The 47,964-nt window shown below is 64.1% G+C and carries 49 protein-coding genes and 1 riboswitch (1 of these 50 running past the window's edge); of the genes, 37 read left to right on the forward strand and 12 right to left on the reverse strand.

Annotated elements, in window-relative coordinates:
- The 4 genes in view from murA to AB4074_RS01600 are tightly spaced (at most 17 nt apart) and all read left to right on the forward strand, a layout consistent with a single transcriptional unit that may run on beyond the window.
- On the forward strand, positions 1-287 hold the 3' end of the coding sequence (murA, locus tag AB4074_RS01585) for a UDP-N-acetylglucosamine 1-carboxyvinyltransferase (protein ID WP_059387657.1). 1,039 nt of this gene lie to the left of the window's left edge; the window shows 287 of its 1,326 coding nt (coding positions 1,040-1,326); the start codon falls outside the window, past its left edge; the stop codon is at positions 285-287.
- A gap of 11 nt (positions 288-298) precedes the next feature.
- Positions 299-1,075: a lysophospholipid acyltransferase family protein gene (locus tag AB4074_RS01590; RefSeq protein WP_441411797.1), complete on the forward strand. Its 777-nt coding sequence runs from the start codon at positions 299-301 to the stop codon at positions 1,073-1,075.
- Positions 1,072-2,124: an NAD(P)H-dependent glycerol-3-phosphate dehydrogenase gene (locus AB4074_RS01595; RefSeq protein WP_441411798.1), complete on the forward strand. Its 1,053-nt coding sequence runs from the start codon at positions 1,072-1,074 to the stop codon at positions 2,122-2,124. The genes AB4074_RS01590 and AB4074_RS01595 overlap by 4 nt, the downstream gene beginning before the upstream one ends.
- Before the next feature lie 17 nt (positions 2,125-2,141).
- The gene (locus tag AB4074_RS01600) at positions 2,142-3,308 is read left to right on the forward strand and encodes a D-alanine--D-alanine ligase family protein (protein ID WP_441411846.1); all 1,167 of its coding nucleotides are present in this window, start codon (positions 2,142-2,144) and stop codon (positions 3,306-3,308) included.
- A 54-nt stretch (positions 3,309-3,362) separates the two neighbouring features.
- Here AB4074_RS01600 and AB4074_RS01605 read toward each other — a convergent pair whose 3' ends face one another.
- Complete coding sequence (locus AB4074_RS01605; protein ID WP_441411799.1) at positions 3,363-3,878, reverse strand: DUF3515 family protein; 516 nt, start codon at positions 3,876-3,878, stop codon at positions 3,363-3,365.
- A gap of 97 nt (positions 3,879-3,975) precedes the next feature.
- On the opposite strand from AB4074_RS01605, the gene thiL reads away from it, so the two are divergent.
- The 4 genes from thiL to rsmD are packed head-to-tail and all read left to right on the forward strand — an operon-like array spanning position 3,976 to position 8,945.
- Positions 3,976-4,989 (forward strand): thiamine-phosphate kinase, encoded by a 1,014-nt coding sequence (gene thiL, locus AB4074_RS01610; RefSeq protein WP_441411800.1) that lies wholly within the window; start codon positions 3,976-3,978, stop codon positions 4,987-4,989.
- Between the two features lie 22 nt (positions 4,990-5,011).
- On the forward strand, positions 5,012-6,058 hold the full coding sequence (locus tag AB4074_RS01615; protein ID WP_441411847.1) for a DAK2 domain-containing protein: 1,047 nt from the start codon (positions 5,012-5,014) through the stop codon (positions 6,056-6,058).
- The gene (locus AB4074_RS01620; RefSeq protein ID WP_441411801.1) at positions 6,048-8,327 is read left to right on the forward strand and encodes an ATP-dependent DNA helicase RecG; all 2,280 of its coding nucleotides are present in this window, start codon (positions 6,048-6,050) and stop codon (positions 8,325-8,327) included. The genes AB4074_RS01615 and AB4074_RS01620 overlap by 11 nt, the downstream gene beginning before the upstream one ends.
- 51 nt (positions 8,328-8,378) lie before the next feature.
- Complete coding sequence (rsmD, locus tag AB4074_RS01625; RefSeq protein ID WP_441411802.1) at positions 8,379-8,945, forward strand: 16S rRNA (guanine(966)-N(2))-methyltransferase RsmD; 567 nt, start codon at positions 8,379-8,381, stop codon at positions 8,943-8,945.
- 20 nt (positions 8,946-8,965) lie between these two features.
- On the opposite strand, the gene AB4074_RS01630 is transcribed toward rsmD, so the two are convergent.
- Both AB4074_RS01630 and AB4074_RS01635 read right to left on the reverse strand, forming a co-directional pair.
- Positions 8,966-9,754, reverse strand: coding sequence for a spermidine synthase (locus tag AB4074_RS01630; RefSeq protein ID WP_441411803.1), 789 nt, complete (start codon positions 9,752-9,754; stop codon positions 8,966-8,968).
- Positions 9,755-9,756: 2 nt separating this feature from the next.
- Entirely contained in the window at positions 9,757-10,986 is a 1,230-nt protein-coding gene (locus AB4074_RS01635) for an aminotransferase class I/II-fold pyridoxal phosphate-dependent enzyme (RefSeq protein ID WP_441411804.1), read from the reverse strand.
- Between the two features lie 105 nt (positions 10,987-11,091).
- Here AB4074_RS01635 and coaD point away from each other — a divergent pair, with 105 nt between their 5' ends.
- From coaD to ftsY, 7 genes are all read left to right on the forward strand, one after another.
- Complete coding sequence (coaD, locus tag AB4074_RS01640; protein WP_441411805.1) at positions 11,092-11,577, forward strand: pantetheine-phosphate adenylyltransferase; 486 nt, start codon at positions 11,092-11,094, stop codon at positions 11,575-11,577.
- Between the two features lie 146 nt (positions 11,578-11,723).
- Positions 11,724-12,251, forward strand: a complete 528-nt coding sequence (locus tag AB4074_RS01645; protein WP_441411806.1) for a YceD family protein — start codon at positions 11,724-11,726, stop codon at positions 12,249-12,251.
- 32 nt (positions 12,252-12,283) lie between these two features.
- Positions 12,284-12,487 carry a 50S ribosomal protein L32 gene (gene rpmF, locus AB4074_RS01650; protein WP_028264646.1) on the forward strand — a complete coding sequence of 68 codons (204 nt, stop codon included), beginning with the start codon at positions 12,284-12,286 and terminating at the stop codon, positions 12,485-12,487.
- 23 nt (positions 12,488-12,510) lie between these two features.
- Entirely contained in the window at positions 12,511-13,242 is a 732-nt protein-coding gene (gene rnc / locus AB4074_RS01655) for a ribonuclease III (RefSeq protein ID WP_441411807.1), read from the forward strand.
- A gap of 6 nt (positions 13,243-13,248) precedes the next feature.
- Entirely contained in the window at positions 13,249-14,241 is a 993-nt protein-coding gene (gene mutM / locus AB4074_RS01660; RefSeq protein ID WP_441411808.1) for a bifunctional DNA-formamidopyrimidine glycosylase/DNA-(apurinic or apyrimidinic site) lyase, read from the forward strand.
- Between the two features lie 97 nt (positions 14,242-14,338).
- The gene (gene smc / locus AB4074_RS01665) at positions 14,339-17,932 is read left to right on the forward strand and encodes a chromosome segregation protein SMC (RefSeq protein ID WP_441411809.1); all 3,594 of its coding nucleotides are present in this window, start codon (positions 14,339-14,341) and stop codon (positions 17,930-17,932) included.
- Between the two features lie 20 nt (positions 17,933-17,952).
- On the forward strand, positions 17,953-19,176 hold the full coding sequence (gene ftsY, locus AB4074_RS01670) for a signal recognition particle-docking protein FtsY (RefSeq protein WP_441411810.1): 1,224 nt from the start codon (positions 17,953-17,955) through the stop codon (positions 19,174-19,176).
- A gap of 88 nt (positions 19,177-19,264) precedes the next feature.
- Here ftsY and AB4074_RS01675 read toward each other — a convergent pair whose 3' ends face one another.
- The gene (locus AB4074_RS01675) at positions 19,265-20,488 is read right to left on the reverse strand and encodes an MFS transporter (RefSeq protein WP_441411811.1); all 1,224 of its coding nucleotides are present in this window, start codon (positions 20,486-20,488) and stop codon (positions 19,265-19,267) included.
- A gap of 227 nt (positions 20,489-20,715) precedes the next feature.
- Between AB4074_RS01675 and AB4074_RS01680 the strand changes: the two genes are divergently transcribed.
- A complete protein-coding gene (locus tag AB4074_RS01680) occupies positions 20,716-22,050 on the forward strand; it encodes an ammonium transporter (RefSeq protein WP_441411812.1) in 1,335 nt (444 codons plus the stop codon).
- The gene (locus tag AB4074_RS01685) at positions 22,047-22,385 is read left to right on the forward strand and encodes a P-II family nitrogen regulator (protein WP_028264639.1); all 339 of its coding nucleotides are present in this window, start codon (positions 22,047-22,049) and stop codon (positions 22,383-22,385) included. Before AB4074_RS01680 ends, AB4074_RS01685 begins: the two co-directional genes overlap by 4 nt.
- A gap of 87 nt (positions 22,386-22,472) precedes the next feature.
- On the opposite strand, the gene AB4074_RS01690 is transcribed toward AB4074_RS01685, so the two are convergent.
- Entirely contained in the window at positions 22,473-23,873 is a 1,401-nt protein-coding gene (locus tag AB4074_RS01690; protein WP_441411813.1) for a glucose-6-phosphate dehydrogenase, read from the reverse strand.
- A gap of 151 nt (positions 23,874-24,024) precedes the next feature.
- Here AB4074_RS01690 and ffh point away from each other — a divergent pair, with 151 nt between their 5' ends.
- Together ffh and AB4074_RS01700 are read left to right on the forward strand one after the other, a co-directional pair.
- Positions 24,025-25,593, forward strand: coding sequence for a signal recognition particle protein (gene ffh, locus AB4074_RS01695; RefSeq protein WP_345449955.1), 1,569 nt, complete (start codon positions 24,025-24,027; stop codon positions 25,591-25,593).
- A 44-nt stretch (positions 25,594-25,637) separates the two neighbouring features.
- On the forward strand, positions 25,638-26,387 hold the full coding sequence (locus AB4074_RS01700; RefSeq protein ID WP_441411814.1) for an alpha/beta hydrolase: 750 nt from the start codon (positions 25,638-25,640) through the stop codon (positions 26,385-26,387).
- A 24-nt stretch (positions 26,388-26,411) separates the two neighbouring features.
- Here the strand turns inward: AB4074_RS01700 and thiC are convergent, their stop codons facing one another.
- Positions 26,412-28,217, reverse strand: a complete 1,806-nt coding sequence (thiC, locus tag AB4074_RS01705; RefSeq protein WP_441411815.1) for a phosphomethylpyrimidine synthase ThiC — start codon at positions 28,215-28,217, stop codon at positions 26,412-26,414.
- Positions 28,213-28,320, reverse strand: a riboswitch (TPP riboswitch). Its footprint overlaps the gene before it by 5 nt.
- 77 nt (positions 28,321-28,397) lie before the next feature.
- Here thiC and AB4074_RS01710 point away from each other — a divergent pair.
- The 18 genes from AB4074_RS01710 (at position 28,398) to AB4074_RS01795 (ending at position 42,218) form a co-directional block, all read left to right on the forward strand.
- A complete protein-coding gene (locus tag AB4074_RS01710) occupies positions 28,398-29,492 on the forward strand; it encodes an amidohydrolase family protein (RefSeq protein WP_441411816.1) in 1,095 nt (364 codons plus the stop codon).
- 78 nt (positions 29,493-29,570) lie between these two features.
- Positions 29,571-30,449 (forward strand): VOC family protein, encoded by an 879-nt coding sequence (locus tag AB4074_RS01715; protein ID WP_441411817.1) that lies wholly within the window; start codon positions 29,571-29,573, stop codon positions 30,447-30,449.
- Positions 30,450-30,519: 70 nt separating this feature from the next.
- On the forward strand, positions 30,520-30,963 hold the full coding sequence (locus tag AB4074_RS01720) for a hypothetical protein (RefSeq protein WP_441411818.1): 444 nt from the start codon (positions 30,520-30,522) through the stop codon (positions 30,961-30,963).
- A 195-nt stretch (positions 30,964-31,158) separates the two neighbouring features.
- Positions 31,159-31,581 (forward strand): 30S ribosomal protein S16, encoded by a 423-nt coding sequence (rpsP, locus tag AB4074_RS01725; RefSeq protein WP_441411848.1) that lies wholly within the window; start codon positions 31,159-31,161, stop codon positions 31,579-31,581.
- A gap of 1 nt (position 31,582) precedes the next feature.
- Positions 31,583-31,825 (forward strand): RNA-binding protein, encoded by a 243-nt coding sequence (locus AB4074_RS01730; RefSeq protein ID WP_028267532.1) that lies wholly within the window; start codon positions 31,583-31,585, stop codon positions 31,823-31,825.
- A gap of 129 nt (positions 31,826-31,954) precedes the next feature.
- Complete coding sequence (rimM, locus tag AB4074_RS01735; protein WP_441411819.1) at positions 31,955-32,518, forward strand: ribosome maturation factor RimM; 564 nt, start codon at positions 31,955-31,957, stop codon at positions 32,516-32,518.
- Between the two features lies 1 nt (position 32,519).
- Positions 32,520-33,365, forward strand: a complete 846-nt coding sequence (trmD, locus tag AB4074_RS01740) for a tRNA (guanosine(37)-N1)-methyltransferase TrmD (protein WP_441411820.1) — start codon at positions 32,520-32,522, stop codon at positions 33,363-33,365.
- A 287-nt stretch (positions 33,366-33,652) separates the two neighbouring features.
- Entirely contained in the window at positions 33,653-34,012 is a 360-nt protein-coding gene (gene rplS, locus AB4074_RS01745; protein ID WP_234752061.1) for a 50S ribosomal protein L19, read from the forward strand.
- 78 nt (positions 34,013-34,090) lie between these two features.
- On the forward strand, positions 34,091-34,768 hold the full coding sequence (gene lepB, locus AB4074_RS01750; RefSeq protein ID WP_441411821.1) for a signal peptidase I: 678 nt from the start codon (positions 34,091-34,093) through the stop codon (positions 34,766-34,768).
- The gene (gene lepB, locus AB4074_RS01755; RefSeq protein ID WP_441411822.1) at positions 34,769-35,716 is read left to right on the forward strand and encodes a signal peptidase I; all 948 of its coding nucleotides are present in this window, start codon (positions 34,769-34,771) and stop codon (positions 35,714-35,716) included.
- Positions 35,716-36,453: a ribonuclease HII gene (locus AB4074_RS01760; RefSeq protein WP_441411849.1), complete on the forward strand. Its 738-nt coding sequence runs from the start codon at positions 35,716-35,718 to the stop codon at positions 36,451-36,453. Before lepB (AB4074_RS01755) ends, AB4074_RS01760 begins: the two co-directional genes overlap by 1 nt.
- Before the next feature lie 78 nt (positions 36,454-36,531).
- A complete protein-coding gene (locus AB4074_RS01765; protein WP_028267525.1) occupies positions 36,532-36,876 on the forward strand; it encodes a DUF2469 domain-containing protein in 345 nt (114 codons plus the stop codon).
- A 113-nt stretch (positions 36,877-36,989) separates the two neighbouring features.
- Complete coding sequence (locus AB4074_RS01770; protein ID WP_441411823.1) at positions 36,990-37,346, forward strand: YraN family protein; 357 nt, start codon at positions 36,990-36,992, stop codon at positions 37,344-37,346.
- Positions 37,347-38,888, forward strand: coding sequence for a YifB family Mg chelatase-like AAA ATPase (locus AB4074_RS01775; protein WP_441411824.1), 1,542 nt, complete (start codon positions 37,347-37,349; stop codon positions 38,886-38,888).
- A gap of 11 nt (positions 38,889-38,899) precedes the next feature.
- Positions 38,900-40,126, forward strand: a complete 1,227-nt coding sequence (gene dprA, locus AB4074_RS01780) for a DNA-processing protein DprA (RefSeq protein WP_441411825.1) — start codon at positions 38,900-38,902, stop codon at positions 40,124-40,126.
- 150 nt (positions 40,127-40,276) lie between these two features.
- Complete coding sequence (locus AB4074_RS01785) at positions 40,277-40,471, forward strand: hypothetical protein (RefSeq protein ID WP_441411826.1); 195 nt, start codon at positions 40,277-40,279, stop codon at positions 40,469-40,471.
- Positions 40,472-40,489: 18 nt separating this feature from the next.
- Positions 40,490-41,455 (forward strand): tyrosine recombinase XerC, encoded by a 966-nt coding sequence (locus tag AB4074_RS01790; RefSeq protein WP_441411850.1) that lies wholly within the window; start codon positions 40,490-40,492, stop codon positions 41,453-41,455.
- Between the two features lie 259 nt (positions 41,456-41,714).
- Complete coding sequence (locus tag AB4074_RS01795; RefSeq protein WP_078108617.1) at positions 41,715-42,218, forward strand: DUF3145 domain-containing protein; 504 nt, start codon at positions 41,715-41,717, stop codon at positions 42,216-42,218.
- Between the two features lie 100 nt (positions 42,219-42,318).
- On the opposite strand, the gene fabF is transcribed toward AB4074_RS01795, so the two are convergent.
- The 6 genes from fabF to AB4074_RS01825 all read right to left on the reverse strand — a co-directional run.
- Complete coding sequence (fabF, locus tag AB4074_RS01800; protein WP_284751104.1) at positions 42,319-43,554, reverse strand: beta-ketoacyl-ACP synthase II; 1,236 nt, start codon at positions 43,552-43,554, stop codon at positions 42,319-42,321.
- A gap of 140 nt (positions 43,555-43,694) precedes the next feature.
- A complete protein-coding gene (locus tag AB4074_RS01805; RefSeq protein ID WP_345449978.1) occupies positions 43,695-43,940 on the reverse strand; it encodes an acyl carrier protein in 246 nt (81 codons plus the stop codon).
- Between the two features lie 110 nt (positions 43,941-44,050).
- Positions 44,051-45,112, reverse strand: a complete 1,062-nt coding sequence (locus AB4074_RS01810; protein ID WP_441411827.1) for a beta-ketoacyl-ACP synthase III — start codon at positions 45,110-45,112, stop codon at positions 44,051-44,053.
- Entirely contained in the window at positions 45,109-46,038 is a 930-nt protein-coding gene (locus AB4074_RS01815) for an ACP S-malonyltransferase (protein ID WP_441411828.1), read from the reverse strand. Before AB4074_RS01815 ends, AB4074_RS01810 begins: the two co-directional genes overlap by 4 nt.
- A gap of 88 nt (positions 46,039-46,126) precedes the next feature.
- Complete coding sequence (locus tag AB4074_RS01820) at positions 46,127-47,371, reverse strand: PucR family transcriptional regulator (protein ID WP_441411829.1); 1,245 nt, start codon at positions 47,369-47,371, stop codon at positions 46,127-46,129.
- Positions 47,372-47,575: 204 nt separating this feature from the next.
- On the reverse strand, positions 47,576-47,964 hold a 389-nt coding region (locus AB4074_RS01825; RefSeq protein ID WP_441411830.1), incomplete at its 5' end, for a transketolase-like TK C-terminal-containing protein.

Raw genomic sequence — 47,964 nt, forward strand, 5'->3', positions numbered from 1 at the left:
TGGGTGCAACCATCCAGGTCCACCGCGAATGCCTTGGCAGCGTGCCATGCCGCTTCGGCCAGCGCAATTTCCTGCACTCCGCGGTCGTCTCAGGACCCACTCCGCTGAGGGGCACCGACATCGACATCCCCGATCTCCGTGGCGGATTCAGCCACCTTATTGCGGCGCTCGCCGCAACCGGCACGTCCAGGGTGACCGGGATCGACATCATCAACCGCGGCTACGAGCGCTTCACCGAAAAGCTCGCCGGGCTGGGCGCCGATTTCGACCTCACCGAATCCAAGTAACGGGGGACACCTTGAAGGAATCGGCCCAGAGCCGTGCCATGTTCGCTGTTCTTGCGGGAATTGCGCGACCGCTCATGAACATCCTCATGGCAAAGAAGTGGGAGGGGACCGAAAAGCTCCCCGCGGGTGGCTTCATCGCCGCTCCGAACCACTGCACCGAGATCGACCCCATTGTCGTGGGGCACATGCTCTACAACATGAAGCGTCCACCGCATTTCCTCGCGAAAGCGGGCCTCTTCAAGGCCCCCGTCCTGGGTAGCCTGTTGCGCGCCGCGAACCAGATTCCAGTGGAGCGCTCGACGGCGGGGGCGAACCGTTCGTTGCAAGCCGCCCAGGAAGTGGTGGATGCCGGCGGTGCCATCATCATCTACCCGGAGGGCACCCTGACGCGCGATCCGGATTTGTGGCCGATGAAGGGTCACACGGGAGCGGCGCGCCTGGCACTCCAGACCGGTGCTCCCGTGGTTCCCATCGCCCATTGGGGTGCCCAAGAGGTGTTCCCCCGGTACGCCAAGCGCCTGCATGTCTTCCCGCGGAAGACATCCCGCATCTTGGTCGGCGATCCGGTTGATCTCAGCGCGTTCCAGGGCCGGCCGTTGGACCGGGCCACCCTGGTTGAGGCTACGGACGTCATCATGGACGCCATCACGGAGCTCCTTGCAACCTTGCGCGGGGAAGAACCGCCCAAGGAACGCTGGGACCCGGCCGCCCACAACCAGTCGAAGCACGGTCGCTTCGAAGCGACTGAAGGAACCTCGGGCGCCGACGGCACGGACGGACAGAAGTGACCTCCGGGGAAGAACTCATAGGCGATAACGGTGTTGTCGCCGTGCTTGGCGCCGGATCCTGGGGTACAACGTTCGCGAAGGTCCTGGCGGATGCCGCAATTGCCACCGGCGCGGAGCGCAGTATCCGCATTTGGGGCCGGCGGGACGAAGTAGTTGCGCAAATCAATGCGGAGCACCGCAACGTCCAGTACTTGAAGGACATAGAGCTGCCTGATTCCATCACGGCCTCAACAGATGTGGCAGAGGTCCTCGCGGGTGCCGGAATCGTGATTTTGGCGGTGCCGGCGCAGTCGCTGCGGCTTCAACTGCGCAAATGGAAACCACTGGTTGCCCCTGGCGCCGTGGTCGTTTCCCTCATGAAGGGCCTTGAACTCGGTACGGATTCCCGCATGAGCCAGGTCATTTCCGAGGAACTCGAGATTCCGCAGGAGCGGGTGGCCGTTGTTTCGGGGCCCAACCTGGCGATGGAGATCGCTCGCCAGGAACCGACGGCTTCCGTCGTGGCCTGCAGCGACGAAGCTACGGCCGCATCGTTCGCGCTCTATTGCACCGCACCGTACTTCCGCCCTTACACGAGCAATGACGTGGTCGGCGTCGAAATCGGGGGGATCGTGAAGAACGTGATCGCCTTGGCCGTCGGTATCTGCGAAGGCAAGCAAATGGGCGACAACACCAAGGCCTCGGTGATCACGCGGGGTCTTGCGGAGACCTCCCGGCTGGCCCTTGCCTTGGGCGGCGAGGCCCGCACTATGGCGGGCCTTGCCGGGCTGGGGGACCTCGTGGCTACCTGCTCTTCGCCCCTGTCCCGGAACCACACGGCGGGACGATTGCTCGGCGAAGGTTTGACCCTGGACCAGGTCACCGAGCGTATGACGCAGACGGCGGAAGGCATTAAATCCGGGTACGCTGTCTACGAACTAGCCGGAAAACTCGGTGTCGACATGCCGATCACCGCGGCCGTGGTAGCCGTCCTCGAAGGCAAACTGTCCGTTGATGAACTTGGGCCCAGACTCCTGGCCCGCTCCCTGAAGTCCGAAGGCGATTACTGACTGTGACCGAAGAATCCCTGTCTGCCGGAACTGCCGCTCCTGCTGGAGCTGCCGAGTCCGCGAAGCCGGCCGAACACAGGCGGCCTCGCGTCGCCGTACTCTTTGGCGGCCGATCCAGCGAGCACGCCGTCAGTTGCGTGACGGCGGCCGGGGTCATGGGCGCTATCGACAAGAGCAAGTACGACGTCGTCCCCATCGGGATAGCCAAGTCGGGGCAGTGGGTGATCCCTTCCACTGACATCAGCCAGTGGTCGCTGAGCGCGTCGGCCCTGCCTGAGGTGCTGCCCTCCGGGAGGACCGTAACCCTCGCTGAGGTAGGTGGAGCCCACCAATTGATCGTCACGGCACCGAATGCGGTGCCTGAGGAACTGGGCTCCGTGGATGTCGTGTTTCCGCTCCTGCACGGCCCTTGGGGCGAGGATGGCACCATCCAGGGCCTCTTGGAGCTGTCCGACACCCGTTACGTGGGAGCCGGAGTCCTCGCATCCGCCGTCGGCATGGACAAGCATTTCATGAAGGTCGTTTTCGAAGCCGCCGGACTGACGGTGGGACCGTATGTCGCCGTCACTGACCGTGAATGGATCAACGACGCCGAAGCCGTGCGCAAGCGCGTGGACCGCCTCGGGTTCCCGGTTTTCGTGAAGCCCGCCCGCGCCGGATCCTCGATGGGAATTTCCAAAGTGGACTCTATGGATGAGCTGGACGCAGCCATTGAAGAAGCACGGCGGCACGACCTCAAGCTGGTGATCGAGGCCGGCATTGTCGGCCGTGAGATCGAGTGCGCCGTCCTCGAAGGACGTGGCACGGCGGCTCCTCGGACCTCCATGCCGGGGGAAATCGCCGTCGCTCCCGGCGAACACGAATTCTACGACTTCAACGCCAAGTATGTGGAGGACGGCGCCGCGGCCCTTAGCTGCCCCGCCGATATTCCGGAGGAGGCCATTGCGCGCGTCCGCGAGCTTGCGGCGGCTGCGTTCGATGCTGTGGGTGCAGAAGGCCTGAGCCGCGTGGACTTCTTCTACACTCCGGACGGCGAACTCATCATCAACGAGATCAACACGATGCCCGGCTTCACACCGAAGAGCATGTATCCGCAAATGTGGGCGGCTTCCGGCCTGGGCTACGCCGAGTTGATCGACGAACTCATCTACCTGGCACTCAACCGGAAAACCGGCCTGCGCTGATAGTCGGCCCGGCTAATAACAGGCCTGCGCTAATAACCGGCAGGGCGGCGCCGGCTACTTGCCAGGAGCAGTCGTGGGCAGGTTCTGCAGCAGCTCCGGCTGGCCGACGCACTTGCGAACGGCCTTGATTTTCGCCGCGGCGGGTGCCAGATCGGCAAGGACCGTGGCGGAGCTGATCTTGTTCGGGTCCATGAGGATTTCAGTCGCGGGCTCGCGCCCGTACGTAGTCAGGGTCCATACCGGGTCGCCTTCCTTGATGACCCAGTCGACGTCGTTGACGGTGACGCAACGGTCCGTCGTGGGGCCGGGCACATTGACGCCGCAACGCAGAATCAATACAGACGGGTCGCCCCATGCCGCCGTGGCCTGGCTGTTGGTCTTCCGCAGGGCGGCGTCGCCGATGGTGTCCGGGAGCGACACCATCATGGGTGCGCAGGCAGCATTCGCGGCATCAGCCGCAGGCTTCACGTCGGCGACGGGAGAGCAGGCTGCAAGCGTAAGGATCGAAACCGCCGCGGCTGTCAAAGAACAGAGGGCGCGGACGTACACAGCGGCTTTCGTTTGTTGCATTGATCAAGCCTATCGCGGCTGCGGCAAACCGAGGATCGGGGCAGCGGACGCGAAGGGACAGCCCTTTGTTGTCGGCGGTTCGCGATAGCGTAGAGCTGTGTCCATAGAACAACAGACTGTCGGCGAGCTGTCCGAAGGCGAGCTCCTCGCGCGCATCTTTCCGCGCCTGAACCCCAGCAGCAGCGTGCTGCTCGGGCCGGGGGACGATGCCGCCGTCGTTGCCGCGCCGGATGGCCGGACCCTCATTTCCATCGACACCCAGACCCAGGACCAGGACTTCCGCCTTGAATGGAACAACGGATACCGGACCACGGGGTATGACGTCGGCTGGAAATCGGCAGCGCAGAATCTCAGCGACATCAACGCGATGGGCGGTACCGCAGTGTCCCTCGTCGTCAGCTTGACCATGCCGCCCGACACTAGCGTCCAGTGGGTCGAGGACTTCGCGGATGGCCTGACGGCCGGCATTGTCGGCTTGGGGGCTGCCGATTGTTCGGTTGCCGGGGGAGACCTGGGCCGTGGCCGCGAAATCGCGGTGACGGTCGCCGTCGTCGGGACAATGCACGGGCTCCCTGCTGTCCTGCGCTCCGGGGCAAATCCGGGAGACACCGTGGCCCTTGCCGGAACTGTTGGACGCGCCGCAGCCGGCCTGGCCCTGCTCGAAAGCACCATACCCGTAGGCGAGCTGAACGCTGCCCAGCGCGGACTCATGGATAGCCAGTGCCGGCCGCTGCCGCCTCTTGCCGCAGGACCGCTGGGTGCAAAGGCAGGAGCCACGGCCATGATGGATGTCTCGGACGGGCTTTTGCGCGACGGCGCCCGTCTCGCCGAAGCCAGTGGCGTGGCGCTCGACCTCGACCCCATCGCACTCAAGGCCCTCGCCACTCCCTTGGAAGCTGCCTCGGCTCCTCTTGGCCGCGATCCCATGGACTGGATCCTGGGGGGCGGAGAGGACCACGGCCTGTTGGCGACATTTCCAGCAAATGTTCAGCTACCTTCCGGCTTCACTGCGATAGGCTCGATCCAGGCCGTTGCCGAAGGACAGCACAGCGGCGTCCGGATAGCGGGAATCCCCGCTGACACCGTGGGATGGGATCACTTTGCAGACTAAGATTGCCGCCAATACGCACGCCATGAAGCGGTGGCTGGGCAAAGCGGAGACGACGCTCGGGAACCACAGCGACCGTCTCAACGCCATCAACATCTTCCCGGTGGCAGATGGCGACACCGGCACCAACCTCTACCTCACAGTCCGCGCTGCTGCTGCGGCATTCGCCGATCGGTCCACCGCGGACGAACCAGTGAACGACGTCGGAGCCGTTCTGGCAACGGCAGGACGCGCGGCCATGGAGCAGGCCCGGGGTAACTCAGGAACACTCTTCGCTGTCTTCTTGTGCGCAATGGCCGAGCCGCTGGCCGGGCACACGCGCCTCAGCGCGCCCCTGCTTGCGGCCGCACTGAACCGGGCCCAGATCCGGGCTTGGTCTGCCTTGAGCGAGCCGGTACCTGGTACCATGCTCTCCGTTCTCGAAGCTGCCGCCAGGGCAGCGGGCGAATGCGATAGTGCCCACAACGGCGACGACAGCAACCAGGCGTTGGGCCTGGCCCTCGATGCCGCCGTCAATGCAGCGCTGGACGCAGTAGTGCGAACCGAGGACCAACTGGCCCCGCTGCATGCGGCCCATGTAGTGGACGCGGGTGGGGTGGGCATGTTGTTGATCCTGGATTGCCTCCGTTCGGCTGTGCTCGGCGAAGAACTCCAGGATGAGCTCCTGGACGGGCTGCACGGCTATGACCTCCAGGATCCGCACATCCATGCGGGAATGCCTGACGACGACGGCGTCGAGGTCATGTGCACCATCAGCCTTTCACCGCTCGCCGCCGCCACGCTCCGTCAGCGATTGGACGAACTCGGCGACTCTGTCATCATGAGCCAGGTGGGCAGCGCGAACCCGGTGGGCAGCCCGTCTGGACCGAATGATTCCGGGGACGACGACGATGACGATGAGGACTCGGCGGAAGCCAGCTACCGGTGGCGCGTGCATGTCCACGTTCCGGACGCTGAACCAGCTGTGGCAGTCATCCGCGCACTCGGCGAGCCCACCGACATCTCCATCAGCCAGCTCTCGATGCCGCGCGACCCAGGCCTTCCGGCAGGCCAGCACGGGCATGAATACTGAGCTTCACCTTCCCCTCGAGCGGAGGATCGGCAAACGGTCGGCGTCCGTCATCGAGAAGCACCTTGGCCTGGGCACTGTCGGGGAGCTGCTTAACTACTTTCCCCGCCGCTACCTGAGCCGCGGGGAGCTCACGCCCATCAGCAAACTGCCGTTGGATGAAGAGGCCACCCTCATTGCCAGGGTCCTGTCCAATTCCACCCGGCAAATGCGGGCAAGGCGCGGATCGTTGACGGACGTCGTGGTCACGGACGAGGCCAGCGGTGAGCAGATTCCCGGAACCTTGAAAATCAGTTTCTTCAACGGTTTCCGCGCCCGCAGTGAGCTTCAGCCGGGCCGCCGCGTGATGTTCTCCGGCAAGGTCAGCCGCTACGGTGGATCCTTGGGCATGACCAATCCGGACTTCATGCTGCTCGACGAGGACCCGGAGCTTGCCGTTTCCGTCGATCCGGAAAAGCTGGCGGCCATGCCCATTCCCGTGTATCCGGCCACCGCGAAGCTCACCAGTTGGTCCATCCACAAGGTCATCACCACGCTGCTGGACACCATCGATGTGGACAGCATCGAGGATCCGCTGCCTGCCGAAATTGCGTCCCGGGAGAAATTCCTGGGGGTAGGGGAAGCGTATCGGCTGATCCATTCGCCGGAAACGGCGGCGGATTGGCAGCGCGCCCGTGACCGGTTCCGCTACCAGGAAGCACTGGTTCTGCAGACTGCCCTGGCGCGGCGCCGGGCCCAGTTGGCTGCAGAAGAGGCCACCGCTCGTCGGCCCGTGCCCGAAGGGCTCCTTGCTGCCTTCGACCGGCAGCTGCCGTTCACGCTGACTGCCGGCCAGGCTGCCGTCGGAAAGACGCTTTCGCACGAGCTGGCACAGGACTCGCCGATGAACCGCTTGCTGCAGGGCGAAGTTGGTTCCGGAAAAACGATCGTGGCCTTGAGGGCCATGCTGCAAGTGGTGGATGCCGGCGGGCAGGCGGCACTTCTTGCCCCCACGGAGGTCCTCGCGGCACAGCACTTCGATTCCGTCCGGAGGACCCTGGGCCCGCTGGCCCGGGACGGTTTGTTCGGAGGCGCCGGGATGCTGGGCGGGTCCGGATTGTTGGACAGCGACCCCGGGAATGGCCCCGGGTCGGTCCAGGTCGCCTTGCTGACAGGCTCCATGCCGACGGCTGCCCGCAAGCAAGCCATGCTGGACGCGGCCTCGGGCAATGCCGGCATTGTGATCGGCACCCATGCGCTGCTGAGTGACAAAACCTCGTTCCAGGACCTCGGGCTGATCGTGGTGGACGAGCAGCACCGCTTTGGGGTGGAGCAGCGCGACGCCCTGCGTGCCAAGGCCAACCGGCCGCCCCACCTGCTCGTGATGACCGCTACTCCGATTCCGCGCACCGTCGCCATGACCGTCTTCGGAGACCTCGAAACGTCCGTGCTGGACGAACTCCCTGCAGGCCGTGCACCCATCTCCACCCACGTTGTCGGGCTCGCGGAAAACCCGGGCTGGGCGGGCAGGATCTGGAAACGCTCGCGGGAAGAGATCGACGCCGGCCACCAGGTGTACGTCGTGTGTCCCAAGATCGGAGACGACGACGACGGCGACTTCAGCCCGGGCGAAGCGGAACCAAGCGACGCCGAACTTTCGGAGGAGGGCCCCGCGCGCGAGCTCGCTTCGGTGACCGCCGTCGTCGAAACGCTCAGCCAGGAACCCGCACTCCGCGGCGTCCGGGTGGAACCCCTCCACGGACGGCAGGATCCGGCACTCAAGTCCGAAACCATGGCCTCATTCACTGCCAACCAGACCCAGCTGCTGGTGTCCACGACAGTGATCGAGGTGGGCGTGGACGTCCATAACGCCACGCTTATGGTGATTCTTGATGCTGACCGCTTCGGCATTTCGCAACTCCACCAGCTGCGCGGGAGGGTGGGCCGCGGCGGTCTTCCAGGCACATGCCTGCTGGTCACGACGCTCGAGCCCGGCCATCCAAGCCGCAGGCGCCTTGACGCCGTTGCTTCGACTACCGACGGCTTCGAACTTTCCCAGGAAGACCTCAAGCTGCGCCGCGAAGGCGACATCCTGGGCGCCTCGCAATCCGGTGGGCGCTCCACCCTTAAGCTGTTGCGGGTCCTGGAACATGAGGACGTGATCGCCCGCGCCCGCACCGATGCCCAGCGGCTCGTCGCGGACGATCCCGGGCTGGAGGGCCAACAGGCCCTCGCCGCCGCGATTGACGAATATCTGAACCCCGAAAAGGAGGCGTTCCTTGAACGCGGCTAAGGAATCCACGCCTGAAGGCACGCCTGTGTGCGCCGCCCCTGGAGTTGGCCGGTGAGCCGGATCATTGCCGGCATGGTCGGCGGCAATCCGCTGGTCAGCGTCCCCGGAAACGCCACCAGGCCCACGACGGACCGCGTCAAGGAGGCCTTGTTCTCGCGGCTCGAGGCCCTCGACGCCATCGACGATGCCCGGGTCCTGGATCTTTATGCGGGTTCGGGGTCGCTCGGCATCGAAAGTGCCAGCCGGGGCGCGCGCTCGGCCGAACTCGTGGAATCTGACGCACGTGCCTCCGAGGTCTGCCAGCGAAACGCCGACATGGCCAACCAAGTGCTGGGACGGAGGATTGTCTCAGTCACTCGTTCCAAAGTGGAGTCCTTCCTGGAACGCGCGGCGCATGACGTTCTCTGGGACCTCGTGTTCCTGGATCCGCCCTATCCCTTGGATGAGCCTTCCCTGAAGGCTGTCCTCGCCAAGCTCGCCTTCCACCTCGATGAAGGCGCGGTGATCGTCGTCGAGCGTTCCTCACGGTCCCCGGAACCGGACTGGCCGGACACCCTCGAACGGTTTGCCGACAAGAAGTACGGCGAAACCAAGCTCTGGTTCGCCGAACCCGTCTAGCGCGAGCCCGAAAGGCGGCGCTAGCCCGATAGCCGGTCCAACTCCACTCCGCTCAGCACCACCGCGGGGTGCGGCCCACGGGCGAGGAGTTCCGCCGTCCATTCGGCCGGCCACGGCCGGCGCGTCCCCGCCAGGATGATGTTGCCGGGGTACCGGCCGGCGAACATGCCGCTCTCGGCGAAGGCCGCAACGTCGGGCATCGCCCGTCGCATCGCGGCGGCCTGGCTGCGCACCAGGGTCAGGGCCGCTTCGTCGCCGACATTGACGATGAGCACCCCATCGGGCCGGAGCCGCGCCGCGGCCTCTTCATAGAACTCCTGGCAGGCGATATGCGCCGGCGCCTCGGGACCGGAAAAGATGTCCAGGATCACGACGTCGAACTCGAGTTCCGTGGGCAGTTCGGCGAGGGTTTCGCGTGCGTCGCCAATATGGGTCTCCAAGAGGGTGCCGTCCGGCATGGGCAACTTCTGCAGCACGAAGTCGAGCAATTCACGTTCGAGTTCGACGGCGTGCTGTTCCGAACCGGGCCTTGTCGCCTCGATGTAGCGGGCCAGGGTCAAGGCCCCCGCGCCGAGATGAAGGGCAGTGATGGCTTGCCCGCCTGGCGCGAGCAGATCCACCACATTGCCTATCCTGCGCAGGTACTCGTAGAAGATTTCCGCGGGGTCCGCGAGATTGACGTGGGATTGCTCGGCGTCGCCGATGCGCAGGATGTAGGCGCCGTCAATCAGTGTGTCGGCCTCGATCGCGGCATGTCGGCCGGTGGCTCGCAGGAAGCGCCGTCCCTCGTGGTTTTGGCCGGTTGACACAGTCAGAGCTTGTCCCGCAGGGTGGCCAGCCTGGCGGCCGCTTCTTCCAGTACTTCGGTCTTCTTGCAGAACGCGAACCGGAGAAGGCTGCGCGTCCTTTCCGCGCCTTCCGGGTGGCAAAACACGGGAACGGGGATGGCCGCCACTCCTACGAGCTCCGGCAGTCGTCGGGCCAAGTCCACGGAGTCGTTGATGCCGAGGGGCGCAGTGTCGACGTTGATGAAGTATGTTCCCTGCGGCATGTAGACGCCGAAGCCCGCGGCCCGCAGTCCCTCGGCCAGGATGTCCCGCTTGTGCTGGAGAGTGGACGCGATGCCGGTGTAGAACTCATCGGGAAGGGCGAGGCCTACCGCGATCGCACTTTGGAACGGGGTCCCGGAACTGTAGCTGAGGAATTGTTTGACCGTGCGGATCGCCGCCACGAGGTGCGCCGGTCCGCTGAGCCAGCCGATCTTCCAGCCGGTGAACGAGAACGTCTTGCCGGCCGAGGAAATCGTGACAGTTCGTTCGGCCGCTCCCGGGATGCCGGCGACCGGAAGGTGCTGCATACCGAAGGTGAGGTGCTCGTAGACTTCATCGCTGAGGATCAAGGCATCGTATTTCCGCGCGAGCTCGACGACGCGTGCCAGCACCTCGCGAGGGAAAACCGCGCCCGTGGGATTGTGCGGATTGTTGAGGAGCACAACCTTCGTGCGCTCGCTGAATGCCGATTCCATCGCGTCCACGTCCGGAAGGAAGTCCGGCGCCAGCAAGGGAGCGGTCACATGCTTGGCCCCGGCGAGTCCGATGATGGCGCCATAGGAGTCGTAGAAGGGCTCGAAGGTCAGGACCTCGTCGCCGGCTTCGATGAATGCGAGCAATGCGGCGGCGATGGCTTCAGTGGCCCCGGTGGTCACAATGACCTCGGTCTGCGGGTCCGGGGTCAGTCCGTAGAAGCGTTCCTGGTGTGCGGCGATGGCCTCGCGAAGTTCGGGGATCCCTTTGCCTGGCGCGTACTGGTTGGCTCCCGCCGTGATGGCTGCCTGTGCTGCTGCCTTGATTTCCGCCGGACCGTCCTCGTCCGGGAATCCTTGGCCCAGGTTGATGGCTCCGGTGGACATTGCCAGGGTGGTCATCTCTTCGAAGATGGTCACTCCGAGGCTGCCGTCGGCCGAAAGCAGGTTGGCGCCGCTTGCGGCACGTTGCCAAGGTGCGGCGGACGTGTTTTGGCTGAGAGAGGCCGGGCTCGTCACTGTGGGGATGCCTTCCTGGGTGCTGGCTTCCGGCTCGTCCGGCCCGCCGTTTCAGCCATGGTATCGCCATAGTGCCTGCGGCCCCGGATGCGGTAGGTTCGAACCATGAGACGCGCAGTGTGCCCTGGCTCCTTCGACCCCATCCACAACGGACATCTGGAAGTCATTGCGAGGGCCGCCGGCCTGTTCGATGAAGTTGTCGTCGCCGTGTCCACCAACTATGCGAAGAAGTACCGCTTCGGCCTGGAAGAACGCATGGACATGGCTAGGCAGACACTTGCTTCCTTGCGGGGCATCATCGTGGAGCCCATGGGCGAGGGATTGCTGGCCGAATACTGTAGGCACCGGGGAATTTCGGCGATCGTCAAGGGCCTGCGCTCGTCCTCGGATTTCGACTACGAACTTCCCATGGCCACCATGAACCGCCAATTGTCCGGCGTCGAGACTGTCTTTCTTCCGGCGGAGGCCCACTACCTCCATTTGTCCTCCACGCTCATCAAGGAAATCTCCCTCTTGGGCGGCGATGTGTCCGATTTCGTGCCTAAATCGGTGCTCAAGAGGCTCCTCGCTGGCGGGTCGGCAGCGGAGTAGCTCCGCAACGGGTAAGCTGGATCGGTACCTCGGGCAGAACGCGTTGTAATTGACCCGGTTTGAGTCCGCTCACGCGTTCAGGCTAAGATGGTACGTCGGTCATATGTTCTACAGGAGTTCTCATTAAGCGAGATGCAAGTTCGCCTTTGACGCTGGACGTCAAGGACCTCGGACGTAGTCCAGGAAGCATGCGGACGCTCACGGAACATGTACCCGCGCCAAGTGACCTTGGCGTGGCACTCATTGGCGTTCAGGAAGGCTCGGATATCGAGCTCGACCTGAGGCTTGAGGCCGTACACGAAGGAATTCTGGTATCTGGAATCGTATTCGCTGAAGTCAAGGGCGAATGCGGACGATGCCTGGATCCCCTTGCGTATGACCTTGAGGTCAATGTGCAAGAACTTTTCTTCTATGAGGGCGTCGAGCTTTCGGACGAAGAAGACGATGAAGAGCAACGTCGAGTCGAGCACGATCTAATCGATCTTGAACCGGTGTTGCGGGACGCGGTTGTAACCATGCTGCCGTTCCAGCCGGTGTGCCGGGAAGACTGCCAGGGCCTCTGCTCAATATGCGGAGTGCGTCTGGAAGACGAGCCGGGGCACCACCACGAGGACCTGGATCCTCGCTGGGCTGCCCTAGCTGAACTGGCTAAGACCGACCGGCAAACTGATTAGTAAGTGCTGACTAAAAGAGAAATGAGATAGCCGTGGCTGTTCCCAAGCGGAAAATGTCTCGCGCAAATACACGCGCCCGCCGTGCCCAGTGGAAGGCAACTGCCCCCAACTTGGTCAAGACCATCGAAAACGGCCAGGTTGTTTACAGCCTGCCGCATCAGGCAAAGGTCGTAACCGACTCTGCCGGGACCGCGCTGTTCCTTGAATACAAGGGCCGCAAGGTCGCTGACGTCTAAATCCGCCAAAAGGCTGATAAAGGATGTCTTCAACTGAAGAGCTTCTGAAGCGTCTCGGTGTCTCCATTGACGCCGAGACGCTTCGTCTTGCTCTGACGCATCGTTCATACGCGTATGAAAATGGCGGGATTCCCACCAATGAGCGCCTCGAGTTCCTGGGCGACTCCATCCTGGGCTTCTCCGTGACCGATTCGCTGTACCGCGACAACCCGGCGCTGCCGGAAGGCGACCTAGCGAAGCGACGCTCCGCCGTCGTCAGCACCCGCGCGTTGGCGGGTATCGGCCGGGACCTTGGCATCGGCGAATTCATCTACCTCGGGCAGGGCGAAAGGCTCACCGACGGTAAGAACAAGTCTTCAATCCTTGCGGACACCATGGAAGCGCTCATCGGCGCCACCTATCTTTCCAACGACATTGAGACCGCCCGGCAGCTCGTCATGCGGCTCGTTGGGCCCTTGCTCAAGGACGCCGCAGCCCTCGGTGCCGGCACCGACTGGAAGACCAGCATGCAGGAGCTTGCCGCCAGCCGTCAGCTCGGGTCCATCTACTATGCAGTCGAAGGCTCCGGCCCGGACCACGCGCGCAGCTTTGAGGCAGTGCTCCAGATCGGCGGCACCGCCTACGGCAAAGGCACGGGCCACTCCAAAAAGGAAGCCGAGCAGGAAGCCGCCGCAGATGCGTGGCGCACGCTCAACAGCAAGGTCACGCTGAACAGCAAAGCCGACTCTCCGGCTGATCCTGCGCATAGCGCCTGATTCCACATGCCGGAACTGCCCGAAGTCGAAGTGGTCCGCCGCGGCCTGGCACGTTGGGTGCGCGGCCGGACCATCACGGCCGTGGAGGTCCTGGATCCCCGTTCCATCCGCCGCCACACCTTGGGCACAGAGGACTTTATCGGCAACCTTGAGAACTCCACGGTTTTGGATGTCGTCCGCCGCGGTAAGTTCCTGTGGATGCCCCTGCGAACCGAGGAACCCCGCAGTGCGGGCAACGCCGCCGAACTGCCAGGCGGGGCAGTGTCCGCCGAAACGATGCCCGGCGTCGCGCTGATGGCGCACCTCGGTATGAGCGGGCAGCTCCTCATGCAGGCCCCTGCGGTCCCCGATGAGAAGCACCTCAAAGTCCGTCTCCGTCTTAGCAGCTCCGACGGCATGCCCGAGGAGTTGCGGTTTGTGGACCAGCGGATCTTCGGTGGACTGTTTGTCACTTCCCTTGTACCGACGTCCGACGGCGGCCCCGGCGGCCAGGGCGAGACGCCCCTTCCTGAAATTGCCGAAGAAGCCTCGCACATCGCCCGCGATCCGCTGGACCCGCACTTTTCCTTTGACGAGTTCTACCGCAAGGTCAAAGCCCGCAAGACCGGTCTCAAGCGTGCCCTGTTGGATCAGGGTGTCATCTCCGGGATAGGCAACATCTATGCCGATGAAGCTCTCTGGCGGGCCAGGCTCCACTATGCCAAGCCGACAGACACCCTCAAGCGGACCGATGCCGTGAGGCTCGTCGACGCCGCGAAGGAAGTCATGAGCGACGCCCTCGCCGCCGGTGGGACGAGCTTTGATTCGCTCTACGTCAATGTCAACGGAGCTTCGGGATACTTCGCGCGGTCCTTGGATGCCTACGGCCGGGAGGGCGAGCCGTGCAGGCGTTGTTCCGCCGTTGGACTTCCCGGTGTGATTAAACGGGAGCAATTCATGAACCGCTCCTCGTACACTTGCCCGATCTGCCAGCCGAAGCCGCGCAACGGCCGCTGGTAGCACGGATTCGCCGGTTTGCCCCGCAAATCCGGGGATTTCCGCCGTCGGGCAGTAGATTGAGAACGGGAATTCAGCCACTCAGGAGATCCGAAACACCTTGCATCTGAAAAGTTTGACTGTCCGGGGCTTCAAGTCGTTCGCGTCGGCCACGACGTTCGACTTCGAGCCGGGCGTCACCGCCGTTGTCGGCCCCAACGGTTCGGGCAAGTCCAATGTGGTTGACGCGCTGGCCTGGGTCATGGGCGAACAAGGTGCCAAGACCCTGCGCGGCGGCAAAATGGAAGACGTCATCTTCGCCGGCACATCGGGGCGTCCCCCTCTTGGTCGGGCGCACGTTGCCCTGACGATCGACAATGCCGACGGCGCCTTGCCGATCGAATACAGCGAAGTCACCATTTCCCGCACGCTGTTCCGGACGGGAGGATCCGAGTACGCCATCAACGGCTCGCCATGCCGCCTCCTGGACATCCAGGAGCTGCTCTCGGATTCAGGTCTTGGTCGGGAGATGCACGTGATCGTGGGGCAGGGGCAGTTGGACCGCGTCCTGCACGCCACCCCCGAGGACCGCAGGGGATTCATTGAAGAAGCCGCAGGTATCCTCAAGCACCGGCGTCGCAAGGAAAAGACCGTCCGCAAGCTGGAAGCCATGCAGGCGAACCTGCAACGCCTTGGTGACCTCACGGCGGAAATCCGCCGTCAACTCACGCCGCTGGGCAAACAGGCCGAAGTCGCCCGCCGCGCCCAGACCGTGCAGTTCGACGTCCGTGACGCCAAATCCCGGCTCTTGGCCGATGATCTCGTCCAGCTCACCCGGACGTTGGAGAAGGACGTCGCCGACGAAGCCGCGTTGAAGGAGCGCCGCGAGGTGGTCGAAGCGGAGCTCGGCGCAGGCCGCCAACGCCAGCTCCGGCTTGAGCAACTCGCAGCTGAGGCCACTCCTAGGCTGAATGCCGCCAGGGACAACTGGTACCAGCTGTCGGCAACCAGGGACCGGCTTCGCGCCCTGGGATCGCTCGCTACCGAGCGCCGCCGTCTCCTTGGCGCCTCCGATGCTGCCCCGGATTCAGGCCGCGACCCGGACCACCTGGACCGCCAGGCCGCCCGGGTCCGGCAGGAACAGTCGGAACTGGAGCATGACATCCTGGCGAAGCAAGCAGGCCTGCTCGACGCTACGGCAGCCAAACAGGAAGCCGAGAACCTGGCCGCGGCCGAGGACAAACGCCTGACGGCCGTGTTGCGGGCAGCAGCTGATCGCCGTGAAGGCCTCGCGAAACTCGTAGGCCAATTGGCTGCCGCACGCTCCCGGGCCGAGGCGGCCGAGGCTGAGCGGGGCAGGCTCAGGGACTCGCTGGCAGCCGGTGAGGAACGCCGTCGGCACGCGCAAAGTGAGTTTGCGGCCCTCGAGTCGCAGGTGGCCGGCGTCGAAGACGGCGAAGAAAGCCTCGACGCCGAATACGAGGACGCCAGCGCCCTTCTTGACGGGATCAACGCCGAGATCGAAGCGTTGAAAACTGCCGAACGCGATGAAGTCCGCGAACGCGATGCGCTCACCGCCCGCCGCGATGCTTTGCAGCTTGGACTCAACCGCAAGGATGGTTCTTCGCGGCTTCTGTCCTCGGACCACCCTGGAGTCCTGGGTTCGCTTGCTTCCCTCCTGACGGTGGAGCCCGGGTATGAGACGGCCGTGGCCGCAGCACTTGGCACTGCTTCCGACGCCGTCGTGGTGGCAGACAGCGCGGGGGCCGTCGCCGCGATGGAACTGTTGAAGGACGCCGACGCCGGACGCGCCTCGCTTTTGGTGGCAGGCGCTGCACCCTTAGCGGATCCCGAGCCTGGCCTGCGGGAATTGCCGATGCTGCCTGACGGTGCGCGCTGGGCCGCCGGGTTGGTGGCGACTGACGCCCCCGAAGCGAGTGGCGCAAGGACCCTTCTGGCGTCCACCGCCGTCGTCGACGACTTGCACGCGGCGGCAAGCCTCATTGCCGGCAACCCGGAGCTTACCGCGGTGACCCTCGAAGGCGACGTCTTCAGGGTCCTGACGGTGGACGGCGGATCGGCCACGGCGCCGTCGCTCCTTGAGGTCCAAGCAGCAGTGGACGACGCCGGCACCCGGCTCCTGGAGCTCACGACCCGTCTTGAGCGGGGAAAGTTCGCCCTTGCTGGAGCCGAAGCGCGCCGGGCCGACGCCCAGGAACGTGCGAACGCCGCGCTGGACAAACTCCACGACTCGGATGCCCGCCTGGCCGCCGTCGCGGAACGGCTTGGCCACCTGAATTCCCAGTTGCGCAGCGCCGTCGCGGAACGCGATCGAATGGCGGAGTCCCTGGCCAAAGCCGAACTGAACATCGCCGTGGCAGAGGAATCCCTTGAGCTTGCGGCGGAACGGCTGGCCGCGGCAGAAGAAGCCCCCCAGGAGGAAGAGCCTTCCACGGAGCACCGCGATGCCTTGGCCAGGGCTGCCAGCGACGCCCGGTCCCGTGAGATGGAGGTCAGGCTGGGCTTGCGGAGTGCCGAGGAACAGCTCGCCGCGACCAGCAACCGGGCCGCTTCCCTCGAACGGGCCGCCGCGAGCGAACGGCGGGCACGTGAGGAAGCCGCGCGCCGGGCCTTGCGACGCAAAGCCCAAGCCGAGCGGGCCTCAGCCGTTGCTTCCGCCGTCGAACAGACTGTGCGTTTCGTTGACGTTTCAGTGGACCTCGCCGCCCGCGCCCGCGATCTCGCCGAGGCAGTGCGGGAGCAGCGCGAAAGGGAACTAGGCGATGTCCGGAGCAGTAACGAGAAGCTGGCCCAGGAGCTGGCGGGACTGACGGATTCCGTCCACCGCGACGAACTCGCCCGAGCCCAGCAAAGGCTCAGGATCGAAGCGTTGGAAACCCGCTCCATCGAGGAGCTGGGCCTGTCGGCGGAACAACTCGTGGCCGACTTCGGTCCGGAGCAGCCCGTTCCCGTCCCCGCCGCTACTGTCGACAAGTGGGCAGAACTCCGCGCGCCGGTGGACGAAGACGGTAACGCCATTGCCGAGGGTGTTCCCTTTGTCCGCGCCGAGCAGGAGAAACGGCTCCGCAAAGCCGAACGGGACCTCGCAGCCCTTGGCAAAGTGAACCCCTTGGCGCTTGAGGAATTTGCGGCACTTGAGGAACGCCACCAATTCCTGAGCACGCAGCTGGAAGACCTCAAATCCAGTCGCAAAGACCTTTTGGACATCATCAAGGAAGTTGACAACCGCGTCCAGCAGGTCTTTGCCGAGGCCTTCGCGGATACCTCCAAGCAGTTCGACCACGTCTTTGCGAGGCTCTTCCCCGGTGGGGAGGGCAAATTGGTGCTGACAGACCCCGATGACATGCTGACCACCGGCATTGAAGTGGAGGCAAGGCCTGCCGGCAAGAAGATCAAGCGGTTGTCCTTGCTTTCCGGTGGCGAACGGTCGCTGACGGCTGTCGCGTTGCTCGTGGCGATTTTCAAGGCGCGGCCTTCGCCGTTCTACGTCATGGACGAAGTGGAAGCCGCGCTGGACGATACGAACCTGGGCAGGCTCATCACGATTTTCGAAGAGCTGCGCGAGTCCAGCCAGCTGATTGTCATTACGCACCAAAAGCGGACCATGGAAGTCGCGGACGCCCTCTACGGAGTGACAATGCGGGGCGATGGCGTGTCCACCGTCATCAGCCAGAGGCTCGGTGCCGAGGTCTAGCTTTGTGAGAAGCTAGGGGAGTGAACGATCTCCTCCCCATTATTTTGTCCATTGTCGCTGCCATCGTGGTGGTCGGAGGGCTGATTCCTGTCCTGCTCAAGGCGCGGAAGTCCTCCTCGACTTACGCTGGAACGCGCGACGCCAACGACCCCGCTGACAAGGCGCCGGCAGGCGGCGGAACGATCGTCGACGACGCCCCCGGGACCGCGCCGGATCGCACGGCGCCGGGACCCGTCGTCGAACCCGCCGAGCTCGCTGTACCGGAGACCGACGTTCCGGATGACGCCGCGGGCCTGGAACTCATCCAGGTGGAGACCCCTGCGCCTGTCGAGGGCCGCCTCAACCGGCTTCGGGCGCGACTGGTCAAATCCAACAGCATTCTCGGCAAGGGGCTCCTGGCCCTGCTTTCGAGCGACAAGATCGACGAAAACGTCTGGGACGAAGTCGAAGAAACACTGCTCCTTGCCGACCTCGGCTCCGAGCCCACCATGCAGCTGGTCGATGCCCTGCGTGCACGGGTAAAAGTGCAAGGCACCCGCAGTCCAGAGGACGTCAAGGCACTCCTGCGCGAGGAACTCATCAAGCTCGTGGACCCGACGATGGACCGCAGCCTGAACGTGGAACGCAAGGGAGCCCACCCGGCCATCATGATCGTCGTCGGCGTCAACGGGGTCGGTAAGACCACCACCGTCGGCAAGCTCGCGCGCGTTCTCGTCGCCGAAGACAAGGACGTCCTGCTGGGCGCGGCCGACACCTTCCGTGCGGCGGCTGCGGAGCAGCTCGCCACATGGGGCCAGCGTGTCGGCGTCGCAACCGTCAGGTCGCACGTCGTCGGCGCGGACCCCGCCTCTGTCGCCTATGAAGCAGTCAAGGCCGGCATTGAGCAGGAAGTGGATGTCGTGATGATCGACACCGCCGGTCGCCTGCAGAACAAGGTGGGCCTCATGGACGAGCTCAGCAAGGTCAAGCGCGTCATCGAGAAGCTGGCCGAAGTGGACGAAGTCCTTCTGGTACTGGACGCGACCACCGGCCAAAACGGCCTGAACCAGGCCAAGGTCTTCTCCGAAGTAGTCAACATCACGGGAATCGTCCTCACGAAGCTGGACGGCACCGCGAAGGGCGGGATCGTCGTCGCCATCCAAAAGGCCCTTGGCGTGCCGGTCAAGCTCGTCGGCCTCGGCGAAGGACCCGACGACCTCGCGCCGTTCGAGGCCGAAGCCTTCGTCGACGCCCTGCTCAACTAGCCGCGTCCAGCCCAACTGGCTCGCAGTTGATGGCGTTTTCAGAGCTCATAGCGACATTAACTGCGACTCAGTTGGGTCAGTCGACGCTTTAGGGGACGCGCTGCATCGGCTCGCGTGCCGCGGACCAGCCGACGGCGGCGAGCAGGAGGATTCCGCCCGTTGCGCCGAAGGCCCACCCGTAGCCAAGTCCATCAGCCACGAGGCCAACGAGGACCGGACCCACGATGGCTCCGGCGTCGGAGGCCATCTGGAACACCGCCAGCACCTTGCCGCCGGAGCGGCCACGACCGATGATGTCCCCGACGGCGGCCTGCTGGGCCGGGTTCAGCAGGCCGGAGCCGAAGCCGGCCGCGGCAGACGCCCCGAAAAATGCGGGAAGATTGCCGGTCAAGCCGATGGTGGCGGTGGCCAGGCCGGTGACCACCAAGCCCAGCAGCATCATGGGCTTGCGGCCGAAACTGTCTGCCATCCGGCCGGAGAAGGTCAGCGCCAGCGCGTTTCCCCCTGCAAACACCGCCAGCGCCCAACCCGCCGAGGCCGATCCTCCGGCCAGCACAACCACGGCGAACAACGGCACGGTGGCCATGCGCACGCCGAAGGTCGCCCAGCCGTTGCTGAAACTGGAGAACAGGGCGGCCCGGTAGGCAGAATCGCCCAGGGCCTCCTTCATGCGCATTGCCGGCCCTGCCGCGCCGCCTTGCTTCGCTGCCTTTGAACTGCCCGTGAGCTGCGTGCGTACAACCAGGGCCGCAAGGACCAGGGCCGTCGCGTAGGCGAGGAACGGGACGCGCAGGCCGAAGCCGGCCAGCAACCCGCCAACCACGGGCCCCAGGACGCTGCCGATCAGGAAGGCGGAGGCGTACGCGCCGGAGACCCGTCCACGGCTTTCCGGTGGGGCGAGCCTGATCAACAGGCCCATCGCGGCAACGGTGAACATCACGGACCCGGCTCCGCCAAGGCCCCGGAAGACCAGCAGCTGCCAATAGTTCTGGGCGAAGGCGCAGGCCGCCGTCGACGCCGCCACAATCAGCAGCCCTGCAATGTACACCGGACGCTCGCCGAAGCGGCCCATCAGGGCACCCCCGGCCGGAGCAAACACCAAGCGCATGAAGGCAAAAATACTCACGATCACCGCGGCTGCCGTCGCCCCGACGTCGAAAGTCGTGGCGAACTGGGGGAGCACGGGCGCCACGAGGCCAAAACCCAGTGCGATCAGGAACGCTGCCGCCAACATCACCCTGATGTCCCGCGGCATTGCAGCCTTTGGGGCCCTCGCTCCTTGATTGGCGGGGGACTTCGGGCATGCGGTCATGGTGTCGGGGTCCTCTGGGTAGTACGAACGAAGGGGAAAGTGGAACTGACGAAACATATCCGTAACAAGGCTGATATGCACCATTTACGTTCGAGAAGTTCTTGTAACAGCCCCGCAATCTAAAACCTTCGCAGGTGAAACACTGCCCCGCAAAACTCTTATGTAGAACGCAAATGCGTTGGGACAGGCGGCAAAGTCCGCAACAAAGAGCAGAGAGGACGTAGACCATGGAATTCAGCGCCGGTCTCGTTTGGCTCCTGGTCGCGTCAGCCTTCGTGCTGTTCATGACCCCGGGCCTGGCATTCTTCTATGGCGGCATGACCCGTGCCAAGGCCGCCCTGAACATGATGATGATGAGTTTCATCGCCATCGGCACAGTGACCATCGTCTGGGTCTTGTGGGGCGCATCGATGTCCACGAGCAACACGGACAACTTCTTCCAGCTCTTCGCAAACCCGTTCAGCCACTTCGGTCTGCACAACTTCACGGATCCCGCTGACCTCCTCAAGGTAGGCTATGCGGCCACCTTCGCGATCATCACCGTGGCCCTGATCTCCGGTGCCATCGCGGACCGTGCCAAGTTCTCGGCCTGGACGCTCTTCACCCCGATCTGGGCCACCCTGGTCTACGCACCCATGGCTTACATGGTGTGGGGCGGCGGGCTCTTCTCCAAGGACGGCTGGTTCGGCCAGACTTTCGCCCCGGTCATCGACTTTGCCGGTGGCACCGTGGTGCACATCAACGCCGGTGTGGCCGGCCTGATCCTCGTCCTGATCATCGGCAACCGCAAGGGCTTCGGCAAGGACCCGAACCACCGCCCGCACAACGTGCCCCTGGTCATGCTCGGTGCTGCGATCCTCTGGTTCGGCTGGTTCGGCTTCAACGCCGGTGCAGCAGCAACCGTGGAGCAGGCGGGCCTCATCTGGATCAACACCCTGACCGCTCCGGCAGCCGCCATGCTCGGCTGGCTTATCGTGGAGCGCATTCGTGACGGCCACCCCACCTCGCTCGGAGCTGCTTCAGGTGTCGTCGCCGGTCTGGTCGCCATCACCCCGGCTTGTGCCAACGTTTCCCCGCTCGGCGCCATCGCCCTCGGTGTTGCGGCCGGCGTTGCCTCGGCCCTCGCCGTCGGCCTGAAGTTCAAGCTCGGCTACGACGACTCCCTGGATGTCGTCGGCGTCCACCTCGTGTCTGGCATCATCGGCACGGTGGCCATCGGCTTCCTCGCCACCCCGACCCAGGGTGCAGCCGGCCTGTTCTACGGGGGAGGTACTACCCAGCTGGTTGCACAGTCCCTGGCGGCACTCTGCTCGATCGTCTTCACCGGCGTCATGACCTTCATCATCGCCTACCCGATCCACAAGCTCATGGGCTTCCGCATCTCCGAACGCCAGGAGATCGCCGGTGCAGACCTCAGCCTGCATGCCGAAACGGCATACGAGTTCGGCGTCGGCGGCCACGGCGGAAGCTTCCAGCCCCTTCACGACCTCATTACCGGCAAGGTATCGTCCGAAGCAACCGACGAAGCATCCGTATCAGGCAAGGAGAGTGTCCAGGCATGAAACTCATCACGGCGATCGTCCGCCCGGAGAAGCTCGACGCCATCCGCGAGGGGCTCGAAGCATACGGGGTACAGGGACTGACGGTCAGCGCGGCCAGCGGCTACGGCCGGCAGCGCGGTTACACCGAGGTGTACCGCGGGGCTGAGTACAACGTGGATCTGCTTCCCAAGATCCGCGTGGAGGTCCTGGCCACGGATGAGCAGGCAGACGACATCCTCGATGTCCTGATTGCTTCCTCCAACACCGGCCGTGCCGGTGACGGCAAAGTCTGGACCGTAGACGTCTACGAAGCTGTCCGTGTCCGCACGGGCGAGCGAGGCGCAGCAGCCATCTAAGGCACCAACGCAAAGAGGGGCCGGATACCTGGAAAGGTACCCGGCCCCTCTTTGCGTGTGCGCTTCCGAAGGAGCGTGGCCGCCTGGTTAGTTCCCGACGGCGGTGGGCCAGTCCGCGGGACCGGGCCCGCCGGCGTCGTACTTTTCGAGCGGCACGGAATCCTTCGCCCAGGCCTTGATCACGGGTTCGATGATCCGCCAGCAGTCAACGGCGGTGTCGCCACGGACTGAAAGCAGGGGATCGCCGGTAATGACGCCCTCCAGCACTTCTCCGTAGGGCAGCAGATCGGACGCATTCAATTCAGCGTTGAGTGTCACGCGATTGAGCGTGAAGATGTTTCCGGGACCGTTGACGTCGACGTCGAGCTGCAGCGTGTCAGGACCGAAGCCGATGCGCAGCCGGTTGGGGGAGTCGACGCCCTCGAATCCGGTCGGCAGGTGTGGAACGGGCCGGAAGGTAACGATCGCCTCCTTCCGCGCGGCACCCAACGCCTTTCCAGACCGCAGGATGAAGGGGACGCCTTTCCAGCGCCACGTGTCTATTCCCACTTCGACTTCTGCGAGCGTCTCGGTTTCCCGGGCAGGGTCCACGCCCGCTTCCGCGACATAGTCCGGCACGTCCCGGTCGCCGATCCGGCCAGTTGTGTACTGCGCCCGCCGGGTGGACTTCTTGTACGGCGCGGTGATGCTGCTCGCACGCAGTACCGTTGAAATCGCGTCGCGGAGATCGCGCTCGCCGATGCTGGAGGGGGCATCGATGGCCAGCAGCGCCATGATGTGGAGCAAATGGCTCTGGATCATGTCCTTGAGGGCGCCGGCGCCGTCGTAGTAGCGCGCACGCCCTTCGAGTGCGAGGTCTTCGTCGAAGATGATCTCCACCTTCTCGATGTGGTCCCGGTTCCACACCGGCTCAAGGAAGCTGTTGGCGAAGCGCAGCCCCAGGATGTTGAACACGGTGGCCTTGCCAAGGAAGTGGTCCACGCGGTGGATGTGGTCTTCCGGGACCAAAGCGGCAAGGGTCTTGTTGAGCGCCCGGGCGGATTCGGAACTGGATCCGAAGGGTTTCTCCATCACCAGGCTTGTTCCGGGAGGAAGCTGCTGGGCGGTGAGGACCTCGCAGGCCTTCTGGCTGATGTGCGGGGGCAAAGCGAAATAGACGGCGATTGGTGCTTCGAGTCCGGCCAGAAGAGTCGCGAGCTGGCCATCCGCCGTGACGTCCAATTGATGGTATTCAGTACTTTTCTCCAGGGCCGCGATTGCTTTCTTGCCCGCGGCACCTGCACCGTTGGCGGCTTCCTCGAAGGCACCGCCCACACGTTTGCTCCACTGCTGCGGTGTCCACGGGTCGGAGCCGGCTCCGACAAGCTTCAGGCCGTCTGCGAGGCCGTTGGCCACGAGCCTGGCAAGGCCCGGCAACAGCAATCGGCCCGTCAGATCTCCGGAGGCGCCTAGGATGAGCAACGTATTTACTGTTGTTTTGCTGGTCACTGTGCCAGCATGCCATCTTGCAGGCGCGTCTTGGTACCCTAGATAGTCGAGTCCCTCAGTTGAGTCAGATTTGTTTGGGGCAGGAATCGTCAAGATATTGGTGCGTCGGAACGGCCGCCATTCGTAGACCATTGAAAGAAGTGCACGGCGCGTGTTCAATTCACTCTCTGACCGGTTGACAGCAACCTTCAAGAATCTCCGTGGCAAGGGCCGCCTCACCGAGGCCGACGTCGACGCCACCGTCCGGGAGATCCGGCGTGCCCTCTTGGACGCCGACGTTGCCGTTCCCGTGGTCCGCGAGTTCACAGCCCGCATCCGTGAACGCGCCCTGGGCGCCGAGGTTTCCGCGGCCCTGAACCCGAGCCAGCAGATCGTGAAGATCGTCAACGAGGAACTCCAGGAGATCCTGGGCGGCGAGACCCGCCGTATCCGCTTGGCGAAGACCGGCCCCACCATCATCATGCTCGCCGGCTTGCAGGGTGCGGGTAAGACCACCCTCGCCGGCAAGCTTGCCAAGTGGCTCAAGGCCCAAGGCCACAGCCCCGTGCTGGTGGCCGCTGACCTCCAGCGTCCCAACGCCGTGACGCAGCTCCAGATTGTCGGCGAACGCGCCGGTGTTCCCGTCTTCGCTCCGCACCCCGGCACCACCTCGGATCTGGATGTTCCCACCGGCGACCCGGTCGCCGTCGCACGCTCCGGCGTCGACGAGGCCCGCCAAAAGCTGCACGACGTCGTGATTGTCGACACCGCGGGACGCCTCGGCGTCGACGCCGAAATGATGGACCAGGCGCGCCGCATCCGCCAGGCGATCATCCCGAACGAAGTGCTCTTCGTCATTGACTCGATGATCGGCCAGGACGCCGTCAACACGGCGGTTGCCTTCGATGAAGGCGTCAACTTCACGGGTGTCGTGCTGTCAAAGCTCGACGGCGACGCCCGAGGTGGTGCCGCCCTCTCGGTAGCGTCTGTCACCGGAAAACCGGTCATGTTCGCGTCCACCGGCGAAGGCCTCGACGACTTCGAACTGTTCCACCCGGACCGCATGGCTTCCCGCATCCTCGATATGGGTGACGTTCTCACCCTGATCGAGCAGGCCGAGAAGAACTGGGACAAGGATGAAGCGGCCCGGATGGCGAAGAAGTTCGCCGACCAGGAAGACTTCACCCTGGACGACTTCCTCGCCCAGATGCAGCAGATCCGCAACATGGGCTCCATGAAGAAGATGCTCATGATGATGCCGGGTGCGCAGAACATCCGCCAGCAGCTGGAGCAGTTCGACGAGCGTGAAATCGATCGCGTGGAGGCCATTGTCCGCTCCATGACCCCGCACGAGCGTTTGGCTCCGAAGATCATCAATGGATCCCGTCGGGCCCGCATCGCCCGTGGTTCCGGTGTGCACGTCTCCGAGGTCAACGGCCTCCTGGAGCGCTTCGCGCAGGCCCAGAAGATGATGAAGAAGCTGGCCCAGGGCGGCGGAATGCCCGGGATGCCTGGCATGCCCGGACTCGGTGGCGGTTCCCGCAAGGCGAGCAAGAACGCGCCCAAGAAGAAGGCCCGTTCCGGAAACCCCGCGAAGGCGGCCCAGGAACTGCGCGACGCCGAGAACAAGCGAGCGAACGCCGTTCGCACCGGCGCGTCATTCGGCCAGCCTTCCGGCGACTTCGACCCGTCCCAGCTGAACCTGCCCAAGGGCTTCGACAAGTTCCTCGGCGGCAAGTAACCGTCCCGCCCGAGCTTGCCAGCCCCGTGCCATAGGCTGGGGGAATGCAAAAGCAGCGCGTTGTGTTCGTCCATGGAGCAGGCACATTCGGCGCTGCCGCTTGGCCGAAACAGCACGGCATGGCGCTGGCGTACGATGCACTGTTCCTGAAACGCCACGGCTTTGATGCGCAGGCCGAGCCTCTGGAATCCGATGTTGCCGCCGACGTGGACATTATCCTGGAGTGCCTCGGAGGGCGGGAGACCGCGTCAGGTTCCGGCTCGGCGCGTGGAGGCCATATCGTAGCGCACTCCCAAGGCGCGATTTCAGCCATGTTGGCCGCGGTGGAGCGGCCGGACCTGGTCCGGTCCCTCGTGCTGGTGGAACCGGCTTGTCTTTCATTGACGGCCGAGTTGCCCGCCACTGCGGCTTACCGGGCACTCATGGAGCCGTTGTTCCGGATCCGGCACGAACTCAGCGATGACGATTACCAACGCGAATTCGTCCGCAGGGCGTTTTCCTCCGAGGCGGCCGTTCTCAGTACCCCGGAGGCCCGGCGTACCGCTCGACGCCTGCGGCTCCAGGCTCCGCCGTGGGAAGCGCCTCTGCACATTGTGCCCGGAGTCCCCACGCTTGTCCTGACCGGTGGTTGGGAACCCCTTTACGAAGAAATCGCCGGCTACTTGAAGGAAACCGGCGCCCTCCACCGCGTTGCGGCTGGAGGACACCGGCCTCATGATTCAGTTGAAGGAGACCGGATGATCCGGTCCTTCATCGCGGATGTCAGCCGCGCCGGATCAGTGCAAGCTTCCTGATCAGTCCAGGCTTCCTGACGTCGCTCAACGTTTTCCTGCGGGAACCTCGAGCTCGGGCAGGTAGACCTTCCCGCCGGATGCCAGGAATTCCTCGCTCTTTTCGCGCATCCCGCTGTACATTTCCGCGATGGCCGCCTGGGAATCCGCCGAGCCATATTCGTCGCGGATGTCCTGGCTGATGCGCATGGAGCAGAATTTCGGTCCGCACATGGAGCAGAAATGCGCCGTCTTGGCCGGTTCCGCCGGGAGAGTCTCGTCGTGGAACGCTTCGGCCGTGACCGGATCCAATGACAGCGCAAACTGGTCACGCCAGCGGAACTCGAAGCGGGCCTTGGACAGGGCATCGTCGCGTTCGTGGGCGCCGGGGTGTCCCTTCGCAAGGTCAGCTGCGTGGGCGGCGATTTTGTAGGTGATCACGCCTGTCTTGACGTCGTCCTTGTTTGGCAGGCCCAAGTGTTCCTTCGGGGTGACGTAGCAGAGCATCGCGGTTCCGTAGCGGGCAATCTCCGTGGCGCCGATAGCCGAGGTGATGTGGTCGTAGCCCGGAGCAACGTCGGTCACGAGCGGGCCGAGGGTGTAGAACGGTGCGCCGTCGCACAGCTCCTGCTGCCGCTCGACGTTCTCGCGGACGAGGTGGAACGGGATGTGCCCGGGGCCCTCCACCATGACCTGCACGTCGTACTTCCACGCCCGCTTCGTGAGCTCCGCGAGCGTGTCGAGCTCGGCGAACTGCGCGGCGTCGTTGGCGTCCGCCGTCGCTCCCGGACGCAAGCCGTCGCCGAGCGAGAACGCGACGTCGTACTTGGCGAAGATTTCGCAGAGTTCGTCGAAATGGGTGTAGAGGAAGTTTTCTTCGTGGTGCGCCAGGCACCAGCCGGCCATGATGGAGCCGCCGCGGGAAACGATGCCCGTTACGCGATTCGCGGTGAGCGGCACATACCGCAGCAACACGCCGGCGTGGATGGTCATGTAGTCCACGCCCTGCTCGCATTGTTCAATGACAGTGTCGCGGAAGATCTCCCACGTGAGCTTGTTGGCTTCGCCGTTGACCTTCTCGAGGGCCTGGTAAATAGGCACGGTACCGATCGGCACGGGGGAGTTGCGGATGATCCATTCTCGGGTGGTGTGGATGTCGTCACCCGTGGACAGGTCCATCACAGTGTCGGCGCCCCATTGCGTGGCCCACTGCAACTTGTCCACCTCTTCGGCGATGGAGCTGGTGACGGCCGAGTTGCCGATATTGGCGTTGATCTTCACGAGGAACGCCTTGCCGATGATCATCGGCTCGGATTCGGGGTGGTTGATGTTGTTGGGGATGATGGCCCGGCCGGCCGCGACCTCGCTGCGGACGAGTTCCACATCGCAGTTTTCGCGAAGTGCCACGAACTGCATTTCGGGCGTCACGATGCCCTGCTTGGCGTAGTGCATCTGCGTCACGGTCTTGCCGTCGACGGCGCGGCGGGGCACCGGCTGTGCACCCTTCCACTCCGCTGAGGCGGCGCCGCGGCGTACGGCCGACTTGCCGTCGTCGAGCAGGTTCCGTTCGCGGCCGCTGTAGGCCTCGGTGTCGCCGCGGGCTTCGATCCACTCGCTGCGGAACGGCTCGAGGCCGACCACGGGATCGCTCCCTGGCCCTGCGGTGCGGTACACCTGGAATGGCGCGTTGGCCTCGCCGTTGGGGGACGGTTCCAGGGCGATTTCAGTCACCGGAACCCGGATTCCCGTCCCGGCATCCTCCAGGAACGCGAGGGAATGCGACTTGAGGGATTGTGTCACCTCTTTGGCCGATCCGTTTTGGGTAGGGCTCAGCTGTGTTTCTTTGATGCTCAAAGGATTACTCACTTCCTTCGCCGGCATTACCCGGACAGGTTCAACGGTCACAGGCTGCATCAGCCCGATCTCAGCCCTTGCAAGGGCCCCCGTGTGGTCGTAGACGAAGCTACCACAGCTGTCGGTGCTTGGGAGAGATGTGACCGGTCCGGCAACGGCGTCGGAGTCTAGGGTGGAATCATGGCGGAAATCATCGAATTCAGCGGCACCGTCCTCACCGGGCCGGAGGAGGAACGGCGCGGCCTCTGGTCGGTCGACGGACGGCTGACGTACCTGCGGCCTGCTGCCGCACCGGACGTCGTCCTGGCCGGATGGGTGCTGCCCGGCCTTGTCGACGCGCACTGCCATGTTGGCTTGGGCAAGGGCGGTGCCGTCGACGACGAGACTGCGCGGCTGCAGGCGACGGCGGACCGGAACGCCGGGACGCTCCTGATCCGCGACGCCGGATCCGCAAGCGACACGCGGTGGCTGCAGCGCCGGACGGACATGCCCAGAATCATCCGCGCGGGCAGGCATATCGCGAGGCAACGCCGTTACATCCCCGGGCTGGCCGAAGAAGTCGAGCCGGAGGATCTGGCGGAGGCGGTGCGCAAGCAGGCGCGGTCCGGAGACGGCTGGGTCAAGATCGTCGGGGACTGGATCGACCGCTCCGCCGGGGATCTCGGCCCGTCCTTTCCGGCCGCCATCGTCAAGGACGCCGTCGCCGCGGCACACGACGAGGGAGCCAGGGTAACTGCCCATTGCTTCGCCGAAGGGACTATCGACGACATGCTCGACGCGGGCATCGACTGCATCGAGCACGCCACCGGCCTCCTGCCGCACCATATTCCCCGGCTGCTGGACCAGGATGTGCCGATTGTCCCCACCCTCATCAACATTGCGACCTTTCCGGACATCGCGAAGCAGGCGGAAGCGAAGTTCCCGCGATACGCCGCCCACATGACCAGGCTGTGGGAGCGCAGGCATGAACGCGTCGCCGAGGCATTCGACGCCGGAGTGCGGGTGTACGCCGGGACCGACGCCGGCAGCGTCATCAAGCACGGCCGGATCGGTGAGGAAATCCTGGAATTGCATCGCGCGGGCCTTCCGGCGGCCGCCGCCCTCGATGCCGCCTGCTGGTCCACACGCGAGTGGCTGGGGGCCGACGGCATCAGCGAAGGTGCCAGCGCCGACGTCGTGCTCTACGCAAACGATCCCCGCGCGTCCCTTGAGGTGGTGCTGAATCCGCGATGCACCGTGCTGAGGGGACACATTTCAAGGAACGCCGGGCATTAGGAATAAATTGAAGCTTCAAGTAATTTAGATAGAGAGAGGTAGCCGAAGGGCGGCACCACAAAAAGCCGGGAGTTTCACATGACCATCACATCCAGCCAGGATCTCCTTCCTGCCGAACTCACCATGGGTACTGTCATGCTCAAAGTGGGGGACATGAAGCTCATGGGCGACTATTACCAGCGGGCGCTGGGGCTGGACGTCGTCGCCGAACAGGATGGCGGACTCTACTTCGGCAGGCTCGGCAAGCCCCTGGTGCACCTCGCGCCGGCCTCCGGGCTCCAGATCCCGGGTCGCGGAGAGGCTGGACTCTTCCACACAGCCTTGCTCTTCGAAGACCAATCCTCCCTCGCCGCAACTGTTGCCTCGGCCGCGCAGTACGAACCCCACGCCTTCGTGGGCAGTGCGGACCACCTGGTCAGCGAGGCCTTCTACTTCACCGACCCTGAGGGTAACGGCATTGAGCTCTACTACGACAAACCCCGCGAAGGCTGGGAGTGGAACGGCAGTTCGGTCGTCATGGACAGCCTGCCGCTCCCGCCGCAGCGCTATCTCCAGCAATACCTGAGCGAAGCCGCGGTGGCGGGCCAGCATGAGGCGGGCGCCGGCGTCGGGCATGTCCACCTCCAGGTGGGCGACGTGCGGACCGCCCATGATTTCTACGTCGACACCCTGGGCTTCGAACAGACCGCCGGGTGGCACGGGCAGGCCTTGTTTGTCTCCGCGGGCGGCTACCACCACCACATGGCCATGAACGTCTGGAACAGCCGCGGTGCAGGTCCGCGCAAGGACACACTCGGTCTCGGCGAGGTTGTCATCGAGGTGCCGTCAGGAGACGACGTCGGCGCGCTCGCGGACCGCCTCAAGGTTGCCGGTATTGCGTCCCACCACACGGGCCAGGAGCTGCGCTTCGAGGACCCGTGGCGCAACCGGCTGCGGGTCGCCGTCCGCTACGCTTGATCCGACGGTGTGGCGCATTTCGGCCGCCGCGCCGCAGCTCCGTTGGCACGAACGAATGAGAGTACTTTCCATGGGCTTTGCTGAAATCTTTGTTGCCACCCACGATGAAGCACTCAAGAGGGCCGCTGCCCTGGAGAAGGGCAGCGACGTATCCGGCGCCGCAGTACGGATCCCGGGAATCAGCGATTTCGAAGTAGAACAGCTCGGCGACCTCGCCGGGACCGCCGTGCATGCAGGCGGGGCCGACTATGAGCTTTCTTTGGTGGACGTCACCAGCGACGCCTTGCTGGGCGTCCCCGAAGCCATGGTGCGCGCCCTGTCCGAGCTCCTCAGCTACGAGACCGAAGGGGAGGGAAACGTCCTCGACGACGTCGCCGAAAGCTGGGCGGCCCAAGAGGACATGCCCTTTGATGCCCAACAGTCCCGTCAGTACGTCCAGCAGTTGGCGGCCCTCGCGAGCGACGTCGAAAAGGCGGAGCGGGCCGGTCTCTACGTCTGGTCCGCGGGCGAGTAACCCCGCAGTAAACCGGCCGCACGGACCGCGCGTTCGAAATACTGTCCGCCATCTGGCACAATGGACAGGTACTCGATCCGCACGGCCCCTCTCTCCGTGTGTGCATCTTGTCCTTGGAACCCTCAAGTATGGCCCGCCCCACGGGTGCAGAACGACGGGCTCAACCCCGTTTCAGAAACAGGAGTGACCACAAAAGTGGCCGTAAAGATTCGCCTTAAGCGCTTCGGTAAGATGCGCGCACCGTACTACCGCATCGTCGTCATGGACTCCCGCGCCAAGCGCGATGGCCGTGCGATTGAAGAAATCGGCAAGTACCACCCCACCGAAGAGCCCTCGTACATCGAGGTCGTCTCCGAGCGTGCACAGTACTGGCTGTCTGTCGGCGCCCAGCCGACCGAGCAGGTTGCCGCGATCCTCAAGATCACTGGTGACTGGCAGAAGTTCAAGGGTCTCCCGGGCCAGGAAGGCACGCTGAAGACCAAGGTCGCCAAGCCTGCTTTCGTTGCACCGGAGAAGGGTTCCGTCATCATCCCGGAAGCCATCACCAAGAAGACCAAGCAGTCGGAAGCAACTGAAGCTCCCGCTGACGCTGAAGCAGAGACCACCGAGGCTGAGTAAATTGCTGGCAGAAGCGCTCGAGCACTTGGTCCGTGGGATCGTTGACAGCCCTGAGGACGTCAAGGTCAGTGCCAAGAACAACCGCCGCGGGGAATCCCTTGAGGTGCGTGTTCACCAGGACGACCTCGGACGGGTGATCGGCCGCCAAGGTCGCACTGCACGCGCTTTGCGCACTGTGATTGCGGCATTGGCGGGCGGCGAGCAGGTCCGGGTCGACGTCGTCGACACCGACCGTCGCCGGTAACGCGCTCAGCAATACTTGTCTTAAATCCGGCCCCTTCACCAGATTATGGTGGAGGGGCCGGATTGTTTTACGAGCAAACCCCCAGCCTTGGTCCCTAAGCCGGCCCAGCGAAGAAATCAGAGGAACCCCATGCAGCTCCAGGTTGCCCGAATCGGCAAGCCCCACGGAATCCGCGGCGAAGTCACCGTCCAGGTGCTCACCGATGCCCCCGGCGATCGTTTTGTCCCGGGGACCGAATTTGTGGTGGAGCCCGCAAAGGCCGGTCCCTTGACCATCACCAGCGCGCGGTGGAACAAGGACATCCTGTTGCTCGGTTTCGAAGAGATCTCCACGCGCAACCAGGCAGAGGAAATCCGCGGCGCGAAGCTGTTCATCGAGACGGAAGAGCTGGAAGAGGACGACGACGAAGGCTGGTACGAGCACGAGCTTGTCGGTCTTGAGGTCCGTGTCGGCTCGCAGGTCGTAGGTAAAGTGACTGCACTCAACACCATGCCCGTCCAGGATCTGCTGGTCATTAAAGACGCTGACGGCAAGGAAATCCTGGTGCCATTCGTCGAAGAGATCGTGCCTGAGGTCAACGTCGAGGACGGCTACGTTCTGCTCACCCCTCCGCAGGGCCTCTTCGAACTGAACACCGATGCTTCCGCCTCCGATACGGAAGAGGACGACGCTGAAACCAAGGATGACGCCTAAAATGCGCATCGACGTCGTCAGTATCTTTCCCGAGTACTTGGCGCCACTCGAGCTTTCCCTCATAGGCAAGGCCCGTCAGGATGGGCTTCTGGAGCTGAATGTCCATGACTTGAGGACCTTCACTACGGACAAGCACCGCACGGTGGATGACACTCCGTACGGTGGCGGTGCGGGCATGGTCATGAAACCCGAGCCTTGGGCCCAGGCCTTGGAATCCATCGCCTCTGCGGCGAGTGCTGAAGCCGGAAGTGTTGTAACCGATGGCTCATCGGACGCTCCGACGACGAAGCCGGTCCTGATCGTCCCGTCGCCCGCGGGGGAGCGCTTCAACCAGGCCCTTGCCTATGAGCTCGCCGAGGAAGATCGGCTCGTTTTCGCCTGCGGCCGCTATGAAGGCATCGACGAGCGCGTCATGGAATGGGCGGCAGGCCACTTCACCGTCCGCCCGGTCAGTCTGGGCGACTACGTCCTCAACGGCGGCGAGGTTGCAGTCCTGGCCATGGTCGAAGCCATTGGGCGATTGCTTCCGGGCGTCGTCGGCAATCCCGAATCGTTGGTGGAGGAATCCCATTCGGACGGCTTGCTCGAGTACCCCGTCTACACGAAACCCTCGTCATGGCGCGATCGTGACGTGCCCGCCGTCCTTCTGAGCGGCAACCACGGCAAGATCGCCCAGTGGCGCCGCCACGAACAGTTCCGGCGCACGGCGGAACGCCGCCCGGACCTGCTCGAAGAGTTCGACGCCGGCCGCCTGACACGTGCGGACCGCACCGTTTTCGGGGAACTCGGGTACGACGTCGTCGACGGCCGGTTGCGGCGCCGCCCGGACGCCGACCTCCCGGACTGAGCCCGCCGCCGTCGGGCAGTCTTATCCACCGCTCGAGCGCAACAACCGGACCGCATTCGCGGGATTGGCCGGAACTCCCGGGTTGTGGCAGAATTAACCCTTGTGTCTACTGGGTTCGCGCCTGCCACAGGGGGAGCGTCACCAACAGCCTGACAACCCGGAACCGCCAATCAGTGGCGGTACCGGACTTGAAAATCTTCGGCGGTAATTTCCGGACGGCCTTGCGCCCCGGCTTGCCCGCCGTGACCCAAAGTGGATGACCTGTGGCGTTCACCAGGAGTGGATTAATGCATATCCTCGATAACGTAGATGCAGCTTCGCTGCGTAACGATGTTCCCGAGTTCCGCGCGGGTGACACCATCAAGGTTCACGTGAACATCATCGAAGGCAAGAACTCCCGTGTCCAGGTTTTCCAGGGCTTCGTCCTGGGCCGCCAGGGTGACGGCGTTCGCGAAACCTTCACGGTCCGCAAGGTCTCCTTCGGTGTCGGCGTAGAGCGTACCTTCCCGGTGCACTCCCCGATCATCGACAAGATCGAGGTCGTCACCAAGGGTGACGTCCGCCGCGCCAAGCTCTACTACATGCGCGCACTGCGCGGCAAGGCTGCGAAGATCAAGGAAAAGCGCGACTTCGCCACCGGCAAGTAGGTCTTTCGACCAACAGCGGGTCCTGGATTCGTGTCCGGCCTGCGCCGGAGAAATCCGCAACGCAACAGGAAACGAATCATGGACCACGCAAAACGCCAGCCCCGGAAACAGGGCTGGCGTTTTGTTTTGCTCGCACTTGTCCTGGCCGTTGCTATCAGTGGGCTTGTCCGGTCGTTGTGGCTCGACGTCTACTTCATACCCTCTGAGTCCATGGAGCCGATCCTGGGCACCGGAGACCGCATCCTTGTGTCCCGGACTGATTTCGCCGCAGGCCCTTTTCGCCGTGGAGACATCGTGGTCTTCGACGGCAGGGGAACCTTTGCTCCGCTGAACAGCGGCAAAGGGCCGTTCGCCGACGCAGTGGCCGCCGCCGGCCACTGGCTGGGCCTGACGGGAAGCGACACGACATACGTCAAGCGCGTCATCGGGCTTCCCGGCGACCACGTCGTTTGTTGTGGCACCGATGGCAAACTCACAGTCAACGGTCAGCCGCTTGAGGAACCCTATCTGTATCCCGGCGACACGCCGAGCGAGCAGAGGTTCGACGTCGTCGTTCCGAGTGACCGATTGTGGCTCATGGGGGACCACCGTTCACGATCGGCCGATTCGCGCAGCCTTCTGGGTGCACCCGGCGGAGGAATGGTGCCGCTGGAGCGTGTCATCGGGCGTCCGGTCCGGATTATCTGGCCGCTTGATAGATTTGCAGAACTGCCTCGCCCTGCGCAGGCCGGTACAACCTCGAAGAACGGACAATAGATGCCCGAGACAACTCCCGGGAAGCCGGAACGGCACGACGGTGACGCCAGGCCCCTGGACGGACCGTCTGCTCCCGCCACGGATCTTTCAGCGGACGAGGCCGATCCGGCACCGGGGAGCGCGACCGGGTCGACGGCGGTCCAGCCTGCGGAACAGGAGTCTCCGCGCCGCGCTGCACGGCGGGATTCCCGGATGGAACCGGGCGAAAGCGATCAGTCCGAACCTGCCGCCAAAACCCACGGCAGTCCGTTCCTCGGCTGGCTCAGGGAGATCGGCACGGTGGTGGTCATCGCGATCGTCTTGTCCTTCCTGATCAAGACCTTCCTGTTCCGTGCTTTCTTCATTCCCTCGGAGTCCATGGTCAACACCCTTGACGTTGACGACCGGATCTTCGTTAATCTGCTGGTCCCGCAACCCTTCGCACTGGAGCGCGGCGACATCGTGGTCTTCAAGGACGCCCAGGGATGGCTGCCGCCCACGCAGAAGGCGACCCCCGGGCCCTTCAAATGGTTCCAGGACGGTCTCGTCTTCGTCGGACTGCTTCCGGACGAGACCAATCAGCACCTCGTCAAGCGCGTGATCGGCCTGCCGGGGGACAGGATTTCCTGCTGTGACAGTTCAGCACGGGTCAGCGTCAATGGAACGGTCCTCAACGAGAACTACATCAATCCTGCCCAGGTTCCCATGGCCAAGTCTTTCGATGTGGTGGTCCCTGCGGGCAAAATTTGGGTTATGGGCGACAACCGTAACAACTCCGCCGACTCCCGTGAACACCAATCCGTCAATGGTGGTTTTATCGACATCTCCGACGTCGAGGGCAAAGCGACGGTCATTGCCTGGCCCATCAACCGTTGGCAGATCCTTGACAACCACTCAGAGGTCTTCCGAAACGTTCCCGCGCCGTCGCCCCAGAACACGGCTTCACCAACGGCTCCAGCAGGCAAATGATGGTTCCAGCGGGGACAGGAGCGGCAGCTCCGGTTCGAGCGCAGCGGAAACCCGCTGCGCGGACCAAGCACGCTCCGGATTTTCCGACCCTGGACGTCGAACGGGGGTTCCTGTCTCCGGGGGTCACGCTTCTGGCCGGTGTCGACGAAGTAGGCCGCGGAGCTCTCGCCGGGCCGGTGTCGGTGGGGATCGCCGTCGTCGATCTCCGTGACCACGGCCTGCTCGCCGATGTCCGCGACAGCAAGCTTCTCAAGCCCGAGGACCGCGAGCGGTTGGAACCGCTGGTACGCGAATGGGCGGTTGGCTCCGCAGTGGGCCATGCAAGTTCAGCGGAGATCGATGCGCTGGGCATTGTGGGCGCCCTGCGCCTCGCCGGAACACGCGCCTGGTTCGAGATTCTCGCCTCGGGCGTGCATCCGGACCTCGTCCTGCTGGATGGGAGCCACAACTGGCTCTCGCCCCAGACCCAGGGGTCCTTGTTCGACGTCGAGATGGTTGGTCCTGCTTGTCAGGCCCCGGTGCACACCCGGGTGAAAGCGGACATGAGCTGCCTCAGCGTGGCGGCCGCAAGTGTACTGGCCAAGGTGGCCAGGGACCGCATCATGATTGAGCTGCACGAGGAATATCCAGCTTTCGGCTGGAACGAGAACAAGGGTTACGCCACGTCTTTCCACCGCGATGCCATCAGATCGTTGGGTCCCACGCCGTACCACCGGACCAGCTGGAACCTGGTCTAGCCTCCGCTTTTCCTGGTCCTGGCTGCCGTCCGCCCAACCGTGGCGGCGTGTGCGCCCTCTATGGTGCAAGATGGATCTATGAGTGCCGAGGATCTTGAGAACTACGAAACCGACATGGAGCTGCAGCTCTACCGCGAATACCGCGACGTCGTTGGTTTGTTCAGCTACGTTGTCGAGACCGAACGCCGGTTCTATCTTGCAAACCACGTTGACCTGCAGGCACGCAGTGCCGACGGCGAGGTCTATTTCGACCTCACCCTCCAGGACGCCTGGGTTTGGGACGTCTACCGTTCGGCGCGTTTCGTGAAGAATGTCCGGGTCATTACGTTCAAGGACGTCAACGTCGAAGAACTTCCTCGCAACGAGGAACTTTCCCTGCCCAAGGACGGCGACCTAGGCGATTTGGGCAACCTGGGCAACTAGGATAGCCCGGCAACTTCTCCTCCACACCGTCTGACTGACGGAGTTTCCCACATAGCCAAACTGCCCCCTGTCTTCGGATTCTCCGCTCCTCCAGGCTGAAAGCGGAGGTGGTCATGAAAGCCAAAGACTTGCTGGGCCGGCACGGTGAAACGTTGGCCGTAGCCTTCCTTGAAACGCAGGGAATGCGGATTGTGGACCGCAATTGGAGATGTTCCGAGGGCGAGATCGACATCGTGGCGCTCGACGGCGACACCTTGGTGATTGCCGAGGTCAAGACCCGGAAGAACCTGGCCTACGGGCACCCATTCGAAGCGGTCGGCGCCGCCAAACTCGCCCGGCTCCATCGTCTGGCCATTTCCTGGTGCCGTGATCACGAGCATCGCGCCGCGCGCCGCCGGGTGGATGTCGTGGGAATCGTCGACGACGGCGTGGGCGAGCCACAGCTCGAACACCTCAGGGGTGTGGGCTAGATGGGCGTGGGCCGTAGCTACTCTGTTGCGCTGCTGGGCTTGAATGGCTACATCGTGGAGGTCGAAGCAGATATCGGCCAAACGCTCCCCAATTTCGTGATCCTGGGGCTTCCGGATGCTTCCCTGAACGAAGCGAAGGAGCGCATTCGTTCCGCGGCGCAGAATTCCGGCATTCCGTTGAGTCGTCGAAAGATCACTGCAAACCTGATTCCGGCCTCGCTGCCGAAGCGTGGCTCGGGTTTCGACCTCGCGATCACCATGGCAGTGTTGCGCGCTGCTGGTGATATCCGTTCCACCGAAGGCACGGTCTTCATCTCCGAGTTGGGACTGGATGGCCGGTTGAGGCCGGTTCGCGGCATCTTGCCGGCGGTCATGGCGGCTGTTCAGGCAGGCCACCCCGAGATTGTTGTGGCCCAGGCCAACGTCGCCGAGGCAGAGTTGGTTCCCGGGGCGGTGGTTCGTGGCTACAAGACCCTGGCCCGAATTGCGTTTGATCTCGGGGCCGATCCGCAGGACCTGGCCCTGGATTATGACCCGGCCGACGGTGACGTTGCGGGGGATCAGGACGTCGGAGCCGCGGTTGTTCCGGATCTTTGTGATGTCTCGGGGCAGGGCGATGCCCGCCGTGCTTTGGAGGTTGCCGCGGCCGGGGCACATCATGTGCTGCTTTGCGGTCCTCCCGGTGCGGGCAAGACGATGCTTGCCGAGCGGCTCCCGGGACTCTTGCCGGATTTAGGGGACCGGGAAGCCATGGAAGTCACGGCGATCCATTCGCTTTCGGCCGTCCATGTCGACTCGGTACAACTCTTGCGCCGCCCGCCCTTTGAGAATCCCCATCACAGTGCGACCGCCGCAGCAATCATCGGCGGTGGTTCCGGCCTGCCGCGGCCCGGGGCGGCCTCACGGGCGCACCGTGGCGTCTTGTTCCTGGACGAGGCACCCGAGTACGAACGCCGGGTCCTGGACGCCCTGCGGCAACCTCTGGAGAGTGGAGAACTGGTCATTCACCGCTCCGCCGGCACCGCTGCATATCCGGCCCGTTTCCAGCTGGTCCTCGCGGCGAATCCTTGCCCTTGCGGGAAGGCCACGGGGAAGGGAGTCGACTGCACCTGCACTCCGGTGATGCGGCGCCGCTACTTCGGGCGCATGTCCGGGCCCTTGCTGGACAGAGTGGACATCCAGCTCCAGGTGGAACGTGTATCCCTCGCGGACTTTGGGCAATCCGGCGCGGAGGAGGACACAGCCACGGTCGCCAGGAGGGTCCATGCCGCCCGGTCACGGCAACGTGAACGCCTGGGGAGTTTCGGCATGGAAACCAACTCGCAGGTTCCCGGGCGTGTACTGCGCGGCGAACTGCGACTCCCTTCCGCGACCACGAAGATTCTTGACGCTTCCCTGGAGCGTGGAATCCTCACCGCGAGGGGCTACGACCGCGTCCTGCGCCTCGCATGGACCCTTGCGGACCTGGGCCACAGGGACAAACCCCACAGCGACGACATCGGGCAGGCCCTCGGCTTGCGGCAGGCGGTTGCGGCCGCATGAAAGGACACGCCATGACTGAACACGGCCAGCAGCTAACCTCTGACGCTCCGGACCGGAGCAGGGAACGACTTGCCCGGGCAGCGCTATCACGGCTGATGGAACCGCAAGATGCGGCCGGGCTCGCGCTGGTCCAGGCTTCCGGGGCCGTTGACGGCCTCAGAATAGCGATCGGCGAGCTCGCTCCCGGACCCGGGCTTGAGCAGGAAGTGGCTTCCTTGTTGGCGGACAGCGGGGTATCTTCCGCCGGGGCCGGATTGGCCGCTGCGTTGCGCCGGTGGGCGCCACGGATCCCGGACCTTGCCCCGGAACGGGACCTTGCCACCATGCAACGCCTAGGTGGCCGCATGATCATCCCTGGCGACCCGCTGTGGCCCACGCAGTTGGCAGACCTGGGCCTTCATGAGCCGTTGTGTTTGTGGTGGCGCGGGCACGAATTGGAGTTCCCACCCGTACGGCGGGTCGTCGCCCTTGTCGGCTCACGGGACAGCACAAGCTACGGGGCCTCGGTAACGGGTGATTTCGCCTACGGGCTGGGTCAGCGCGGCTTCACGGTCGTGTCCGGGGGGGCCTACGGGATCGACGCACATGCACACCGCGGGGCCTTGGCCGGGGTGACAAACGACATGCCGACCATCGCAGTGATGGCAGGGGGAGTTGACCGATACTATCCCTCCGGAAATGAGGATCTGCTGCGTGCCGTGGCAAACCAAGGGGCGGTCATCGCGGAGGTTCCTCCGGGCTCGGCGCCCACTCGTTACCGGTTCCTCCAGCGGAACAGGATTATCGCCGCCTTGGCAGCCGTGACGGTGGTGGTGGAAGCGCGGTGGCGTTCGGGTGCCCTGAATACGGCCCATCATGCTGAATCCATCGGCAGGTCGGTCGCCGCGGTCCCGGGGTCCATCCACAGCGCCAACTCTGCCGGCTGCCATCGGCTCCTCAGGGATGGCGGAGCCGTCTGCGTCACGGACGTCGGAGAGATCGCTGAACTGGCGGGGTCGAGCGGTGAGTCGCTCGTCGGGGAAAAGGAAACGGCTGCCTCAGACCACGACGGACTCACCCTCGAGGACCTGATTCTGCTCGACGCCTTGCCCGTCCGTTCGACGAGCTCGGTGGAGAAGCTCGCGGTCGTGGCAGGACTCAGCCCCGAGTCCGTCAGGGCAGGTCTTGGGCGCCTTGGCCTGTTGGGCTTGGCGGTATCAGTGAGCGGCGCGTGGAAAAGGTCGGGGAAGCAGGGTTGAGTTTGGGACTGGATGGCAGGCTGAGCCTGGTTCGAGGTCTCAAATTCGCAACCTAATTGACGGTCGACTATCAGTTAACTGGAAGTTGGCGTAGCGTCACTAGGGCGATATGGGGGACCGTCCTTCCGTCGTTTCAGGAAAGGAGCCGAAGTGACTATGAAGTCAAGGGCGCAGCCCGCGAGGTTCGTGATTGGACAGCAAATCGGTCTCTTTCTGATCGTGGGAGCCGTCTTGTTCGTCCAAGGCGGCCCTGGCCCGGTATGGCTTTGGGTTCTTTTCGCGGTCTGGCAGGGGTTGCTCCTGTGGCAGTACGACAGGATGTACAGGTCCATCGCCCATAGGTGAAGATGGCCGAACGTGGCGATGCCAACTACCGGGCCCCGCGGCTGGCACAGTGGAAGGGTGCAAGAGAATCCGCTCCCCGAAGCATTCGCCGGGCCCGTTCGGGACTTCAGGCGGTACCTTGAGGGCGAACGGGCCAGGTCCGCCCACACGGTGAGGGCGTACATCGCAGACGTCGAGAGCCTGCTGCGCTTCGCTGTGGCGGAGGGCGTAGGGCAGCTCGCAGATCTGGAACTCGGCACCCTCCGGCGTTGGCTGGGGGCACAAAGCGAATCCGGCAAGTCCAGGGCAACACTCGCCCGGCATGCCGCGACGGCCCGCGCATTCACCTCCTGGGCCCTGCGGGAAGAACTCATCGCCTCAGACCCTGCCATCCGCCTCCAAGCCCCCAAACGGGACCACACGCTCCCTGGAGTCCTTCACCAACAGCAGGTCTCTAGGATTTTCGAAAACCTTTCAGAGGCAGCTTCAGATGGCTCTCCGATGCCGTTGAGAAACCGCGCCGTCGTCGAATTGCTCTACGCCACGGGGATCCGTGTCGGCGAGCTCGCCGGCTTGGACATCGATGATCTCGATTCGGATCGGCGAACTCTTCGCGTGCTCGGCAAAGGCAACAAGGAACGCACGGTGCCCTATGGGGTCCCGGCTGCGCTCGCCGTCGACGACTGGCTCCGCCGCGGCCGTCCACGGCTCGCAAACGAGCGTAGCGGACCGGCGCTCTTTCTCAGTTCAAGGGGCAACCGCATCGATCAGCGCCAGGCCCGCAGCGTCGTCAACGACCTTCTGGCAGCCTTGGGGGATACCGCGGCAACCGGACCCCACGCCTTGCGCCACACTGCCGCCACCCATTTGCTCGACGGCGGGGCGGACCTGCGTGCTGTGCAGGAAATTCTGGGACACAGCAGCCTCGCAACAACCCAGATTTACACCCATGTGTCGGTGGACCGGCTTCGCAAGAGCTATCAACAAGCCCACCCCCGTGCTTAAGGACCCGAAACCGTGCGACACTTCGAGGAGTCCCGAGGGAGGAAATCCGCCCGTCCGCGAATCGCACTGGCGTAATTCCGGTCGGTACGGCAAAATGAAAGCATTGTGGGGGAACTTTCAACCTAAACTTGAATGTTCTTCCGCTGCGGAAAAAATCATAGATAGGTAGGGAAACCGGAACGGCGCGGCACCCGCGCAGCATAATTTCATCCAGGCAGAGGTCGTTGGGGAAGACGTACCTACAGCTATGGAGGATGGAATGTCTGTTGCAATAACCCGCGGTGTCTTGTTTGTGCATTCGGCCCCTACCGCGTTGTGCCCTCACGTTGAGTGGGCCATCGGATCGGTCGTTGACAAGCGGACCGATCTTGAGTGGACCCCTCAACCTGCCGCGCCCGGAATGTTCCGCGCCGAGCTCTCCTGGGCGGGAGTCCCTGGAACGGGTGCCCAATTGGCTTCGGCGCTGCGTGGGTGGGCACACCTTCGCTACGAAGTCACGGAGGAGCCGAGCCAAGGCGTGGACGGCGCGCGTTGGTCGCACACACCGGAGCTGGGTATTTTCCATGCCGTCACCGATGTCCACGGCAACATCATGGTGACTGAAGACCGCATCCGCTACGCCTACGAGTCGGGGGCGGGAGATCCTGCCGCCGTCTACCATGAGCTTTCCTTGGCGCTCGGCGAGGCCTGGGACGAAGAGCTCGAGCCCTTCCGGCATGCCGCTGAAGGCGCCCCCGTGCGCTGGCTGCACCAAGTCGGTTAGGCAACAAAGTACCGAGACAGTTTCCATAGCAAAGAGGAGGGCCCCACGCGGTGGGGCCCTCCTCTTGTGCCTGGCTTGTGCCTCGAAACTGCAGCGACTGTCAGACGTTGCGGATGGCGATGACGGCGTTGTGGCCGCCGAAACCGAAGGAGTTGCTCAAAGCGACGATGTCGCCGGCGGGCAAAGTGCGTGCCGAAGTGACGACGTCGAGCGGGATCTCCGGATCCTGGTTCTCAAGGTTGATGGTCAACGGAGCCTGGCGTTCGTAGACGGCCAGAACCGTGAGCACCGCTTCTACGGCCCCTGAAGCGCCCAACAGGTGGCCCATCTGCGACTTGGTGGCAGAGACTGCCACATTGTCGACGTGGGCGCCCAGTGCGGCACGGAGCGCCGTGTACTCGGGCTTGTCACCGACAGGCGTCGAGGTGGCATGGGCGTTGACGTGCACGACGTCCTCGGCCTGGATGCGGCCATCGAACATGGCAGCCTTCAAAGCGCGGGTAGCGCCCAGGCCTTCCGGGTCCGGTGCCGTGATGTGGTAGGCGTCGGCTGTGACCGAAGTACCGGCGAGCTCAGCGTAGATGCGCGCACCGCGGGCGATCGCGTGCTCTTCGGCTTCCAGGACCAGGGCGCCGGCGCCTTCACCCATGACGAAGCCGTCGCGGTCGCGGTCGTACGGCCGCGAAGCGTGCTCGGGATCGTCATTGCGGCGGGAGAGGGCCTGCATCGAGGAAAACGCGGCGAGGGGCATCGGGTGGATGGCGGCTTCGGCACCACCGCACACGACGACGTCGGCCTTGCCTGAGCGGATGAGGTCCAGGCCGAGGTGCAAGGCTTCGGTGCCGGAAGCGCAAGCAGAAACGGGTGTGTGCGCACCGGCGCGGGCACCCAGGTCAAGGCTGACCGCAGCGGCGACGCCGTTCGGCATGAGCATGGGGACCGTCATGGGCAGAACCCGGCGGGGGCCCTTTTCCCTCAGCGTGTCCCAAGCGTCCAGGAGCGTCCAGACGCCGCCGATGCCGGTGGCGAAAGCCACAGCAAGGCGATCGTGGTCGATTTCGGTGATACCGGAGTCTGCCCAGGCCTCGCGGGCAGCAATGACACCGAACTGCGTGGACGGGTCCATGCGCTTGGCTTCAACGCGGCTCAGAACCTCAAGGGCCGGCGTCGAGCACCGGGCGGCAAAGTGGACCGGAAGGTCATACTTGGCAACCCACTCGTCCTCGAGTGTGTGGGCACCGGAGACCCCTTTGAGCGCGTTCTTCCACATCGTGGGGACGTCGCCGCCGATGGGCGTTGTGGCGCCCAGACCGGTTATGACTACTTTGCGTGCCATGCGATCACTCTCTGTCGGATCAGCCCACCCACGTGCTGTTCTCACTGGGGAGGCAGGAAAAAACTTTGGGAGATAAAGCAGCTGTGCCGGGCTTCGGATGCAACAGGGCGCACCCGAAGTCCGGCACAGTTGAGGCCAGGCTAGACCTGTGCGTTCGAGATGAAGTTGACGGCGTCGCCGACAGTCTTGAGGTTCTTGACCTCTTCGTCCGGGATGCGGACGCCGAACTTCTCTTCAGCGTTGACGACGATGGTCATCATGGAGATGGAGTCGATGTCCAGGTCCTCGGTGAAGGACTTGTCCAGCTCCACGGCTTCAGTGGCGAGGCCGGTCTCTTCGTTCACGATTTCAGCCAGGCCGGCCAGGATTTCTTCGTTGCTAGCCATTGTTGGCTCCTTTTCTTGTTGTGCCGGCTATTGCCGGAAATGGGGGCAAACCGCGGTTACGGCTTGGGTTTCAAAGCACTATTCAATTGAAAGGTAGGCGCGGTCCGAAACTACGGAAGAACGATTACCTGGGCACCAAACACAAGACCGGCACCGAAGCCGATCTGCAGGGCAAGGCCACCGCTGAGCGCAGGGTTCTCCTTGAGGAGTCGGTGCGTGGCCAGTGGAATGGAGGCGGCAGAAGTGTTTCCCGCATCAGCGATGTCCCGTGCAACCACCACGGTTTCGGGAAGTTTGAGCTTCTTGACCATTTCATCGATGATCCGCATGTTCGCCTGGTGGGGGACAAACGCTGCCAGATCCGAGGCTTCAATTCCTGCGGCGTCGAGGGCTTGCTGGGCAACCTTCGCCATTTCCCAAACAGCCCAACGGAAGACCGTCTGGCCGTCCTGGCGGAGGGTCGGCCAGACATCCTGCGCTGCGGAAATAATGGCCTGATCGTCGGATTCGTCCGAATGGCGGGCAGACTCGCCCAGGTTGCGGACTTCGTCGAGGGAATGCGTCATGCCGATCGCGTTCCACTTGCTGCCATCGGATCCCCAGACAGACGGGGCAATGCCGGGTGTATCGGACGGGCCGATGACCACGGCGCCGGCACCATCGCCAAGAAGGAAGGAAATGGTTCGCTCATGGTTGTCGATGACGTCGGAGAGCTTCTCGGCTCCGACCACCAGGACGTATTCAGCCGCGCCCGATCGGACCAAGGCATCGCCCTGGGCAATGCCGTAGCAGTAGCCTGCGCATGCCGCGGAGATGTCGAAGGCCGGTGCCGGGGTGGCGCCCAAACGGTCGGTGAGGGCGGCAGCCGCGGACGGCGTGGCATACGGGTGCGTGACGGTGGAGACGATGACGGCGCCCAGCTGGGAAGCCTCAATGCCGGCCTGCTTGAGCGCCTCGCGGGCAGCTCCCTCGGCCATGTCGATGACGCTGACATTGGCTGCGGCGCGGTGGCGGGTCACGATACCCGTGCGTTGGCGGATCCATTCGTCCGACGAATCGATCCACTGGCAGACGTCGTCGTTGGTGACGATGATGTCCGGGCGGTATGCCCCGATGCCGACAACGCGTGAGTATTCGTTCCTCGATGCCTGCTTGAGTACGGGGGTGCTCATGCGTCTCCCTCCAATTCCGCGAAGAGTGCAAGTGCGGCGGACAAATCATCCGGGGTCTTGACGGCAACGGTCTTCACGCCTGGCATGCCGCGCTTGGCGAGGCCGGCCAGGGTGCCGGCCGGCGCCAGCTCGATGAGTCCGGTGACTCCGCGCCGGACCAGGTTCTCCATGCACAGGTCCCAACGCACCGGGCGCGAAACCTGGGCGATCAGGCTTTCGACGGCGGCACTGCCGTCCGTGACCTCCTGGCCGTCGAAGTTCGAGAGCAGGGGAACCGTGGGAGCCTGCGGCTTGAGGGATCGCCGCAATGCTTCAAGCGCGCTCACGGCCGGAGCCATGTGTGATGTGTGGAACGCACCGGCAACCTTCAGCGGGATGACCCTGGCTTTGGCCGGAGGGTTGTCAGCAAGTGCCTGGAGCTGTTCGAACGTGCCTGCCGCAACGGTCTGGCCCGCTCCATTGACGTTCGCGGGAGTTGCGCCGGCCGCCTCAATTGCAGACAGCACCTCGGCCGGATCGCCGCCGACGACGGCACTCATGCCGGTGGGGGTGACCGCGGCGGCAGCGGCCATGCTGTTGGCACGCTCGCGCACAAACGTCATGGCTTCGGCCTCGCTTAGGACACCCGCAAGCGCCGAGGCCGTGATCTCCCCGACCGAGTGGCCGGCAAGGACGATCGGGAGGGTACTGAGTTCGACGTCGAACAGCGATTTCGCTGCCACGAGCCCTGCGGCGACGATCAAGGGCTGCGCGACGGCGGTGTCCTTGATGGCTTCTTCATCGGAGGTGGTGCCGTGGGCCTTGAGGTCGATGCCTGCGATTTCGCTCAGGGAGGCCAAATGGCCTTCTACGGAAGGGAGCTCCAGCCAAGGGGCCAAAAATCCAGGGGTCTGGGAGCCCTGTCCAGGGCAGACGATTGCAAGCACGTAACCAGCTTTCCAAATTGCCGCGTGAACTACTGGTGTTTGCGTACACCAAGCTCACTGGGTCAGTTTGTAGGAAGTCTACAACGGTTCAACCCGCGGATCGGGTACCGTGACGCTCCGACGTCGCCTTTGGCTGGGCCGAAAGCCTGCCCACAACCAACGCGGTTTGGAGCACGAAAGCCTCCCGCGGGAGGAGCGGGTCCCACCCTGTGACGTCGCAGACGCGCTTGAGACGATACCGCACGGTGTTTGCGTGGACGAACAACTCGCGGGCAGTTGCTTCGAGGGAATGGCCAAGTTCCAGATAAGTGCCGAGGGTTTCAACAAGGCCGTTGGAAGCGGCCAGCAGCGGCCGGTAAATGTTCTTGATGAGGGAACGGCGTGCGGCGTCGTCACCCGAGACTACGCGTTCCGGGAGGAGGTCGTCCGCGGCTACCGGTCGCGGAGCCGAAGGCCAAGCCTTGGCGGCGGTGAGCCCGGCAAAGGCTGCCTGGGCAGAGCTGCTTGCCTCCAACAGGGAACTGGCCTCGGGTCCGTAGACAACCGCGCCCGGGGCGAAAAGTTCGCTGAGTCTCAGATACGCGGTGTCGCGGTCTTGCACGCCACCCAGAATCAGGATCAGGCGGTCGCCCTGGATTCCAACCAGGGCGTCTTCCGAATAGCGTCCGGCGGTCCGGCGCAACTCGCTCACATAGCTTGCGCTTGGTTCCGACGGCGAGTTTCCCACCATCACCGTGAATCGCTCCTGGGCCTTCCAGCCGAGGGCCGCGATGCGGGAACGAAGGGCGTCGGTATTCTCGCCACGGAGGATGGCGTCCACAATCAGGGCTTCGAGCCTCGTGTCCCAGGAACCGCGGGACTCGGCGGCGCGGGCATAGACATCCGCGGCGGCGAATGCCACTTCCCGCGAATAACGCAGGACTGCTTCGCGCAAGGAGGGTTGGTCGGCTTCGGGTGCGATCACAGGGACCTGGTCCTCCACCACCTCGACGACGATCCGGATCAGCTGGAGGGCCTTTTGCAGGCTGATGGAGCGGGTCAGCTCGGTGGGAGCGTTCCCGAAGACGTCCGTCAGGATCCAGGACGGCGAGCTCGGCCGTTCGTACCACGTCACAAAGGCCGCGATTCCGTTTTGGGCAACCAGGCCCAACGCTGAGCGTTCGTCGGAGCTCAGCCGGCTGTACCAAGGCAGTGATTTCTCGAGCTTCCGCATGGTGGTGGTGGACAGTTGCCCCACATTGGCGCGGAGCCGCTTGAGAGTCTCCGCCTTTTCCGGTGTTACTGTCCGCGCGGCCGCTTTGCGTTTCGCGGGGGTTTGAATCGGCTCTGCCATTCCTTGAGCATACGGCGCATCATCCACAAGCTCCATTTGTGCGAAGGCTACAACTGCGTTTGGTGCGCGTCACGCGCTTGCTGCGCCAATTGGTGCTGTGGGTTGATCGTTGAAGCCCGGATCTTAAAGCCCGACGGCGGCCCGCACCTTTCGGTGCGGACCGCCGTCGAGATGTTGCTGGCTTCGTCTTGCTTCGCTGGAGGCTTAGCTTTCGCCGCCTGCCCCGCCGGTGGTGCCGGCGTTGACATCGAGGAGACTGTACTTCTCGATTGCCTGGGCCGCAGCCTGTGCGTCGACTTCGCCTCGGCGGGCGAGCAGTTGCAGGGTCTTCACGACGATGGAGTGGGTGTCGTTTTTGAAGAAGCGGCGTGCGGCTTGGCGGGTGTCGGAGAATCCGAATCCGTCGGCGCCGAGGGAGGCGAATTCGTTGGGGATGAATTGGCAGATCTGGTCCGGGACGGCTTTCATGTAGTCGGTGACGGCGATGACCGGTCCGGTGGCGCCGGCGAGTTGCTGGGCGACGAACGGGGTGCGGGGTTCTTCGCCGGGGTTCAGGAAGGCGTGTTCTTCGGCGGCGAGTCCGTCGCGTCGGA

The organism is Arthrobacter sp. 2MCAF14, from assembly GCF_052115645.1.
Taxonomy (GTDB): domain Bacteria; phylum Actinomycetota; class Actinomycetes; order Actinomycetales; family Micrococcaceae; genus Arthrobacter.

Coding starts and splice junctions, on each gene's coding strand:
- AB4074_RS01605 (WP_441411799.1), bottom strand. CDS start 3,878: ATGCAACAAACGAAAGCCGCTGTGTACGTCCGCGCCCTCTGTTCTTTG.
- AB4074_RS01615 (WP_441411847.1), top strand. CDS start 5,012: ATGAAGCGGTGGCTGGGCAAAGCGGAGACGACGCTCGGGAACCACAGC.
- AB4074_RS01620 (WP_441411801.1), top strand. CDS start 6,048: ATGAATACTGAGCTTCACCTTCCCCTCGAGCGGAGGATCGGCAAACGG.
- coaD (WP_441411805.1), top strand. CDS start 11,092: ATGAGACGCGCAGTGTGCCCTGGCTCCTTCGACCCCATCCACAACGGA.
- rnc (WP_441411807.1), top strand. CDS start 12,511: ATGTCTTCAACTGAAGAGCTTCTGAAGCGTCTCGGTGTCTCCATTGAC.
- mutM (WP_441411808.1), top strand. CDS start 13,249: ATGCCGGAACTGCCCGAAGTCGAAGTGGTCCGCCGCGGCCTGGCACGT.
- AB4074_RS01675 (WP_441411811.1), bottom strand. CDS start 20,488: ATGACCGCATGCCCGAAGTCCCCCGCCAATCAAGGAGCGAGGGCCCCA.
- AB4074_RS01680 (WP_441411812.1), top strand. CDS start 20,716: ATGGAATTCAGCGCCGGTCTCGTTTGGCTCCTGGTCGCGTCAGCCTTC.
- AB4074_RS01685 (WP_028264639.1), top strand. CDS start 22,047: ATGAAACTCATCACGGCGATCGTCCGCCCGGAGAAGCTCGACGCCATC.
- AB4074_RS01700 (WP_441411814.1), top strand. CDS start 25,638: ATGCAAAAGCAGCGCGTTGTGTTCGTCCATGGAGCAGGCACATTCGGC.
- AB4074_RS01710 (WP_441411816.1), top strand. CDS start 28,398: ATGGCGGAAATCATCGAATTCAGCGGCACCGTCCTCACCGGGCCGGAG.
- AB4074_RS01715 (WP_441411817.1), top strand. CDS start 29,571: ATGACCATCACATCCAGCCAGGATCTCCTTCCTGCCGAACTCACCATG.
- AB4074_RS01720 (WP_441411818.1), top strand. CDS start 30,520: ATGGGCTTTGCTGAAATCTTTGTTGCCACCCACGATGAAGCACTCAAG.
- rimM (WP_441411819.1), top strand. CDS start 31,955: ATGCAGCTCCAGGTTGCCCGAATCGGCAAGCCCCACGGAATCCGCGGC.
- trmD (WP_441411820.1), top strand. CDS start 32,520: ATGCGCATCGACGTCGTCAGTATCTTTCCCGAGTACTTGGCGCCACTC.
- rplS (WP_234752061.1), top strand. CDS start 33,653: ATGCATATCCTCGATAACGTAGATGCAGCTTCGCTGCGTAACGATGTT.
- lepB (WP_441411821.1), top strand. CDS start 34,091: ATGGACCACGCAAAACGCCAGCCCCGGAAACAGGGCTGGCGTTTTGTT.
- lepB (WP_441411822.1), top strand. CDS start 34,769: ATGCCCGAGACAACTCCCGGGAAGCCGGAACGGCACGACGGTGACGCC.
- AB4074_RS01760 (WP_441411849.1), top strand. CDS start 35,716: ATGGTTCCAGCGGGGACAGGAGCGGCAGCTCCGGTTCGAGCGCAGCGG.
- AB4074_RS01765 (WP_028267525.1), top strand. CDS start 36,532: ATGAGTGCCGAGGATCTTGAGAACTACGAAACCGACATGGAGCTGCAG.
- AB4074_RS01770 (WP_441411823.1), top strand. CDS start 36,990: ATGAAAGCCAAAGACTTGCTGGGCCGGCACGGTGAAACGTTGGCCGTA.
- AB4074_RS01775 (WP_441411824.1), top strand. CDS start 37,347: ATGGGCGTGGGCCGTAGCTACTCTGTTGCGCTGCTGGGCTTGAATGGC.
- dprA (WP_441411825.1), top strand. CDS start 38,900: ATGACTGAACACGGCCAGCAGCTAACCTCTGACGCTCCGGACCGGAGC.
- AB4074_RS01790 (WP_441411850.1), top strand. CDS start 40,490: ATGCCAACTACCGGGCCCCGCGGCTGGCACAGTGGAAGGGTGCAAGAG.
- AB4074_RS01795 (WP_078108617.1), top strand. CDS start 41,715: ATGTCTGTTGCAATAACCCGCGGTGTCTTGTTTGTGCATTCGGCCCCT.
- fabF (WP_284751104.1), bottom strand. CDS start 43,554: ATGGCACGCAAAGTAGTCATAACCGGTCTGGGCGCCACAACGCCCATC.
- AB4074_RS01805 (WP_345449978.1), bottom strand. CDS start 43,940: ATGGCTAGCAACGAAGAAATCCTGGCCGGCCTGGCTGAAATCGTGAAC.
- AB4074_RS01810 (WP_441411827.1), bottom strand. CDS start 45,112: ATGAGCACCCCCGTACTCAAGCAGGCATCGAGGAACGAATACTCACGC.
- AB4074_RS01820 (WP_441411829.1), bottom strand. CDS start 47,371: ATGGCAGAGCCGATTCAAACCCCCGCGAAACGCAAAGCGGCCGCGCGG.